The organism is Enterobacter cloacae complex sp. XAL002 (assembly GCF_049236805.1).
In the GTDB taxonomy this organism is placed as follows: domain Bacteria; phylum Pseudomonadota; class Gammaproteobacteria; order Enterobacterales; family Enterobacteriaceae; genus Enterobacter; species Enterobacter intestinihominis.
Window position 1 is genome coordinate 185,173 of sequence record NZ_JBMKJN010000004.1, and the last position, 57,671, is coordinate 242,843.

The 57,671-nt window shown below is 54.4% G+C and carries 49 protein-coding genes (1 of these 49 running past the window's edge); 22 read left to right on the plus strand and 27 right to left on the minus strand.

Translation table 11 applies throughout. The features are described from left to right. Window positions 1-78: 78 nt before the first annotated feature. The 3 genes from aceF to ACOT0L_RS05460 all read left to right on the plus strand — a co-directional run bounded on the left by aceF (window position 79) and on the right by ACOT0L_RS05460 (window position 5,252). The gene (gene aceF / locus ACOT0L_RS05450) at window positions 79-1,974 is read left to right on the plus strand and encodes a pyruvate dehydrogenase complex dihydrolipoyllysine-residue acetyltransferase (RefSeq protein ID WP_022647065.1); all 1,896 of its coding nucleotides are present in this window, start codon (window positions 79-81) and stop codon (window positions 1,972-1,974) included. A 175-nt stretch (window positions 1,975-2,149) separates the two neighbouring features. Continuing rightward, on the plus strand, window positions 2,150-3,574 hold the full coding sequence (gene lpdA / locus ACOT0L_RS05455; protein ID WP_003856313.1) for a dihydrolipoyl dehydrogenase: 1,425 nt from the start codon (window positions 2,150-2,152) through the stop codon (window positions 3,572-3,574). 277 nt (window positions 3,575-3,851) lie between these two features. Then, window positions 3,852-5,252 carry a hypothetical protein gene (locus ACOT0L_RS05460; protein ID WP_260473304.1) on the plus strand — a complete coding sequence of 467 codons (1,401 nt, stop codon included), beginning with the start codon at window positions 3,852-3,854 and terminating at the stop codon, window positions 5,250-5,252. A 116-nt stretch (window positions 5,253-5,368) separates the two neighbouring features. Here ACOT0L_RS05460 and ACOT0L_RS05465 read toward each other — a convergent pair whose 3' ends face one another. Both ACOT0L_RS05465 and ACOT0L_RS05470 read right to left on the minus strand, forming a co-directional pair. Then, window positions 5,369-6,160, minus strand: a complete 792-nt coding sequence (locus ACOT0L_RS05465; RefSeq protein WP_368995154.1) for a DUF2950 family protein — start codon at window positions 6,158-6,160, stop codon at window positions 5,369-5,371. Window positions 6,161-6,170: 10 nt separating this feature from the next. Further along, complete coding sequence (locus ACOT0L_RS05470; RefSeq protein ID WP_126502810.1) at window positions 6,171-7,688, minus strand: DUF3300 domain-containing protein; 1,518 nt, start codon at window positions 7,686-7,688, stop codon at window positions 6,171-6,173. A 387-nt stretch (window positions 7,689-8,075) separates the two neighbouring features. On the opposite strand from ACOT0L_RS05470, the gene acnB reads away from it, so the two are divergent. Continuing rightward, on the plus strand, window positions 8,076-10,673 hold the full coding sequence (acnB, locus tag ACOT0L_RS05475; RefSeq protein WP_022647068.1) for a bifunctional aconitate hydratase 2/2-methylisocitrate dehydratase: 2,598 nt from the start codon (window positions 8,076-8,078) through the stop codon (window positions 10,671-10,673). A 183-nt stretch (window positions 10,674-10,856) separates the two neighbouring features. Continuing rightward, on the plus strand, window positions 10,857-11,219 hold the full coding sequence (yacL, locus tag ACOT0L_RS05480) for a protein YacL (protein WP_022647069.1): 363 nt from the start codon (window positions 10,857-10,859) through the stop codon (window positions 11,217-11,219). Between the two features lie 31 nt (window positions 11,220-11,250). Here the strand turns inward: yacL and speD are convergent, their stop codons facing one another. From speD to ACOT0L_RS05495, 3 genes are all read right to left on the minus strand, one after another. Continuing rightward, a complete protein-coding gene (speD, locus tag ACOT0L_RS05485; RefSeq protein ID WP_022647070.1) occupies window positions 11,251-12,045 on the minus strand; it encodes an adenosylmethionine decarboxylase in 795 nt (264 codons plus the stop codon). Next, entirely contained in the window at window positions 12,046-12,915 is an 870-nt protein-coding gene (gene speE / locus ACOT0L_RS05490; protein ID WP_032625520.1) for a polyamine aminopropyltransferase, read from the minus strand. Between the two features lie 101 nt (window positions 12,916-13,016). Then, a complete protein-coding gene (locus ACOT0L_RS05495; protein ID WP_126502855.1) occupies window positions 13,017-13,364 on the minus strand; it encodes a YacC family pilotin-like protein in 348 nt (115 codons plus the stop codon). Window positions 13,365-13,509: 145 nt separating this feature from the next. On the opposite strand from ACOT0L_RS05495, the gene cueO reads away from it, so the two are divergent. Next, a complete protein-coding gene (gene cueO, locus ACOT0L_RS05500; protein ID WP_032625523.1) occupies window positions 13,510-15,069 on the plus strand; it encodes a multicopper oxidase CueO in 1,560 nt (519 codons plus the stop codon). 86 nt (window positions 15,070-15,155) lie between these two features. Here cueO and ACOT0L_RS05505 read toward each other — a convergent pair whose 3' ends face one another. Next, window positions 15,156-17,546: a glucose/quinate/shikimate family membrane-bound PQQ-dependent dehydrogenase gene (locus tag ACOT0L_RS05505; protein ID WP_023299340.1), complete on the minus strand. Its 2,391-nt coding sequence runs from the start codon at window positions 17,544-17,546 to the stop codon at window positions 15,156-15,158. A 206-nt stretch (window positions 17,547-17,752) separates the two neighbouring features. On the opposite strand from ACOT0L_RS05505, the gene hpt reads away from it, so the two are divergent. After that, window positions 17,753-18,289 carry a hypoxanthine phosphoribosyltransferase gene (gene hpt / locus ACOT0L_RS05510; RefSeq protein WP_003856303.1) on the plus strand — a complete coding sequence of 179 codons (537 nt, stop codon included), beginning with the start codon at window positions 17,753-17,755 and terminating at the stop codon, window positions 18,287-18,289. 64 nt (window positions 18,290-18,353) lie between these two features. On the opposite strand, the gene can is transcribed toward hpt, so the two are convergent. Next, window positions 18,354-19,016 carry a carbonate dehydratase gene (gene can / locus ACOT0L_RS05515; protein WP_003856301.1) on the minus strand — a complete coding sequence of 221 codons (663 nt, stop codon included), beginning with the start codon at window positions 19,014-19,016 and terminating at the stop codon, window positions 18,354-18,356. A 107-nt stretch (window positions 19,017-19,123) separates the two neighbouring features. Between can and ACOT0L_RS05520 the strand changes: the two genes are divergently transcribed. The 4 genes from ACOT0L_RS05520 to ACOT0L_RS05535 all read left to right on the plus strand — a co-directional run bounded on the left by ACOT0L_RS05520 (window position 19,124) and on the right by ACOT0L_RS05535 (window position 22,674). Next, window positions 19,124-20,050: an ABC transporter ATP-binding protein gene (locus ACOT0L_RS05520; protein WP_003856300.1), complete on the plus strand. Its 927-nt coding sequence runs from the start codon at window positions 19,124-19,126 to the stop codon at window positions 20,048-20,050. Next, window positions 20,047-20,817, plus strand: coding sequence for an ABC transporter permease (locus ACOT0L_RS05525; RefSeq protein ID WP_022647074.1), 771 nt, complete (start codon window positions 20,047-20,049; stop codon window positions 20,815-20,817). The genes ACOT0L_RS05520 and ACOT0L_RS05525 overlap by 4 nt, the downstream gene beginning before the upstream one ends. 105 nt (window positions 20,818-20,922) lie before the next feature. After that, a complete protein-coding gene (locus tag ACOT0L_RS05530) occupies window positions 20,923-21,363 on the plus strand; it encodes a PTS sugar transporter subunit IIA (RefSeq protein WP_022647075.1) in 441 nt (146 codons plus the stop codon). A gap of 63 nt (window positions 21,364-21,426) precedes the next feature. After that, window positions 21,427-22,674 carry a polysaccharide deacetylase family protein gene (locus ACOT0L_RS05535; protein ID WP_032621335.1) on the plus strand — a complete coding sequence of 416 codons (1,248 nt, stop codon included), beginning with the start codon at window positions 21,427-21,429 and terminating at the stop codon, window positions 22,672-22,674. Between the two features lie 3 nt (window positions 22,675-22,677). Here the strand turns inward: ACOT0L_RS05535 and ACOT0L_RS05540 are convergent, their stop codons facing one another. The 16 genes from ACOT0L_RS05540 to thpR form a co-directional block, all read right to left on the minus strand. Then, window positions 22,678-23,763 (minus strand): fimbrial protein, encoded by a 1,086-nt coding sequence (locus tag ACOT0L_RS05540; protein ID WP_050483641.1) that lies wholly within the window; start codon window positions 23,761-23,763, stop codon window positions 22,678-22,680. Window positions 23,764-23,783: 20 nt separating this feature from the next. Continuing rightward, window positions 23,784-24,386: a fimbrial-like protein gene (locus ACOT0L_RS05545; RefSeq protein ID WP_126502809.1), complete on the minus strand. Its 603-nt coding sequence runs from the start codon at window positions 24,384-24,386 to the stop codon at window positions 23,784-23,786. Window positions 24,387-24,400: 14 nt separating this feature from the next. Beyond that, window positions 24,401-24,964, minus strand: a complete 564-nt coding sequence (locus tag ACOT0L_RS05550) for a hypothetical protein (protein ID WP_023299346.1) — start codon at window positions 24,962-24,964, stop codon at window positions 24,401-24,403. A gap of 26 nt (window positions 24,965-24,990) precedes the next feature. Further along, window positions 24,991-25,560 (minus strand): fimbrial protein, encoded by a 570-nt coding sequence (locus tag ACOT0L_RS05555; protein WP_126502854.1) that lies wholly within the window; start codon window positions 25,558-25,560, stop codon window positions 24,991-24,993. Window positions 25,561-25,598: 38 nt separating this feature from the next. Further along, the gene (locus ACOT0L_RS05560; protein ID WP_126502808.1) at window positions 25,599-28,193 is read right to left on the minus strand and encodes an outer membrane usher protein; all 2,595 of its coding nucleotides are present in this window, start codon (window positions 28,191-28,193) and stop codon (window positions 25,599-25,601) included. Window positions 28,194-28,274: 81 nt separating this feature from the next. Next, the gene (locus tag ACOT0L_RS05565) at window positions 28,275-29,018 is read right to left on the minus strand and encodes a fimbrial chaperone (protein WP_022647082.1); all 744 of its coding nucleotides are present in this window, start codon (window positions 29,016-29,018) and stop codon (window positions 28,275-28,277) included. A gap of 85 nt (window positions 29,019-29,103) precedes the next feature. Further along, on the minus strand, window positions 29,104-29,715 hold the full coding sequence (locus ACOT0L_RS05570; RefSeq protein ID WP_023299349.1) for a fimbrial protein: 612 nt from the start codon (window positions 29,713-29,715) through the stop codon (window positions 29,104-29,106). Between the two features lie 324 nt (window positions 29,716-30,039). Then, entirely contained in the window at window positions 30,040-30,420 is a 381-nt protein-coding gene (gene panD, locus ACOT0L_RS05575) for an aspartate 1-decarboxylase (protein WP_022647084.1), read from the minus strand. A 31-nt stretch (window positions 30,421-30,451) separates the two neighbouring features. After that, a complete protein-coding gene (gene panC, locus ACOT0L_RS05580; protein ID WP_022647085.1) occupies window positions 30,452-31,303 on the minus strand; it encodes a pantoate--beta-alanine ligase in 852 nt (283 codons plus the stop codon). Between the two features lie 11 nt (window positions 31,304-31,314). Next, complete coding sequence (gene panB, locus ACOT0L_RS05585) at window positions 31,315-32,106, minus strand: 3-methyl-2-oxobutanoate hydroxymethyltransferase (RefSeq protein WP_022647086.1); 792 nt, start codon at window positions 32,104-32,106, stop codon at window positions 31,315-31,317. A 123-nt stretch (window positions 32,107-32,229) separates the two neighbouring features. Continuing rightward, the gene (gene folK / locus ACOT0L_RS05590) at window positions 32,230-32,709 is read right to left on the minus strand and encodes a 2-amino-4-hydroxy-6-hydroxymethyldihydropteridine diphosphokinase (RefSeq protein WP_023305457.1); all 480 of its coding nucleotides are present in this window, start codon (window positions 32,707-32,709) and stop codon (window positions 32,230-32,232) included. Next, window positions 32,706-34,103 carry a polynucleotide adenylyltransferase PcnB gene (pcnB, locus tag ACOT0L_RS05595; RefSeq protein WP_071785222.1) on the minus strand — a complete coding sequence of 466 codons (1,398 nt, stop codon included), beginning with the start codon at window positions 34,101-34,103 and terminating at the stop codon, window positions 32,706-32,708. Before pcnB ends, folK begins: the two co-directional genes overlap by 4 nt. A gap of 42 nt (window positions 34,104-34,145) precedes the next feature. Then, window positions 34,146-35,036 carry a tRNA glutamyl-Q(34) synthetase GluQRS gene (gluQRS, locus tag ACOT0L_RS05600; RefSeq protein ID WP_022647088.1) on the minus strand — a complete coding sequence of 297 codons (891 nt, stop codon included), beginning with the start codon at window positions 35,034-35,036 and terminating at the stop codon, window positions 34,146-34,148. A gap of 59 nt (window positions 35,037-35,095) precedes the next feature. Next, the gene (gene dksA / locus ACOT0L_RS05605; RefSeq protein ID WP_001155232.1) at window positions 35,096-35,551 is read right to left on the minus strand and encodes an RNA polymerase-binding protein DksA; all 456 of its coding nucleotides are present in this window, start codon (window positions 35,549-35,551) and stop codon (window positions 35,096-35,098) included. A 176-nt stretch (window positions 35,552-35,727) separates the two neighbouring features. After that, window positions 35,728-36,432, minus strand: coding sequence for a DNA/RNA nuclease SfsA (gene sfsA / locus ACOT0L_RS05610; protein ID WP_032625548.1), 705 nt, complete (start codon window positions 36,430-36,432; stop codon window positions 35,728-35,730). Next, the gene (gene thpR, locus ACOT0L_RS05615; protein WP_003856249.1) at window positions 36,422-36,976 is read right to left on the minus strand and encodes an RNA 2',3'-cyclic phosphodiesterase; all 555 of its coding nucleotides are present in this window, start codon (window positions 36,974-36,976) and stop codon (window positions 36,422-36,424) included. Before thpR ends, sfsA begins: the two co-directional genes overlap by 11 nt. A 73-nt stretch (window positions 36,977-37,049) precedes the next feature. Between thpR and hrpB the strand changes: the two genes are divergently transcribed. The 6 genes from hrpB to fhuB all read left to right on the plus strand — a co-directional run bounded on the left by hrpB (window position 37,050) and on the right by fhuB (window position 48,367). Next, the gene (gene hrpB / locus ACOT0L_RS05620) at window positions 37,050-39,479 is read left to right on the plus strand and encodes an ATP-dependent helicase HrpB (protein ID WP_126502807.1); all 2,430 of its coding nucleotides are present in this window, start codon (window positions 37,050-37,052) and stop codon (window positions 39,477-39,479) included. A gap of 197 nt (window positions 39,480-39,676) precedes the next feature. Then, the gene (mrcB, locus tag ACOT0L_RS05625) at window positions 39,677-42,202 is read left to right on the plus strand and encodes a bifunctional glycosyl transferase/transpeptidase (protein WP_022647091.1); all 2,526 of its coding nucleotides are present in this window, start codon (window positions 39,677-39,679) and stop codon (window positions 42,200-42,202) included. A gap of 237 nt (window positions 42,203-42,439) precedes the next feature. Further along, the gene (gene fhuA / locus ACOT0L_RS05630) at window positions 42,440-44,650 is read left to right on the plus strand and encodes a ferrichrome porin FhuA (protein WP_023299357.1); all 2,211 of its coding nucleotides are present in this window, start codon (window positions 42,440-42,442) and stop codon (window positions 44,648-44,650) included. Between the two features lie 50 nt (window positions 44,651-44,700). Beyond that, the gene (gene fhuC / locus ACOT0L_RS05635) at window positions 44,701-45,498 is read left to right on the plus strand and encodes a Fe3+-hydroxamate ABC transporter ATP-binding protein FhuC (protein WP_022647093.1); all 798 of its coding nucleotides are present in this window, start codon (window positions 44,701-44,703) and stop codon (window positions 45,496-45,498) included. Further along, the gene (gene fhuD / locus ACOT0L_RS05640; RefSeq protein ID WP_126502806.1) at window positions 45,498-46,388 is read left to right on the plus strand and encodes a Fe(3+)-hydroxamate ABC transporter substrate-binding protein FhuD; all 891 of its coding nucleotides are present in this window, start codon (window positions 45,498-45,500) and stop codon (window positions 46,386-46,388) included. The genes fhuC and fhuD overlap by 1 nt, the downstream gene beginning before the upstream one ends. Then, window positions 46,385-48,367 (plus strand): Fe(3+)-hydroxamate ABC transporter permease FhuB, encoded by a 1,983-nt coding sequence (fhuB, locus tag ACOT0L_RS05645; protein ID WP_126502805.1) that lies wholly within the window; start codon window positions 46,385-46,387, stop codon window positions 48,365-48,367. Before fhuD ends, fhuB begins: the two co-directional genes overlap by 4 nt. Window positions 48,368-48,461: 94 nt before the next feature. Here the strand turns inward: fhuB and hemL are convergent, their stop codons facing one another. After that, window positions 48,462-49,742, minus strand: coding sequence for a glutamate-1-semialdehyde 2,1-aminomutase (gene hemL, locus ACOT0L_RS05650; RefSeq protein ID WP_015572714.1), 1,281 nt, complete (start codon window positions 49,740-49,742; stop codon window positions 48,462-48,464). Window positions 49,743-49,919: 177 nt separating this feature from the next. On the opposite strand from hemL, the gene clcA reads away from it, so the two are divergent. Together clcA and erpA are read left to right on the plus strand one after the other, a co-directional pair. Next, entirely contained in the window at window positions 49,920-51,320 is a 1,401-nt protein-coding gene (gene clcA, locus ACOT0L_RS05655) for a H(+)/Cl(-) exchange transporter ClcA (protein ID WP_022647097.1), read from the plus strand. A gap of 85 nt (window positions 51,321-51,405) precedes the next feature. Beyond that, on the plus strand, window positions 51,406-51,750 hold the full coding sequence (erpA, locus tag ACOT0L_RS05660) for an iron-sulfur cluster insertion protein ErpA (protein WP_003856230.1): 345 nt from the start codon (window positions 51,406-51,408) through the stop codon (window positions 51,748-51,750). A 57-nt stretch (window positions 51,751-51,807) separates the two neighbouring features. Here erpA and ACOT0L_RS05665 read toward each other — a convergent pair whose 3' ends face one another. From ACOT0L_RS05665 to mtnN, 3 genes are read right to left on the minus strand one after another with little or no spacing between them, the layout of a single operon-like run. After that, window positions 51,808-52,431 carry a TRIC cation channel family protein gene (locus tag ACOT0L_RS05665; protein WP_003856227.1) on the minus strand — a complete coding sequence of 208 codons (624 nt, stop codon included), beginning with the start codon at window positions 52,429-52,431 and terminating at the stop codon, window positions 51,808-51,810. A 23-nt stretch (window positions 52,432-52,454) separates the two neighbouring features. After that, on the minus strand, window positions 52,455-53,264 hold the full coding sequence (btuF, locus tag ACOT0L_RS05670; protein ID WP_023305464.1) for a vitamin B12 ABC transporter substrate-binding protein BtuF: 810 nt from the start codon (window positions 53,262-53,264) through the stop codon (window positions 52,455-52,457). Then, a complete protein-coding gene (mtnN, locus tag ACOT0L_RS05675) occupies window positions 53,257-53,955 on the minus strand; it encodes a 5'-methylthioadenosine/S-adenosylhomocysteine nucleosidase (RefSeq protein ID WP_003856223.1) in 699 nt (232 codons plus the stop codon). Before mtnN ends, btuF begins: the two co-directional genes overlap by 8 nt. An 82-nt stretch (window positions 53,956-54,037) precedes the next feature. Between mtnN and dgt the strand changes: the two genes are divergently transcribed. From dgt to ACOT0L_RS05690, 3 genes are all read left to right on the plus strand, one after another. After that, a complete protein-coding gene (gene dgt / locus ACOT0L_RS05680; protein ID WP_023299363.1) occupies window positions 54,038-55,552 on the plus strand; it encodes a dGTPase in 1,515 nt (504 codons plus the stop codon). A 132-nt stretch (window positions 55,553-55,684) separates the two neighbouring features. Beyond that, window positions 55,685-57,118: a serine endoprotease DegP gene (degP, locus tag ACOT0L_RS05685; protein WP_022647101.1), complete on the plus strand. Its 1,434-nt coding sequence runs from the start codon at window positions 55,685-55,687 to the stop codon at window positions 57,116-57,118. Window positions 57,119-57,264: 146 nt separating this feature from the next. Next, on the plus strand, window positions 57,265-57,671 hold the 5' portion of the coding sequence (locus tag ACOT0L_RS05690) for a CdaR family transcriptional regulator (protein WP_003856217.1). Its footprint extends 751 nt past the window's final position; the window shows 407 of its 1,158 coding nt (coding positions 1-407); the start codon lies at window positions 57,265-57,267; its stop codon lies beyond the right edge, outside the window.

Consider the following 57,671-nt stretch of genomic DNA (forward strand, 5'->3'; position numbering starts at 1 on the left):
GGTTGCAGACGCAATCACCAAATTCAACATCGATGCAGATAAAGTTAACCCGCGTCTGGCGTAAGAGGTAAAAGAATAATGGCTATCGAAATCAATGTACCGGACATCGGGGCTGATGAAGTTGAAATCACCGAGATCCTGGTCAAAGTAGGCGACAAAGTTGAAGCTGAACAGTCGCTGATCACCGTAGAAGGCGACAAAGCCTCTATGGAAGTCCCGTCTCCTCAGGCTGGCATCGTTAAAGAGATCAAAGTCTCTGTTGGCGATAAAACCGAGACTGGCAAACTGATCATGATTTTCGATTCCGCCGACGGTGCAGCAGCTGCTGCACCTGCGCAGGAAGAGAAGAAAGAAGCCGCTCCTGCTGCTGCTCCAGCAGCGGCCGCGGCAGCGAAAGAAGTAAATGTGCCTGACATCGGCGGTGACGAAGTTGAAGTTACCGAAATCCTGGTGAAAGTGGGCGACACCGTTGCGGCTGAGCAGTCACTGATCACCGTAGAAGGCGACAAAGCCTCTATGGAAGTGCCAGCACCGTTCGCCGGTACCGTTAAAGAGATCAAGATCAACACCGGCGACAAAGTGTCTACCGGCTCGCTGATCATGGTCTTCGAAGTGGCGGGTGCAGCACCTGCCGCTGCGCCTGCTCAGGCTGCTGCTCCGGCTCCGGCCGCTGCACCAGCGGCTGCTGGCGGCGCGAAAGACGTTAACGTACCGGATATCGGCGGTGACGAAGTTGAAGTGACCGAAGTGATGGTGAAAGTGGGCGACAAAGTTGCCGCTGAACAGTCACTGATCACCGTTGAAGGCGACAAAGCTTCTATGGAAGTGCCTGCGCCGTTCGCCGGTACCGTTAAAGAGATCAAAATCAGCACCGGCGACAAAGTGTCTACCGGCTCGCTGATCATGGTCTTCGAAGTGGAAGGCGCAGCGCCTGCCGCCGCTCCGGCTGCCGCGGCTGCTCCGGCACCTGCTGCTGCACCGGCTCAGGCTGCTAAACCTGCTGCTGCCCCTGCTGCTAAAGCAGAAAAATCTGAGTTCGCTGAAAACGACGCTTACGTCCACGCGACTCCGCTGATTCGTCGCCTGGCGCGCGAATTCGGTGTGAACCTGGCGAAAGTGAAGGGCACCGGCCGTAAAGGTCGTATCCTGCGCGAAGACGTTCAGGCTTACGTGAAAGACGCGGTGAAACGCGCCGAAGCTGCACCTGCGGCAGCAGCTGGCGGCGGTATCCCGGGCATGCTGCCATGGCCGAAAGTGGACTTCAGTAAGTTCGGTGAAATCGAAGAAGTGGAGCTGGGCCGTATCCAGAAAATCTCTGGTGCTAACCTGAGCCGTAACTGGGTGATGATCCCGCACGTTACGCACTTCGATAAGACCGATATCACCGATCTGGAAGCGTTCCGTAAACAGCAGAACGCCGAAGCTGAGAAGCGTAAGCTGGACGTGAAGTTCACCCCAGTGGTCTTTATCATGAAGGCCGTTGCCGCTGCCCTTGAGCAGATGCCACGCTTCAACAGCTCCCTGTCCGAAGACGGCCAGAAGCTGACGCTGAAGAAATACATCAACATCGGTGTTGCGGTTGATACGCCAAATGGTCTGGTGGTTCCGGTCTTCAAAGACGTGAACAAGAAGAGCATTACCGAGCTGTCCCGTGAACTGACCACCATCTCCAAAAAAGCGCGTGATGGTAAGCTGACTGCCGGCGAAATGCAGGGCGGCTGCTTCACTATCTCCAGCATCGGCGGCCTGGGTACCACCCACTTCGCGCCGATTGTAAACGCGCCGGAAGTGGCTATCCTCGGTGTGTCCAAGTCCGCGATGGAGCCGGTGTGGAATGGCAAAGAGTTCGTGCCGCGTCTGATGATGCCAATCTCTCTGTCCTTCGACCACCGCGTAATCGACGGGGCTGATGGTGCGCGTTTCATCACCATCATCAACAACACCCTGAGCGACATTCGCCGCCTGGTGATGTAATCGAAAAGCCGGCCAGTCGGCCGGCTTTTTTCTGATAATCTCATGGGGTTTTTGAGGTTATTGGTGAAAGCGATAATTCGTGAGCCGTTTGTTGTTTCAAAATTGTTAACAATTTTGTAAAATACGGGCGGATAGAACGACCCGGTGGACGACGGGTATACATTAAGAGGTCATGATGAGCACAGAAATCAAAACTCAGGTCGTAGTACTTGGGGCAGGCCCGGCAGGTTACTCCGCAGCATTTCGCGCCGCGGATTTAGGTCTGGAAACCGTCATCGTAGAACGTTACAGCACCCTCGGCGGTGTTTGTCTGAACGTCGGCTGTATCCCTTCTAAAGCGCTGCTGCACGTAGCGAAAGTTATCGAAGAAGCCAAAGCGCTGGCTGAACACGGTATCGTCTTCGGCGAGCCGAAAACCGATATCGACAAAATTCGTACCTGGAAAGAGAAAGTTATCACTCAGCTGACCGGCGGTCTGGCGGGTATGGCCAAAGGCCGTAAAGTGAAAGTGGTAAACGGTCTGGGTAAATTCACCGGTGCGAACACCCTGGAAGTGGAAGGCGAAAACGGCAAAACCGTGATCAACTTCGACAACGCGATCATCGCGGCAGGCTCTCGCCCAATCGAACTGCCATTCATTCCACATGAAGATCCACGCGTGTGGGATTCCACCGATGCGCTGGAGCTGAAAACCGTTCCTAAGCGTCTGCTGGTTATGGGCGGCGGTATCATCGGTCTGGAAATGGGTACTGTGTACCATGCGCTGGGTTCAGAGATCGACGTGGTTGAAATGTTCGACCAGGTTATCCCGGCAGCCGACAAAGATATCGTTAAAGTCTTCACCAAACGCATCAGCAAGAAATTCAACCTGATGCTGGAAACCAAAGTGACTGCCGTTGAAGCGAAAGAAGACGGTATTTACGTTTCCATGGAAGGCAAAAAAGCCCCATCCGAACCACAGCGTTACGACGCCGTGCTGGTGGCTATCGGCCGTGTGCCGAACGGTAAAAATCTCGACGCGGGCAAAGCTGGCGTGGAAGTGGACGACCGTGGCTTCATCCGCGTTGACAAACAGCTGCGTACCAACGTGCCGCACATCTTTGCTATTGGCGATATCGTCGGTCAGCCAATGCTGGCGCACAAAGGTGTTCACGAAGGTCATGTTGCCGCTGAAGTTATCGCCGGCATGAAGCACTACTTCGATCCGAAAGTGATCCCATCTATCGCGTATACCGAGCCAGAAGTTGCATGGGTTGGTCTGACTGAGAAAGAAGCGAAAGAGAAAGGCATCAGCTACGAAACTGCCACCTTCCCGTGGGCTGCTTCTGGCCGTGCTATCGCGTCCGACTGCGCAGACGGTATGACCAAACTGATCTTCGACAAAGAGACTCACCGCGTCATCGGTGGTGCGATTGTCGGTACCAACGGCGGCGAGCTGCTGGGTGAAATCGGTCTGGCTATCGAAATGGGCTGCGACGCAGAAGACATCGCGCTGACCATCCACGCACACCCGACTCTGCATGAGTCCGTGGGCCTGGCGGCAGAAGTGTTTGAAGGTAGCATTACCGACCTGCCAAACGCGAAAGCGAAGAAGAAATAAGTTTCTTCTTGATTGCGAAACGCCTCCGAAGGAGGCGTTTTTTTTGGCAGTAATTCCAAATTGCTAACTATTAATGTTAATAAGACAATCAATCAATTATTTATATGCCATTCAGCAAGTGTATTTATAGTTTAAATTATTCCAATTCTTTTTTAAAAGCGATTATATATTTCCAGTATTTTTATTTTTTTCTGATGGTGGTTTAGTTAATTTGACTTAAATTATAAAGAGTGTATTACTGTTCGGGTAAATACTTTACTCCAGAAAGGGTATTATTATGAATAGTAATGAATTAACATCTGATATTCGTGATTTAAAAGTAATGGGGGCCAGAACGCAATCAGGAAGTAGCTGGGCAAGTGCGACGCATAAACTCGTTGCCCTGGATAAAGAAACGCTGCAACCGGTGTGCGTTGACTGGTGGTATGAAGATGAGACCTCATCTCGCTTTACCGGCCCCGTTTTTACTGACACTCGTCCGGATATACGCTTGCTGGCAAATTCCGATGTTTATCGACTGGGGGACGTCATTAATATCAGTAATTTTGGTGGTTCTGGGTCCGCATTAGCGGCCATTAAAAATGACGGTACTGTTGAAGCGTGGGGAATGCCCAAAAATGGTGGTACATCACCAACAAGCGATCGAAATCATAACGTCAGAGCCGTTTTCGGTGGCTGGGATACGTCTGCAGCGGTTAATGCCAATGGTCAGGTATTTACCTGGTCCGTCGATGATGATAACCCTTTACCGGGAAACGTGGCGGCGTTGAATGATATTGTAGATATTAAAGTGGCCCAATATTTTACCGATCAGGGTAATTATACCTATCTGGCATTGCGGGCTAATAACCAAGTGGTGCAGTGGACAGATGGTACTTCACATAATGATTTTCCAGCAGACATTGCCGAGCGTAAAGACTTCATTGCCATCCAGACTACAGAATATGCCTTTGCGGGAATTACCCAAAATGGCCATGTTATTACTTGGGGGGATGCAGCCTATGGTGGTGAGCTGCCGGTTCATCTGAAAGAAGTGAATGATGTGATCACCCTTTATAGCAACTTTGGTGCATTTGTCGCACTCAGAGCTTCAGGCAGTATTTTTTCATGGGGAAGTACCCAGTATGGTGCTGTCATTCCGGATAACATCGCCAGTCTGACGGATATTGTTTCCGTACATTGTACCAGTTCGACTTTTATTGCCTTGAGACAGAACGGCAGCGTCGTGTTTTGGGGACAGGATTATTCTCTGGTCGAGCTTCCGGAGGAGATTGCCAGTCTGACGAATATTATAGATGCCCAGGGGGCAGCTAATGGCAGTTATGCTTTTTTAACTTCTGAAGGCAAAGTGTACTGCTGGGGATCTGCTGCAGATTTTGCAAAAAAGATGCCTGAGGATTTGTCCGATGTGGTTTCTCTGTCCGCTGGGTGGGGGGCTTTTGCCGCGCTTCGCCGTGATGGTTCCGTAGTGGCTTGGGGACATCCTGGGGAGGGTGGTGACACCACGCCCGTTGCAAACGAGCTTTATGATATTCGTGCTATCTATGCCTGCGGCTATCGTTTTTGCGCCCTGCGCAACGATGATCGTCTCTTTGAATGGGGCGAAGAGGCCAGAACAGATATCACAAAGATGCCAGCAGATTTGCAGGGGAATGTTACCTATAGCTTTGTTAAATAATTCACCTGCACTTGCCTGAAAGCATAGACGAAATAAGCCTCTTCAGCTCTGTAAACGCCTCTTTGGAGGTGTTTTCCTCACTTTTTCGCCACTGCAGGCGAAGTGCAATCATGCTATCAAGGCGCAACGGGTTGCCAGGATATATCGGGTCTGTACATGGTCAATGCCTGGGCTTTCCTGGCTGACTCACCGCCGAGATTGCTCTGGTACACCTTGTCATCCTGATTGATCATAAAACTCATCACTCCTGACTGGCCGTAACTGACCGGCCAGGCGATCATTGCAAATCCTTTCTCATCCGGCAGGACGCGGAATCGGTAACCATGGTAACCCGCCCCCGACTGTGGAGGACTGAACGCCGGACCCTGTGGGCTGGGCGTTTCACCGGGAGCGACGGGCCAGTACAGTCCATCCTTTTTACCTTCAGAACTGACTATCTTCTGCGCGTACTTTTGGTTCATCGCAAAATAGCTCTGCTGGGCATCAACATAGGCGTGAAGCGCTTCGATGGCTGCGAGTTCGTTGCGCCCGATTTCGCGGGTCAGGATCTCTTCTGCGGCTTCCTGCATATCAAACTGCCAGCCAGATGCCGTTTTGACCACCGGGATCGGTAGCTGCCAGCCGTTATCGCCCACCACCAGGTGCGCCACGTTGCCACTGATGACGGTTTTATGATGAACGTTCCAGTCGCGCAGGAAGCGATCGACCGCTTCGGGATCAACGCCTTCGGGCGGCAGGAAATCGCGCCAGTTTTCACCGAGCAAATTGTTCATCGCACTTTCGTTTTGCTCGCTGATGGCGCTTGCCAGCGCACTGGTCGCCTGTTCTGGCGAACTGAACGATTGCTGTGCCATGACGGCCGCCGAGACCATGAACAACACCATTCCACTGAGTAATTGACGTTTCATGTCGGCTCCTTTAACGATGACGGAATTCATGGCGTTCAGCGCGTTCACCAGTGAGCTGGCGCGGCTGATGTTGACGAGTAGCGAGCTGCCGGCTTTGCGCCCCGCGCTGCTGCTGGGCTTGCCAGTTCGCGGAGCGGCTGTCGTTGCCGCTCAGGGCATTGGCCCGATGCAGCCTGGCTGGCTGCTGTACCGTCTGTGAAACCCGCTTCTCCTGTCTGTGCATGTCAGTCTGATGATGTACACGCTGCGGCGTGCTCGTCCGTTTTACGGCATGCGGCCTGGTGTCATATCCACGATAGTTATTTCGCTGCGAGATCTGCTTCAACTGTTGCGTTGAGGCCAGACGTTGTGCGTCCCGCGTGGCTGTATGTACTGAGTGTGGGAGGGTTTTACCCGTTGATTTTTCCATCTGGCTGAGAGCGGCCTGGCGCTGGCTGTCGCGATTGACTGGTTTTTGCTGCGTCGCGCTTAGCCCGGTGGCTGTCTGTGTAGAGTGGAAGCGGTTAGCCAGCTGGTTATTCGGGTAAGGCACGCCTTCACGATAGGCAGGATTGTGCTGCCAGGTGTGGTTATTACCGTTCAGGTGCTGCCCGCTGATTCTGTTGAAATTATCCACGTTGATATTGATGTTGTTATCACCGTTGCGGTTATAACCGCCGTGATTGTCCCAGTCATCATCGTGATGATGGTGATCCCAGTCGTCGTCATCCCAGTCAATATTGCTGAAAATGGCGTAGGTTGTAGCGACCCCGAGGCTAAAACCTAATCCTTTAACCAGACTGTCCGCGAATTGCTCGCCGGGTGAGGGCGGAAGATAGACCGGCGGGTAAGCGGTGTTAGGCCAGCTACCATAAACCGTATTTGGGTTATACGTGGGAACATACACCACCTGCGGATCGGCGGATTCAATCTTGATCACCGTTGGGCTGGTAGGCGTTGCGGTTGTCGTGGTTTTTGTCGATGCAGGTTTCGTGACGGTGGTGACCGTCTGCTGCGGTGTGGATTGTAGCGCACCCGTTTGTTGGGCCAGCAGGCGCAGCCGCTGTACGGAATCCATCACATCTTTCGGCTGTGCAAGGAAGGCGTCTCCCAGATTTTGTACCCATGGCGGATTTTCGCCCATCAACGACATCAGCTGAGGAAACGCAACCAGGGATTTTACGCTGGGATCCCACGGCTGGGTGGCTACCGCCTGCAGGGCGGCATCACCCTGCATTTTAGGATTGTCTTTCGACCACTGCGCGGCCTGAATAACATTTGACGGGTAGGTCGACGCCATCAAGATTTGCGACAGCAGGGCATCCGGGTAAAGCGCGACAGGGGCAACCCATTGGTCGATTTGCGCCGCAGTGTAGACCGAGGCAGCGACGGGCGCAGGCTGGGCTACCGGTGCGCCAGGTTGTTGTGTAACCGGAGCAGGCGTAGCAGGTTCCGTTGCGCGACTTTTAACGTACATGACACCCGAGGCGGCAAACAGCCCCGCACTGCAAAGCAGAACAAGAAGATGTGGCTTAAAAGGCAACTTCATAGATTGACTCCAACGAGACGAGTGCAGTGCCGTGAGGCGTTGCTGTTGCCGCGAGTATCATTCACTCGTGTTTTACAGTTTTGACTATTGTTGGGAAACCAACCGGAGCGTCCGGATAAAGAGTGTGAGTATTTATTACACAATTATATCGGATAGCTGAAAAGGCGACGGGAAAGAGGACAAGATTCGCCTCGTCTCCCCGCTACACCATGCTTAACGATTCAGCAAATAATTTAATGTTGCTTTTTTGTAAACAGATTAACACTGTGCAGAAATCCTGCTATGCTGCCCGACGCGGTATCGGGCATTTACCCTACAAACTGCTGTCTCACAGGAGCGTGAAGAGAACGCCCGCCGCATATGACAATGAGAGCGAGGAGAACCGTCGTGCTAGAAGAATACCGTAAGCACGTAGCAGAACGTGCCGCCGAGGGAATTGTACCCAAACCTTTAGATGCAACCCAAATGGCCGCGCTCGTCGAGCTGCTGAAGAACCCGCCTGAGGGCGAAGAAGAATTCCTGTTAGATCTGCTGATCAACCGCGTACCGCCTGGCGTAGATGAAGCTGCCTACGTAAAAGCCGGATTCCTTGCTGCTATCGCCAAAGGCGAAGCCACCTCCCCACTGGTTACTCCTGAAAAAGCCATTGAACTGCTCGGCACCATGCAGGGCGGCTATAACATTCATCCGCTGATTGACGCGCTGGACAACGAAAAGCTGGCACCGATTGCTGCCAAAGCGCTCTCTTCAACGCTGCTGATGTTCGATAACTTCTACGATGTAGAAGAAAAAGCCAAAGCAGGCAACGTTTACGCGAAGCAGGTGATGCAGTCCTGGGCCGATGCCGAATGGTTCCTGAACCGCCCTGCGCTTGCTGAAAAAATTACCGTGACCGTCTTTAAGGTTACCGGTGAAACCAACACCGATGACCTCTCTCCGGCTCCGGACGCGTGGTCTCGTCCTGATATCCCCCTGCACGCCCTGGCGATGCTGAAAAACGCCCGCGAAGGCATCGAGCCGGATCAGCCGGGTAGCGTTGGCCCGATTAAACAGATCGAAGCGCTTCAGGAGAAAGGTTTCCCGCTGGCCTACGTCGGTGATGTGGTTGGTACCGGTTCTTCCCGTAAATCCGCCACCAACTCCGTGCTGTGGTTCATGGGCGACGACATTCCGCACGTGCCGAACAAGCGTGGCGGCGGCCTGTGCCTCGGCGGCAAAATTGCGCCAATCTTCTTCAACACCATGGAAGATGCGGGCGCTCTGCCAATTGAAGTGGACGTGAGCAACCTGAACATGGGCGACGTGATTGACGTTTACCCGTATAAAGGCGAAGTGCGCAACCACGAAACCAACGAACTGTTGGCAAGCTTCGAGCTGAAAACCGACGTGCTGATCGACGAAGTGCGTGCCGGTGGCCGTATTCCGCTGATCATTGGCCGTGGCCTGACCACCAAAGCGCGTGAAGCGCTGGGTCTGCCGCACAGTGACGTGTTCCGTCAGGCGAAAGACGTGGCGGAAAGCAATCGCGGCTTCTCGCTGGCACAGAAAATGGTCGGTCGCGCCTGCGGCGTCGCTGGTATCCGTCCTGGCGCGTACTGCGAGCCGAAAATGACCTCCGTGGGCTCTCAGGACACCACCGGTCCAATGACCCGTGATGAACTGAAAGACCTTGCGTGCCTGGGCTTCTCATCTGACCTGGTGATGCAGTCCTTCTGCCACACTGCGGCATATCCGAAGCCGGTTGACGTCACTACGCACCACACGCTGCCTGACTTCATTATGAACCGTGGCGGTGTCTCCCTGCGTCCGGGCGACGGCGTTATCCACTCCTGGCTGAACCGCATGCTGCTGCCGGATACCGTGGGTACCGGCGGTGACTCTCATACCCGTTTCCCGATTGGTATCTCCTTCCCTGCGGGCTCCGGTCTGGTGGCGTTTGCCGCAGCGACCGGCGTGATGCCTCTCGACATGCCTGAATCCGTGCTGGTGCGCTTCAAAGGCAAAATGCAGCCGGGCATCACTCTGCGCGATCTGGTGCACGCAATCCCGCTGTATGCCATCAAACAGGGTCTGCTGACCGTTGAGAAGAAGGGCAAGAAAAACATCTTCTCTGGCCGCATTCTGGAAATTGAAGGTCTGCCGGATCTGAAAGTTGAGCAGGCGTTCGAGCTGACCGATGCCTCTGCCGAGCGTTCTGCGGCGGGCTGTACCATCAAGCTGAACAAAGAGCCGATTATTGAGTATCTGACCTCCAACATCGTGCTGCTCAAGTGGATGATTGCGGAAGGCTACGGCGACCGCCGTACGCTGGAGCGTCGTATTCAGGGCATGGAAAAATGGCTGGCGGATCCGCAGCTGCTGGAAGCTGACGCTGACGCAGAGTACGCGGCGGTGATCGACATCGATCTGGCGGATATCAAAGAGCCAATCCTGTGTGCGCCAAACGATCCGGACGATGCGCGTCTGCTCTCTGACGTACAGGGCGATAAGATCGACGAAGTGTTCATCGGCTCTTGTATGACCAACATCGGCCACTTCCGTGCTGCCGGTAAGCTGCTGGATACTCACAAAGGCCAGCTGCCGACCCGTCTGTGGGTGGCGCCGCCAACCCGTATGGATGCGGCGCAGCTGACCGAAGAGGGCTACTACAGCGTGTTCGGTAAGAGCGGGGCGCGTATTGAAATTCCGGGCTGCTCCCTGTGCATGGGCAACCAGGCGCGCGTGGCCGACGGTGCGACGGTGGTCTCCACCTCCACCCGTAACTTCCCGAACCGTTTGGGTACCGGGGCGAACGTCTACCTGGCTTCTGCGGAGCTGGCAGCGGTTGCGGCGCTGATTGGCAAACTGCCAACGCCGGAAGAGTACCAGACCTTTGTGGCTCAGGTAGATAAGACGGCGGTGGATACCTATCGCTATCTGAACTTCGACCAGCTCTCTCAGTACACCGAGAAGGCTGACGGGGTGATCTTCCAGACCGCGGTATAAAAAACCAACCCCTCACCCCTAACCCCTCTCCCCAAGGGGCGAGGGGGATTTTATTCCCTCTCCCTTTGGGAGAGGGCCAGGGTGAGGGGTATTTTTTTTATTTTCATTCCTCCCACCTCTCCCGCTTTTTTTCTTCCTCTCTGCTGCGATAATTACCCTAATGGCTTTGCAGAGGAAAACGCTATGGATTACGAATTTTTGCGCGACATCACCGGCGTGGTGAAAGTGCGAATGTCGATGGGGCACGAAGCCGTTGGACACTGGTTTAACGAAGAGGTGAAAGAGAACCTCGCGCTGCTGGATGAAGTCGAACAGGCAGCGGAAACGGTGAAAGGCAGTGAACGCTCCTGGCAACGCGCCGGACACGAATACACCCTGTGGATGGATGGCGAAGAGGTGATGGTGCGTGCCAACCAGCTTGAGTTCTCGGGTGATGAGATGGAAGAGGGGATGAGCTACTACGACGAAGAGAGCCTGTCGCTGTGCGGTGTGGAAGATTTCCTGAAAGTGGTGAACGCCTACCGCGACTTTATGAAACAGAAGTAACTCCCCGAAGCGTCCCTGCTTCGGGCCACGATTACACGGTCGGAATGTTACGGCCGTAGTAAATTTCGCGCATCTCTTTCCAGAGCAGGTCGGTAATGACCTTACGCTCTTCTTCGCTTAAATCTTCCGGCTTCGTGTGGAACATGTAGTGCTTAAGGTCGAATTCCTTAAGTAACATTTTGGTGTGGAAGATATTCTCCTGATAGACGTTCACATCCATCATGTCGTATAGCGACTTCATGTCGTCGGACATGAAGTTCTGAATGGAGTTGATCTCATGATCGATGAAGTGCTTCATGCCGTTGATATCACGGGTAAAACCGCGTACGCGATAATCAATAGTGACGATATCGGATTCCAGCTGGTGGATTAAATAATTCAACGCATTCAGCGGTGAAATCACGCCGCAGGTCGACACTTCAATATCCGCGCGGAAGGTACACAGTCCGCCTTCCGGGTGGCTTTCCGGGTAGGTGTGCACGCAGATATGGCTTTTATCCAGGTGGGCGACAACCACTTCTGGCAGCGGGCCGGGGTGCTCGGTTTTGTCGATAAGCTGCGGGTCAACCGGCTCTTCGCTGACCAGAATGGTGACGCTTGCTCCCTGCGGCTCGTAATCCTGGCGCGCGATATTCAGGATGTTGGCGCCGATAATCGAGCAGGTCTCTGTCAGGATCTCGGTCAGACGGTTGGCGTTGTAGAGTTCATCGATATAGGCGATATAACCATCGCGCTCTTCTGCTGTTTTGGCGTAGCAGATATCGTAAATACAAAAACTCAGGCTTTTGGTCAGATTGTTAAAGCCATGCAGTTTAAGCTTTTTCAATTAGTTCACCTCCTTTGAGGACAGCGCGTCTTGCAGATATTGAGGCAACGCAAAGGCTGCGGTGTGGATCGCCGGGTTGTAGTATCGGCATTTGAGTCCGGCCTGGTGGAAGCGGGCCTGGATAATTTCGGTGGAGAGATGGCGCAGGACGTCGTTATCCGTCGCCCAGGCAAAGGTCATGATCCCGCCGTAGTAAGTGGGGATCGCCGCCTGGTAGAAGCTGACGTCAGCAAAATAGGTGCTCAGCTTACGGTGGCTATCAAGCGCTTCATCCTGTTGCAGGAAGCAAACGCCGTTTTGCGCCACAAAAATCCCGCCAGGCTTCAGGCAGCGCTTGCAGCCTTCGTAAAACGACGAGGTAAACAGCGACGCGCCGGGGCCGATAGGGTCGGTACAGTCAGAGATAATGACATCAAACGTTTGCGTGGTCTGGTTAACAAAATTGACGCCATCGTCGATAACCAGATTAAACCGCGGATCGTCATAGCTGCCAGCATTGTGGTTGGGCAGATACTGGCGGCAGAACGACACCACACCGGCGTCGATTTCCACCATGGTGATGGTTTCGACATTCTGATGACGCGAGACTTCACGCAGCATCGCGCCGTCGCCGCCGCCGATAATCAGCACGTCCTTCGCGTGGCCGTGGGCCAGCAGCGGGACGTGGGTCATCATTTCGTGATAGATAAACTCGTCGCGCTCGGTGGTTTGCACCACGCCGTCCAGCGCCATTACGCGGCCAAAGGCGGCGTTTTCGAAGATTATCAGATCCTGATGAGCGGTTTTCTCATGATAGAGCACGTTATCCACGGCAAAATACTGACCAAACTGGTCATGCAGCGTTTCTTGCCATACCGTTTTTTCGGTCATGGGGAGCACCTCCTTCGTTAGCATCCATTACATCCGGCAGATGGGCGCAACACAACACCGCCGTGAAGCGGTTAGCGGGTCAACAAGGGGCGTCGGGAAGGTTACTTCACGTAGGCGAGCAGGCTGAGTGAATCGCGAGCCAGCGCTTTGCATTTTTTAGCAGTGGGAATGCCAATACCGCTTAAATCACGGTAGCTGTCTTCACCGAGCGCCTTCATGTCGAAGCTGTCGTAGTTGCTGAGGTCCCATTGGTTCTGCTGGGCAAAAAAGACCAGTGCGCGACGAATTTGCCCATTAGGTAAATTCTGGTAACCACAATCGTTTTTCAGAAAAACAAAAACTGCCGTCAGATCGGCCATATCTTCCGCTTCGTTTTCACTTAGCGCGTAACTGTTCGCACACATCGCCATCAGGCTGGCGAACAACATTGTTCTGAAAAACGTCTTCATTGCTTCTACCACTGCATCACGGAAAATTAACGTTAGCATACTTGATGCCAGGCCGACGATCTTTATTATTGCCGCCGTGCTTGACCTTCCGGTAAGGGGAGGGTTTATGCTCAAAAGATCGCCTGCTGGAAATAAGGAAATGCACATGCAACGTCGTGATTTTTTAAAATTTTCTGCCGCGCTGGGGGTTGCCAGCGCGTTACCTCTCTGGAGCCGCGCCGTTTTTGCCGCCGACAGACCTGCTTTACCCATACCTGAATTACTCGCCGCAGATGCCCGCAGCCGCATTCAGCTTGTGGTGCAGGCCGGTAAAACCACGTTCGGTCAGCACGCCGCCACGACGTGGGGTTATAACGGCAATTTGCTCGGCCCGGCGTTGCAGTTACGCAAAGGGAAGGCGGTGACGGTAGACATTCATAACACGTTAGCGCAAGAGACCACGCTGCACTGGCATGGGCTGGAAGTCCCGGGCGAAGTGGATGGGGGGCCTCAGGGCGTCATCAGGCCTGGTGGTAAACGCAGCGTCACCTTTACTCCTGACCAGCGTGCGGCGACCTGCTGGTTCCACCCGCATCAGCATGGCAAAACGGGCCATCAGGTGGCGATGGGGCTGGCCGGTCTGGTGCTGATTGAAGACGATGAAAGCCGCCTGCTGCGCCTGCCAAAACAGTGGGGGATCGACGATGTCCCGGTGATTGTGCAGGACAAAAAATTCAGCGCTGACGGGCAAATTGACTATCAGCTGGACGTAATGAGCGCGGCGGTAGGCTGGTTTGGCGATACGCTGCTGACCAACGGCGCAATCTACCCGCAGCATGCCGCGCCAAAAGGCTGGCTGCGTTTACGCCTGCTAAATGGCTGTAACGCCCGCTCGCTGAACTTCGCCACCAGCGATAAACGCCCGCTGTATGTGGTGGCAAGCGACGGCGGCCTGCTGCCGGAACCGGTGAAGGTGAGCGAGCTGCCGATGCTGATGGGCGAGCGCTTCGAGGTGCTGGTGGATATCAGCGATGGCAAAGCGTTTGACCTGGTGACCCTGCCGGTCAGCCAGATGGGGATGGCCGTTGCGCCGTTTGATAAACCCCATCCGGTCCTGCGCATTCAGCCGCTACAGATCGCCGCTTCCGGTACGCTGCCGGACGCCCTCACCACGCTACCCGCACTCCCGTCGCTGGACGGGCTTACGCAGCGTAAACTTCAGCTCTCCATGGACCCGATGCTCGACATGATGGGCATGCAGGCGCTGATGAAGAAGTACGGCAATCAGGCCATGGCGGGAATGCACCACGGCCAGATGATGGGCCATATGAATATGGACCACGGTAAAATGGGCGGCATGGATCACGGCGGCCATGGTTTCGATTTCCACAACGCCAACCGCATCAACGGCAAAGCGTTCGATATGAACACGCCCATGTTCGCCGCCACGAAAGGGCAGTTTGAACGCTGGGTGATTTCAGGCGAAGGCGACATGATGCTGCACCCGTTCCATATCCACGGCACGCAGTTCCGTATTCTCTCTGAGAACGGTAAAGCGCCGGACGCGCATCGCCGGGGCTGGAAAGATACGGTGAGGGTGGAAGGCGGTGTCAGCGAGGTGCTGGTGAAGTTCGATCACGAAGCGCCGAAAGAGTTTGCCTATATGGCCCACTGCCATCTGCTGGAGCATGAAGATACGGGGATGATGCTGGGCTTTACCGTATAAAAAAAGCCGGGTGGCGGCTTCGCCTTACCCGGCCTACATAGGACACCCGAAAGCCCGGTAAGCGTTAGCGCCACCGGGCTTTTTCATTACTTAGCGTCGTCAGGCAGTGCATACGCGACAATATAGTCGCCCATCTTCGTGCCAAACGAACCGTGACCACCTGCGGAGATGACAACGTACTGCTTGCCATTCACTTCATAGGTCATCGGCGTAGCCTGTCCACCGGCTGGCAGACGGCCTTGCCACAGTTTTTCACCGTTGGTCATGTTGTACGCGCGCAGGTAGTTATCTGCGGTTGCCGCGATGAACAGCACGTTACCGGCGGTGGAGATTGGGCCACCCAGCATTGGCATACCCATATTGAACGGCACTGGAACAGGCATCGGGAACGGCATGCTGTCCTGTGGCGTACCAATACGTTTCTTCCAGACGATCTTGTTGGTCTTCAGATCCAGACCGGAGATGTAACCCCAGGCAGGCTGTTTACACGGCAGACCGAACGGAGAAAGGAACGGATTCAGGGTCACACCATAAGGAACGCCATACTGCGGCTGGATACCGGCTTCGGTACCGCTGCCTTTCGCATCTTTAGGCTGCTCCATTGGGTTACCCGGACCGCGTGGGATCAGACGGGAAACGAACGGCAGCGCCATTGGGTTAGCGATGGCGACCTGACGGTTAGGGTCAACGGAGATCCCACCCCACTCGAACATCCCCAGGTTACCCGGGAAGACCAGCGTGCCCTGCTCTGACGGCGGCGTGAAGATGCCTTCATAGCGCAGCTGGTGGAACATCACGCGGCATACCAGCTGGTCAAACATCGTGGCACCCCACATGTCTGCACCGCTGAGGTCTTTCTCCGGACGGAAACTCAGATCAGAGAACGGCTGCGTTTTGGTGACGTAGTCGCCTTTGGCCGCACCCTGCGGAACCGGTTTTTCCGGCGCAGGAACAACCAGCTTACCGTTGCTGCGATCCAGCACGAAGATGTTGCCGGTTTTGGCCGGGGCGTAAATCACCGGAACGGTTTTACCGTTAACGGTAATGTCCGCCAGCGTCGGCTGGGACGGCATATCCATATCCCACAGATCGTGGTGAACGGTCTGGTAGCTCCATGCCAGTTTACCGGTCGTTGCGTTCAGCGCCACGATGGAGCTGGCGTAACGTTCCTGCTCCGGCGTACGGTTACCGCCCCAGATATCCGGCGTGGTCACGCCCATCGGCAGGTAAACCAGGTCCAGCTTCGCGTCATACGCTGCCGGTGCCCAGGAGTTCGGTGAGTTAAAGGTAAAGGTGTGTTCATCCGATGGGATCGCGTTGGGATCTTTCGCGCCCGGGTCGAAGGCCCACAGCAGTTTACCGGTGTTCACGTCGAAACCACGTATAACGCCGGAGGTTTCGCGGGTAGAGAAGTTATCCGTTACCGAACCGGCAATCACGATGGTTTTATCGGTAATGATTGGCGGGGAGGTCGGCTCATACAGACCCGGCGTAGTGTCCGGCATGTTGGTCTGAAGATTCAGAATGCCTTTGTTAGCGAAGGTTTCGCACAGCTTACCGGTCTCAGCGTTGATGGCAAACAGGCGGCCATCGTTCACCGGCAGCATAATGCGGCGAGGACAGTCGGCAATGACTTCCGGGCTGGCATTATCAGCGCGCGCTTCGTGGTAAGAGACGCCGCGGCAGGTGATGTGCTGGAACGACGGGTTGGAGTTCAGCTGTGGATCAAAGTGCCATTTCTCTTTACCGGTGGCCGCGTCGAGCGCGAACAGACGCTGGTGCGCCGTACACAGGTAGAGCATGTTGCCCACTTTAATCGGGGTCACTTCGTTGGTCAGCTCACCCGGATCGTTCGGCATTTTCAGGTCGCCGGTACGGAATACCCAGGCTTCCTTCAGGTTTTTCACGTTGTCCGCATTGATCTGCTTCAGCGGGGAGTAACGTTGACCTTCCTGATTTCGACCATAGGCTGGCCAGTCGCCGTCAGCCACCTGCGAAATAGCCGCAGCCGGTGTGGATTCAGTGTTCAGCGTACCGTGGATCTCCTGCGGGTCGTTGAATCCGGCCCAGGTCAGGATGCCGCCACTAATCAGCAGGGCAACGACCAGACCGGCTACAGCACCACTGGAAGGGACGATCAGACGACGCCAGACAAACGGCAGGATCAGCCAGATACCGAAGAAGACCAGAATGTCGCTGCGCGGCGTCAATGCCCAGAAGTCGAACCCGACTTCCCAGACGCCCCAGATCATGGTTGCGAGCAGTAACGCTGCGTACAGCCACAGAGCAGATTGTTTTCTGCGTAAAAGCAGGACGGTTACGCCAACCATAACCAGACCCGCAATCGGGTAGTACCAGGAGCCGCCAATCGCGACCAGCCATACGCCACCGATTAACAAATACAGCGCGCAGAATGCGGCAAACGCGGCTGTTAATGTCACCAGTAGACGCGGCTGTTTAGTTTTTGTTTCAGCCATAGAAAAGTACTCGTCAGTTTTGTTAATTATTTGCTAGCAATTAATTATAGGTATTAACAACTGTGATCGGAATCACAAATATTGCTTTTTATAACTCATACGCCAGGGCAATCCATTTACTGGTATAATGGCTGGCTTGCATATCGATGCCGGAGCGAGAGTCATCCGCATTGAGAGATTTTCACTAAAATCATTTGGTTAGTAATATGAAACATACTGTTGAAGTGATGATCCCGGAAGCCGAGATCAAAGCGCGTATCGCCGAACTGGGTCGTCAAATCACCGAACATTACAAGGACAGCGGCAGCGAAATGGTGCTGGTCGGTCTGTTGCGTGGTTCTTTCATGTTCATGGCAGACCTGTGCCGTGAAGTGCAGGTGCCGCACGAGGTCGATTTTATGACCGCCTCCAGTTACGGCAGCGGCATGTCCACAACCCGTGATGTGAAAATCCTGAAAGATCTGGATGAAGATATTCGTGGCAAAGATGTGTTGATTGTTGAGGACATCATCGACTCCGGCAACACGCTCTCTAAAGTGCGTGAGATCCTGAGCCTGCGTGAACCAAAATCACTGGCGATTTGTACCCTGCTGGATAAGCCTGAGCGCCGTGAAGTGCAGGTGCCGGTGGAGTTCGTTGGTTTCTCCATCCCGGACGAATTCGTGGTGGGTTACGGCATTGATTACGCGCAGCGTTATCGCCATCTGCCGTATGTTGGGAAAGTAGTGATTCTGGACGAATAATTGCGGGCTGATGCCCTCACCCCAGCCCTCTCCCACAGGGAGAGGGTGAAAACCCCCGGCTTTGTTATTTATGGTTCACATGCTTAAGCTTGAGGTTGGCAATTCCCGAGCGGTAACGCTGTTCCAGCGTTTCGCGGTTGGTGGCGGTCACTTCCAGATTGCGCAGCAGACCGTCGTGAATACCGTACGCCCAGCCGTGGATGGAGACCTTCTGCCCGCGTTTCCAGGCAGACTGCATAATCGTCGAGTGGCCCAGGTTATAGACCTGCTCCATTACGTTCAGCTCACACAAGGTGTCGAGACGGCGCTCCTGCGGCATTTCGCCCAGCAGTGAGCTATGTTTGAACCAGATATCACGAATGTGCAGCAGCCAGTTATCGATTAACCCCAGCTCTGTGTTTTCGACCGCCGCCTGCACGCCGCCGCAGCCGTAGTGGCCACAAATAATGATGTGCTCAACCTCAAGAACGTCAACGGCGTACTGCACAACCGAAAGGCAGTTGAGATCGGTATGAATAACCAGGTTAGCCACATTGCGGTGAACAAACAGTTCGCCAGGTTCAAGACCCGTCAGACGTTCGGCGGGGACACGGCTGTCAGAACATCCAATCCAGAGAAAGCGCGGGTTCTGCGCTTGCGCGAGTTTTCCAAAAAATCCGGGGTCTTCCTCCACCAGCATTTTTGACCATAGTGCATTGTTGCTGATGAGTGTATCTATGTCGTTCATGGAGGTTAGCGACCTGTAACCAAGTGATTGCGTTGCGCTACTATAGGGTAACCCGACTTTTAATGAAACCACACAACGTGTGTCAGAACTTAAGGTAAGTTGAATTCATGGCGATTGCACTGGAGCTTGAACAGCTCAAAAAAACCTACCCGGGGGGCGTTCAGGCGCTGCGCGGGATAGATCTTAAAGTCGAAGCGGGAGATTTCTACGCGCTTCTGGGGCCGAACGGGGCGGGGAAATCCACCACCATCGGGATCATCAGCTCGCTGGTCAACAAAACCTCCGGCCGCGTCAGCGTGTTTGGCTACGATCTGCAAAAAGATGTGGTCAACGCCAAGCGTCAGCTGGGGCTGGTGCCGCAGGAGTTCAACTTCAACCCGTTTGAGACGGTACAGCAGATTGTTGTTAACCAGGCGGGTTATTATGGCGTTGAGCGCAAAGAGGCGCTTGAGCGCAGCGAAAAGTATCTGAAACAGCTCGACCTGTGGGAGAAGCGTAACGAACGCGCGCGGATGTTGTCCGGGGGGATGAAGCGCCGCCTGATGATTGCCCGCGCGCTGATGCACGAGCCAAAGCTGCTTATCCTTGATGAGCCTACTGCTGGCGTGGATATTGAACTGCGTCGCTCCATGTGGGGTTTCCTGAAAGATCTGAACGATAAAGGCACCACCATCATTCTGACCACGCACTACCTGGAAGAGGCGGAAATGCTGTGCCGCAATATCGGCATCATTCAGCACGGTGAGCTGGTGGAAAACACCTCGATGAAGAATCTGCTCTCCAAGCTCAAATCAGAGACCTTTATCCTCGATCTGGCGGCGAAAAGCGCGCTGCCGAAACTGGAGGGCTACAACTATCGCCTGGTCGATACCTCGACGCTGGAGGTAGAAGTGCTGCGCGAGCAGGGTATCAACAGCGTGTTCTCACAGTTGAGTGCGCAGGGCATTCAGGTATTAAGCATGCGTAACAAAGCAAACCGACTGGAAGAGCTGTTTGTCTCTCTGGTGCACGACAAACAAGGAGACAAGGCATGACGCATCTTTACTGGGTCGCGCTGAAAAGCATCTGGGCAAAAGAGATTAACCGCTTTATGCGTATCTGGGTGCAAACCCTGGTGCCGCCGGTGATCACCATGACGCTCTACTTCATCATTTTCGGTAACCTGATTGGCTCCCGCATTGGTGAGATGCACGGTTTTACCTATATGCAGTTTATCGTGCCGGGCCTGATCATGATGGCGGTGATCACCAACGCTTACGCGAACGTGGCGTCGTCGTTCTTTAGCGCCAAGTTCCAGCGCAACATTGAAGAGCTACTGGTGGCCCCGGTGCCAACGCATGTGATCATCGCCGGTTACGTGGGCGGCGGCGTAGCGCGCGGGCTGTGCGTGGGGATTCTGGTGACGGCGATTTCGTTGTTCTTCGTCCCGTTCCAGGTGCATTCGTGGCTGTTCGTGGCGCTCACATTATTGCTGACGGCGATCCTGTTCTCCCTCGCCGGGCTGCTGAACGCGGTGTTTGCTAAAACGTTTGATGACATCAGCCTGATCCCGACCTTCGTGCTGACGCCGCTGACCTATCTGGGCGGGGTGTTTTACTCCCTGACGCTGTTGCCGCCGTTCTGGCAGGCGCTGTCGCACCTGAACCCGATTGTCTACATGATCAGCGGCTTCCGCTTTGGCTTCCTCGGCATTGCCGATGTCCCGCTGTTCACCACCGTTGTGGTGCTGGTGGTGTTTATCGTGGCATTCTATCTGCTGTGCTGGTATCTGATCCAGCGCGGACGCGGGCTGCGTAGCTAACCTTCTGCCCGGCGACGTTCTGTTTGCCGGGCACTTTCTTTGACAGTTATCACCGTAAACTAACCTTCACCTGGATAAACTACTCGCCTGCTAAGGAGAGACGTTATGCTGGGATGGGTGATCACCTGCCACGATGAAGAGGCACAGGAAATGCTGCTTAAGCTGGAGGCCCGATTTGGCCCCCTGGCGCAATGTCGTGCGGTAAATTACTGGCGAGGGCTGAGCACCAATATGCTCAGCCGGATGATGTGTGACGCGCTGCATGAAACCGACACCGGCGATGGCGTGATTTTTCTCACTGACAGATCCGGCGCGGCGCCATACCGTGCGGCTGCCCTAATGAGCCATAAGCACGATAACTGTGAAGTAATCTCCGGTATCAGCCTGCCTTTACTCGAAGCGATGTATCCGCTGCGCGCAACGTTGAGCAGCGCTGAGTTTCGTCACGCCATTGTGGCGCAGGGCTCGCCGGGCGTGAGCAGCTTGTGGCACCAGCAGCAGAAGAACCCGCCTTTTGTTCTGCTTCACGATCTGTATAAGCATTAAACATTGGTATTGATGCCGCTTTTGTTACAATGGCGGCTGATTTTCTGTGTCGATTTATATTCCATGCTCAAGCGCGTTATCTTTGTCCTTCTGCTCGTGGTTTCCGGTGGTGCGTCTGCCAGCCTGACCAGCCAGCAAGGCCTTCCTGCTCAGTATATGCAAACCACCGAAGATGCGGCCATCTGGGCGCAGGTGGGAAATGCCGTTGTGAATGTGGGGAATGTCCGCGCCGGGCAGATCCTCGCTGTCTTTCCGGCCGCGGCGGATTACTATGAATTTCGTTTCGGATTCGGTACGGGGTTTATTGATAAAGACCACCTTGAAAAAGTTCAGGGCAAACAACGGGTTGAGGATAGTTTGGGTGACTTGAACAAGCCGCTCAGTAATCAAAACCTCATTACCTGGAAAGACACGCCGGTGTATAACGCCCCCAGCAGCGGAAGCGCGCCCTTTGGCACCTTAAGCGCTAATCTTCGCTATCCGATTCTGAATAAGCTGAAAGACCGCCTGAACCAGACCTGGTTCCAGATCCGTATCGGTAATCGTCTGGCATGGGTAAGCAGCCTGGATGCGCAGGAAGATAACGGGCTACCGGTTCTGACCTACCATCATATTTTGCGTGATGAAGAGAACACCCGTTTTCGACATACCTCCACGACGACCAGCGTACGTGCGTTTAATAATCAGATGGCCTGGTTACGCGATCAGGGCTACACCACGCTGACGATGTACCAGCTTGAAGGGTACGTGCGTAACAAGATGAACCTGCCCGCGAAAGCGGTGGTGATCACCTTTGATGATGGCCTCAAATCGGTGAGCCGCTATGCGTATCCGGTGCTGAAAGAATATGGCTTCAACGCGACGGCGTTTATAATTTCATCCCGAATCAAAGGCCATCCGCAGAAGTGGGATCCAAAATCGCTGCAGTTTATGAGCGTTCAGGAAATTAAGGGCATCCAGGATGTGTTCGACATTCAGTCTCACACTCATTTCCTGCATCGCGTGGATGGCTATAAACACCCCATCCTGTTGAGCCGTAGCTATCACGTGATCCTGTTTGATTTTGAACGCTCACGTCGTGCACTGGCTCAGTTCAACCCGCGCGTATTGTATGTGTCGTATCCATTTGGCGGCTATGACAATAAAGCGATAAAGGCAGCGAATGAGGCTGGTTTTCATATGGCAGTGACGACGATGAAGGGGAAGGTGAAGCCGGGGGATAATCCGTTCCTGTTGAAGCGTTTGTATATCTTAAGAACGGACTCACTGGAGACGATGTCGCGGCTGATCAGTAATCAGCCGCAGGGATAGCGGTTAATCGTATGAAAGGGTGAATACGCCGGTGGCTTTAAACGACCCCGGTTTCACTGTGTTTCCGTTTGCTACCAGTTGAGCAACATAATTAATTTGCTTGGATTCAGGGGTTTGGTAATCCGTTATGACATAGGATGAGTCAGGATTATTCGGCAGAAGTTGAGAGGTTCCGTTATACATGATTTTCACGCCTGCGCCTTCAGCTCCGGACGAAAGCGTATTACCAAGAAGATCATTATTTTTTCCGGTTAGCTTTGAGGTGGTGAGTTTGGTTGTGATATTTGCCACACCGGTACAATTGCTTAAGCTAATGGAAAAAGGGATATCCTTAACCCGATTGTTTTTAATGTCTGAAACATAATATTCTCCCAGGTTAACATTATTAGTACCATCCGATAGCATGGCCATGTCGCAGGTTGGAAGAACGATCGGGATCTGGAATGAGTCCTCGTTGACCACAAATGTCCATGGTCGGTTGTTAGTATCATCTGGATTACCAATAGCCATTTTACCCAGAGTGCCGGGTTTGGGTCTGATTGCGGTTTCTTTGTTCGGGTTGCCTCTGTAACCTTCATCAATATAAATTTGAACTGAGGTGTTTATCCATTTTCTATCCCAGGGGTCAGACTTACCTGAGGATGCAACGGTAGTCCAGCCAGTAGTATTCATAGCGAAGTAACCACCCATGCCTCCATCGCTTTCTGCGGTGTGCACCCTTACGGAATAATAAATCCCCGGAATATTTGTTTCAAACATAGCCCTGCCATAACTGCTCCCCATCAGCAAGGTCGGGTTTGTTTGTGACACGAGGTTAAAACCATCGTCCCCCATACCACATTCGGCCTGAATGCCTGGTGTCAGGTTAACGTTAAAAAGAGTACTGGCATAATTACCCGGAGGGGGAAGACGTACGGTGCCACCTGAGTAGTCAGAATTGATCAGCGTGGTTGTGCCGCCTTTTCCATTATTCATGCGGCACTCATCTGCCCAGCAGGAGTGGCTGAGGGTTAATAACGCGCTCGCCATGGCAAACGCCATTGTGCCTTTCACGTTGAAACCCTGTCTTATAAAGTTGAACATTCTCATCCTTTTTCCTGTTCTGATTATTATTCGTAAGTGACGTCAACCAATACTTTACTGGTAACGACACCACCAGCCACTACGCCAATATTTTGATATCGGGCATAGAACTGATAATCCGTTAAAAATGCAGTATCCTGACCGCTTACGTCATAAGTGATTTTTGACGTGCCGTCGTTGTTTAAAACATTCTTTTTATATTTTTCTGAGAAAACGACGACGCCGACATTTTTTGCCGCGCCTGCGGCGGTATCATCACTTTTGAAAACCTGATTTTGTCCTGGCCAGAAACCCGACTGCGGCGAAAAGCTAAAACTCAGCTTTTTAGCCGTACCGCTGTCTCCATAGCAATCATCTACATGGATCTTAAAAGGCGTACCGCCTGCATCATCGGTTGCAGTAAAACGATCGCTACCATCCGGGTTATAAAACCAACTGCGCATCGCATTGGGGAGATAAATTTCGCCGTCATTTTCCACGGTCATCTTACAGGTGCTATTAACAATGTTAGCGGTAATATTTACGTCTAATCCTGAGCTTGCCTGGCTTACGCCAGGCAAGATGCCACCAGCCAAGCCCATAAGCAACACAAGACCGGGCTGGTATAAAGTGAACGGTGATTGTTGCATACTGGTTCCTGGTCTTATGGATAAGCGATAGTAAACGTGACTGGCGCAGTAACCGCCCCCGCGCCTACATCAGCAATGGTTTGGCCTTGCCCGATAACGATACGGGAATTCATCGGGAATTCACCGGTACCATCAGTAATGGTGACATCCTTAGCAGCCGGAGGCGTGTTACAGCTCATAAGCTCGCCAGTATCGACAACACCCGACCAGATCTCAAAGCCCGTTGCTAAGCCGCCAGAGTAAGAATCACCCGTCTTGTTGACGCCACTGCATTCACCACCAGCGCCTTTCGCAGCGGACACCGTTGCCTTGGTTACTCCAGAACAGTTGGTGAAACTAATCTTGAGCGGCTCGACTCGGGTTTTGTTCACCAGATCGGATTTGTATACGTCGCCGAACGCAATTTCAGTGGAGGCTGTGCCTGCATCGTTAAGTACTTTTGCGGTACATGTGCCTGATACAATTTTTGATTTAATCGTTAATTCGACACTAGGGGTGCCTGTAATAGCTGCGCTTGCCATTCCCGAGAACAGAAGAGCAGAAACGGACAGGGCGATAAAAGTAGAATTGAATTTCATAATGTTGCTCCGTTTTCCTGCACTAATCACTCGTAGATAAATTCAAAGGTCGCCACGGCCTGAAAATCACCTATGGTCATCCTGTTTTCCTGTGTTTCACGTAAGGTGGCCACCAGAGCAACTTCCTTATTCTGGATTTCTGTTGGACTCCAGACCAGGCGCTCGTTATCGTCCTCAGAGTTAATGATAAACGGGGCATCCGGTGCGCTGGCTCTGGCAATCTCAACAGCAGAGAAGTCTGCACCTCCGTCGATTTTTTGTATTTGGTTAACAAGGCCTGAGTATAAATATCCAGATCTTGTTCCCGATACTTTGGTTTTCAATGAGGTCAGTGATGCCGGGCATTCAACGAGCACGATTTTGAAATTGGCATTTGCCGTTCCGGCTTTGACATCATCTAAACGTACCTGACCGTTATTACCGATAGTCAGCGTTTGCTGCGTATCTGAACCCGTACCGCCGACCAGTTTCATATCGCAGGTGGTTTCGCGGATATTGGCAGTAAAGTCAACATTGAGATCGGCTGCCGCAGCAGAACCTGACATCGCTAACATTGCTAATGCGATTAATGAATAACCGCAATGATTTTTCTTCATATTATTTCCCATGGGTGTGATTCCCTGTTTTAACATCATTACATTTGGCACTGTTGATTACTCAGAATCGTGGTTAAGCCTGCTTTCTTCGCATTTTCAGGAATCTGATAATTCACCGTGCAAGAGCTGGAGCCATCGCTTCCCCATACCACCCGGAGAGCGCCTTTGTCTTCCACACCGCGTACATAAGCTTGTCCTGCCTGGCCTACCGTTCCGATAGATTCGTTTTTCTCATTCAGAACGTCAGCACCTAGCGGAATAAAGCCGTTATCAGAACGTTGTAATTCCAGAACAAGCGAACGACCTTCATCCGTTTCAAAATTCACTAATACAACGGAGCCATTGCGAGGTACGGCAACAGCGCTGGTATTTTTGATTTCAACGTCTGCTTCGAGAGTGCTGATATCGAGCGATACTCGGTTTTCTCTGTAGGCTGACATATACGGCATAATCCCGTACCCGGAGCTGTTAATGCGGCTTTGGCCGTAACCCAGCCGAGCACCCGTTGCGCCACTTGCTTTTACCAGCGCAAGTGAATCCGTTTCGCCGATACTGCCGGATGTAAATACAACGCCACCCGAGTGAACAACCATTCCGCCGTTATAACTCGCGGAATACTGTTTACTATTGTCATCGCCAAAGGACGCTGAGACACCGAGCGGCCCGTAAGGACTGTTCCATGAGCTATAGCCACTGACCTGGTTCAGGTTGCCGTAGTTGCCCCCGCTTGATGAGGCGCTAACGGAATAGCTCACTTCACTGTTTTTGGAGTTGCCGCTTGCCGTAGAGTTAAAACTGGTACCGCCTTTTAAATCAGTGCGCAGGCTCATGTTGACGTTATTGAATCCGCCTGACTGCGCACTATCTTTATTGAATATGCTGAATGGAATACTGACGTTTAAATAAACGCTGTCATCCTTTTCCCCTGTTTCGTTGTACGTGCGTTGCACAGAAACGCTATAGCTACCGTAAGCAAAACTATTGTTGTAACCCACGCTGTAGTCGGAAGTGGAGCTGGAGTCATTCCAGTAATCCTGCCAGGTACCGCTAATATAGAGTGAGCCGTATTCATCACCGTTAACATTCAATGGCTGGTTCAGGCTGACCTGTATCTGGTTTTTGGTACGCTGATAATCAGCATAAAGCTCGGCATTGCTGTCATAAGATCGATTGCCATATTCCTCGTGATGAATACTGTCCTGCAATGAGGCGGCATCGTTAAGGCTGAGATAATCTTCTGTAGAGAAGCGATAAGCTGCCACGTTAAGAGATGTGTTAGTGGCTTCAAGCATTTTGCTGTAGGTCAGCCGATAACTCTGCCCTTTAAGCGTGTCCAGCCCGTCGATATCGGCATAGGACCCGGTAACATCTAATGCGAATGCACCAATACGGGTATTCATAGCCAGACCAAGCAGGCCGGCGTAGAAATCCATATCCGTATATTGCGCACCCACGTAACCGGTAAAGGTATTATTCAGACCATACGCGTAAGTTGCGTAGCCAACGTTTGGCTTATCGTGCAATGAATCATCATTCAGCTCACCTAAACCCACATCCCAGCGGCTGGAGCCTGGGCGGAGCATTTGTGTAACTGAGGAGAACGGAACGGTAAACGTCCGTTTACTTCCATCGGCTTCCTCTACAGTGACAATCAAATCATTGCCATAGCCTGTTGTACTGAGGTCATTGATCTCGAAAGCACCGGGTGGAACGGTGGTTTCATAAATTTTATTGCCGCTTTGCGTTACGCTAACTTTGGCGTTACTGTTTGCCACACCACGAATTACTGGCGCGTAGCCAGAGGTGCCTTCCGGGAGCATGCGGTCATCGTTATACATACGCGCACCACGCAGGCTCACCGAGTCAAAGACATCACCGCGTGTGTAGGAATCACCCATTACCATCTGTGCGTTAAGTGGTGTGATGTCTCGCTGGAGGTAGATATCCTGGCTGGAATAATGTGTGCCATTATCGCTGTCCCAGTTCAGACTGCCGCGAGAACGTAAACGCCACGGCCCCACGTTCAGGCCATAATGCAAGCCTGCATAAGCGGTATCTGAATTGGTGCCGTTTGACTCGCTGTGCCAGGTATTAAGATCGTATGAGAGTAATCCGGCCGGAACACCATTATCCCATAATGAAGGATCGACATACCCTGCTGGAAGTTTAAGCACGTAGATTTGCGGGAAATTAAGATCCATTTCCTGCTTGCTACTATCAAAATTTTCAGAAGCACCGGGATAATATTTTTTGATATCTACGCAAGACGTTTCGTCGTCTTTGACATCATCGCCTAGTATGCTGGTATCAACGCCTGCCTGTGTCAGCGTGAGTTTAGTCAGACATGCTGAGGCACGTGGCGTTTTGTTATCAATGAATGTCATCTCGACCGTGGATTTTGAATTGCCATTCAAATTCACTTTTACACGGTAAGTACCTGGCAGAACTGGGTTGCCATAAGCATAACGATCGACATTGATACCTCCACCATTATCGATAAGGAACTGGTCATTAAATTCAATGGCCGATTCTGTTTCGGATGAGGTGTCTACAGCTTTTTTTTCAGTCTCGCTGGCATGCAGAGGAAATGCTGCACAGATTGCGAGACATAAAATTGATCGTTGAAATAGCATGCTTCATCCAGACAAGTCGTCGTATGAATGCTATGAATCATTCATACGTGTTATATTTATAATGTGGCGGTGGTGCGGTTATTAATTTACTTTGCTTTCAAAAGTATCAGAGCCGCCATTGTCATTAATGGTTTCGTAAGCAACAGTGCCGGTGGCAGTACTACCTAAACCTTTTACCTGCATAATTTGAGTACTAAACGGTAAAATAGATTTATGCTCAACCTGGTACTCTTTATTTGCTGATTTCAGCTTTACATTTGAAATAGAAACGTTGTAAGGGGAATCATTGTGTGCGATCAGGTTTAGCGTATTACCTTGTTTTTGTTGTGACCACGTTACTTTGGCTGCTGCATCTCCTGGCGTACCTTTCAGGCCGTCAGGTCGGAAAAAGAGTTTAATACGTGTGCGGAATGCCAGCTGGAGCTGGTTAGGATTTTCACCGTCTTTCACTTTTGACTTCGGTGGAATCTCGAGCACATTGAACCAGAATAGGGATTCGCGATCTTGCGGCAATGAACCACCCAGGTACGAGATCCGAACGGATTGACCTTTTTGCGGATCAATTCGGGATACTGGTGGAGTAATAATAAACGGTAGTTTTAATTCCTGTGGGTTGGTGTCATCGCGACCGTCATCGAGCCATGATTGAACTAATAGTGGCTTTTTGCCACGGTTGTCTAAAGAAACGATGACATCTTTTTGCGACTGCTGATAAACAATACGTGTTCCCGAAATAACGATATCTGCGCTTGCCTGGAATGACGCGACAGCAGCAGCTGTAAAGCAGGCAGCTTTAAATCCTTTATAAAATGATGTGCTTAACATTTTTCCACTTCCTGTTGGAATGATATCAATAGTCCCCTGACGTACGTCAGGGGATAATATGAGCATTTTATTTATGCGCTTAAAATTACTCGTAGATCATGGTGAATGCAGCTTGTGCCTGAACCACACCAGCTGACACTGGGTTGTTGGCCGCATCCCAGTTCTGACCCTGGGTATACGCTACACGGTAGTAAAGTGCGCCTGCGCCTGTGGTATCAATCGTTGCTTTCTGGGTATTGTTGGTCTGATCCAGTTTGATCTGATCGGTAGCGGAGTTGCCATCGTTTGACAGTACCAGATTGACGTTTTTAGCGGCGCCTTGAGTATTTGATGGTGGAACCAGCAGACCGCCGGAAGTTGAAGAAGAACCCGCCCAGGAATCAAACTGAGCAGATGCCTGGTTGACGGTAGCAGAATCACAACCTGTCAGGGTGAGGGAGAATTTCTTTTCTCCCAGGGTGCTGGTGGTACCCAGCGCATTAGCGAAGTCTTTTACAAACACGGTATCCAGGTTAACGTCAAAATCATTACCATCCTGGTCAATCTTCTGATCCAGGGATACTTTACAGGTGTTATTAGAAACCATACCGTGGAAAGTAATAGTGCCTGTATCTGAAGGAATATCAGCTGCCATTGCAGAACCCGCACTCAGAACCATTGCTACTACAGTTGCCAGACCTAATTTATTAAAAGACATTTTTTATATCCATATTTAAATGCTAGAAAAGTGAACATAAGCAAGGCTTATGTTCGTTCCGAACAGATGCTTCGGGAAAAGGATTCTAAGTGATGAGTAATGGTTGTGAGAAGCCGTTAGGCGTTAGAAATACTTAAACGATCTTTAAGTCAATATGATTATTTAATAGTGAATGATAATAATTGTTCATCATTTTGATGAGCAGGTGTTCGGCAGGGTGACTTGAATATATTAATAAAAATATATAAAAAGAACGCTATTCATTTTAATTATGTATAAATTACCCAACCTATTTGTCGGGTAATTTATAACAGTACTATTGGCTTAGGCAACCTGAACCGGAATTGCCTTCGCAATACGTTTCATTTCATTATCGCCTTCAAAGTATGCCACTTTTGGCTGCCAGCGACGTGCCTCTTCGTCAGACATCATCACAAAGCTGGCAATAATGACGATATCACCCACGTCCGCGCAGTGCGCCGCTGCCCCATTAACGGAGATGATTTTAGACCCGCGTTCAGCGGCAATCGCGTACGTTGAAAAGCGTTTGCCGTTATTAACGTTCCAGATATCAATAGCTTCGTTTTCGAGAATACCCGCCGCGTCGAGAAAATCCTGGTCGATCGCGCAGGAGCCTTCATAGTGCAGGTCGGCCTGGGTGACTTTCACACGGTGAAGCTTACCTTGTAGCATTTTGCGAATCATTACGTTTACCTTTCACTTCCGGGTAGTAAAACTACGCCAGTTCAACCACTTTGTTGTCGATAAGGCGGGCCTGGCCGAGCCAAGCCGCCACCAGAATTACCGCACGTTTGCTGGTATCTGAGAGTTCCAGAAGCGTATCGGCATCCCGAATTTGAACGTCGTCAGCACGAAGACCTTTCTCGTTCAGCGCCTGTTCAGCCAGAGCGATGATTTCTTCTGCGGTTAATTCTTTTGCCAGCAGTTGCTCTGCCATGGTATTCATGACTTTGCTTAAGCCTGGCGCAATTTTACGCTGTTCCGCAGTCAGATAGCCGTTACGGGAGCTAAGCGCCAGGCCATCTTTCGCACGTACAATCGGCACGCCGACAATCTCTATGTCGTAGCCCATATCGGCAACCATTTTGCGGATCAGCGCCAGCTGCTGGAAATCTTTCTCGCCAAAGCAGGCGATGTCCGGCTGCACCAGGTTAAACAGCTTGCTGACGATGGTGGAAACGCCGCGGAAATGGCCCGGACGGCTGGCACCCTCCAGCATGGTCGAAATACCCGGTACGTCGACGTAGGTCGCTTCAGTGGTACCCTGAGGATAAACATCTGCGGGGGCCGGTGCGAAGACGATATCCGCATGACGTTTTTTGAGCTTCTCGCAATCTTCCTGCAAGGTACGTGGATAGCGCGCCAGATCGTCTTCGCGATCGAACTGCATCGGGTTAACGAAGATACTGACTACCACGATATCTGCACGGGCTCTCGCTTCATCGACCAGCTTCATATGGCCGTCGTGCAGATTGCCCATGGTCGGGACCAGGGCGATACGTTTACCTTCCTGACGTGCACGGCGGATATGCTGGCGCAGCAGCGGCAGAGTTTCTATGATTAGCACACCTGGACTCCTTAATGGAAACTGTGTTCTTCGCCCGGATAAACGCCGGACTCAACCTCGGCAATATACTGCCGCACAGCAGCACGCATGTCGCCTGCTTCTGTCAGGAAATTTTTAGCAAATTTTGGAATGTGACCGCCGGTGATCCCGAAGGCGTCGTGCATGACCAGAATCTGGCCATCGGTGACGTTGCCCGCGCCGATGCCGATCACCGGAATCGACAGCGCCTCAGTGATACGCTTAGCCAGCTCAACCGGCACACACTCCAGCACCAGCAGCTGTGCACCAGCGGCTTCCAGCGCCAGGGCATCATCAAACAGCGTCTGCGCCGCATCGCCACGCCCCTGAACTTTATAACCGCCAAAGATATTAACGGACTGCGGCGTCAGCCCTAAGTGCCCGCAAACTGGCACGGCCCGTTCGGTGAGCATTTTCACCGTATCGACCAGCCAGTCGCCGCCTTCGATTTTGACCATATTGGCGCCGGCGCGCATCACAGTTGCCGCATTTTCAAAGGCCTGTTCCGGGGTGGCATACGCCATAAACGGCAGATCGGAAAGTAGCAGGCAGGCGGGCGCACCCCGGCGCACGGCGCGGGTATGGTAAGCAATATCCTCGACCGTGACCGGCAGAGTGGAATCATGTCCTTGTACCGTCATCCCTAACGAGTCTCCGACCAGCATGACGTTGATCCCTTCTTCGGCAAACAGTTTTGCGAAGCTGTAGTCATACGCGGTGATAGTGGCGAAGCGTTTCTTTTCCTGCTTGCATTTCTGCAATAAGGAGATGGTAGTTGGTTTCATACTGTTTCCTGATGGCCCAAAAGCGGATCTTTGCGCATTCTAACAGTAACATTCGAGGGAACAATGATTTTAGGCAATCGATTAACCATATTTAACACATGGCTAATCGGGGGTGACACGGGATTACCAGCGGACCGGTTTTTCCGCGTTGAGACTTTGCAGAACGGCGTTCAGCGAGGTGCCGTCAGGGAAGGTGAGATCGGGGGCGACTTCAAACAGCGGCCAGAGCATAAACGCACGGTTTTTCATGTCATAGTGCGGAACGGTGAGGCGCTCGGTGTTAATCACCTTGTGGCCGAAAAGCATAATATCGAGGTCGAGCGTGCGCGGTCCCCAGCGTTCGGCTTTACGTACGCGACCCTGCTGTAGCTCAATACGCTGGGTATTATCCAGCAGTGTTTCTGCGTCAAGGGCTGTTTCCAGCACCACGGCGGCGTTCAGATAATCAGGCTGATCCTGCGGGCCGAGCGGGGGCGTACGGTAAAAGGAGGAGACCGCCACGATATGGCTTTGCGGGATCTCCCCCAGCGCCTGAACGGCAGCGTTAACCTGCTCAAGCGGAGAGGCCAGATTGCTGCCGATGGCAATATACGCAAGGGTCATGCTGTGCCTTCACGACGCGGCGCGCGCTTGCGCGGGCGACGGTGACGACGGCGCGGTGCCGGCTCGTCATCGAGATCCGTGAGCATATCTTTTTGCTCCGGTGGTGCAGAGACCTGAAATTCTCCCCACCACTGCGCCAGGCGCTGTAGCTCCTGGTTTCTTTCGACTTCAGCACGCAGAGAGAGCAAATCGAACGCGGCGCGGAACTTAGGATGCTCCATCAGTTTCCAGGCACGTTTACCCTGACGGCGGGACATACGCAGCTGAAGCTGCCAGATATCACGCACCAGCGTGGTAATACGTTTCGGGATCGCCAGCGTGCGACAGCCTTCGTCCAGCACGTCGTTTGCCGCCAGCGCGAACGCATCATAATAGGCGAGGCCGCTCTCCTGGGTAATGCGCTGCGCCGTTTCCAGCAGCGGATACCAGAACATGGCCGCGAACAGGAACGCCGGATTCACGCGCATATCGTTATGAATACGGGTATCCGTGTTCTTCAGCACCTGTGCAATCATCCGCTCCATTGCGCTGTCACCGTTTTCGGTGAAGTAGCGGGTAATGGTCGGGAACAGCGGCTGGAACAGGTTGTATTCACGCAGCAAATTGTAGGTTTCAAACCCGTAGCCTGCCTGGAGCAGCTTTAACGACTCCTCAAACAGACGGGCAGGGGGGACGTCGTTAATCAGCGTCGCCAGGCGCGGGATCGGCTCTGCGGTTTCCGGGCTGATACGCATGTTTAGCTTGGCGGCGAAACGCACGGCGCGCAGCATTCGGACCGGATCTTCGCGATAGCGCGTTTCCGGCGTGCCGATCAGGCGAATCAGGCCGTCTTTCAGATCCTGCATACCGCCGACGTAATCGCGCACGGTAAAATCCGCCACGCTGTAGTAAAGGCTGTTGATGGTGAAATCGCGACGCTGAGCATCTTCTTCAATAGAGCCGAAGATGTTGTCGCGCAGCAGCATGCCGTTTTGGCCGCGCTGGGAAGTTGTGCGATCGTTGACGCCCGCTTCGTGGTGACCGCGGAAGGTCGCCACTTCAATAATTTCCGGTCCAAACATCACGTGCGCCAGACGGAAACGGCGACCAACCAGACGGCAGTTGCGGAATAATTTACGCACCTGTTCAGGCGTGGCGCTGGTCGTCACGTCGAAATCTTTTGGTTTTTTGCCCAGCAGTAAATCGCGCACCCCGCCGCCGACGAGATAGGCCTCGTAGCCTGCTTTATTCAGACGATAGAGCACCTTGAGGGCATTTTCACTGATATCTTTGCGGGAAATATTGTGCTGCTCACGCGGAATGACCGACATGTGTGGCTGTGCAATAGCATCATTCGCCATGCTCTCTTCGCGGCTCAGCACTTTACGGCAAAAATTAGCGACTCGGGTAAAAATAGTACACCTCGTAGTGTGTTTTGTTATCAAAAAAGCGGCTAATCATAGCTCAGCGCAACGCATTTGAGAATGCTGGATTTTTGGCACGGCCATAAGCGTCCAGTCAGCAATGGCCGTTTTCAGCAATTCATCCAGACTCAGATCCTGCCATTCCTGCGTTACATTCTGGTTGAGAAATCGCAGCGCGTCGATCAATACCGGGCGCGGATCGCCGTCAGGCAGCGCCGGGGCATGATTCTGTTTTGACAGCTTACTCCCCTGTTCATTGACCGCCAGCGGCAGATGGATGTAATCCGGCACCGTCCAGCCAAACTGCTGGTAAAGCGATATTTGCCGCACGGTAGGCTCAACCAAATCCGCCCCACGCACGATTTCCGTGACGCCCTGGAAATGGTCATCGACAACCACCGCCAGGTTATAGGCAAACAAGCCATCGCGACGGTGAATAATAAAATCTTCACGCGCCAGACGATCATCCGCCTGAATGGTTCCTGAGAGGACATCGGTAAACTGCGTCACCGGAGCGCGCTGTATCAGCCGTACGGCGGCATTCTCAGGGCCGTTGTGCCGCGTACGGCAGTGGCCGTCGTAAACGCCACCCACGCTCTGAATTCGCGCACGCGTGCAGGTGCAGTTATAGGAAAGGCCCTGTTCAGCAAGCCACGCCAGACGTTCACGGTAGGCATCATGGCGTTGAGACTGCCAGAGTACGTCGCCGTCCCAGTGAAGACCGTAATGTTCCAGCTGACGCAGAATAGTTTCTGCCGCACCGGGAACTTCACGCGGAGGATCGATATCTTCAATGCGAACCAGCCATTTACCCTGACGGGCGCGAGCCTGTAGGTAGCTGCCGAGCGCGGCAATTAATGAGCCGAAGTGTAATTCACCGGAGGGAGATGGCGCAAAGCGCCCGATATAGTGAGATTCAGACATATCAACGGTAACAAGGCGGGAGAAACTCCCGCCTTAGCAGAGTAGTGAGAGGGAAGGCGTTAGCCAGCCATCTGTTTTTCGCGGATTTCTGCCAGCGTTTTACAGTCGATGCACAGATCGGCTGTTGGACGCGCTTCCAGACGACGAATACCGATTTCAACACCGCAGGATTCGCAGTAGCCAAAATCTTCGTCCTCGACCTTTTTCAGCGTTTTCTCGATCTTTTTGATCAGTTTGCGCTCGCGGTCACGGTTACGCAGTTCGAGGCTGAACTCTTCCTCCTGAGCGGCACGGTCGACCGGATCCGGGAAGTTAGCAGCTTCATCCTGCATATGTGTAACGGTGCGATCGACTTCATCCCTGAGTTGATTACGCCATGCTTCAAGAATACGCTTGAAGTGCGACAGCTGGGCTTCGTTCATATACTCTTCGCCCGGCTTCTCTTGATACGGCTCCACCCCAGCGATGGCGAGAATACTCAGGGACGATGTTTTACGGTTTTGCCCTTCTTGCATGTTGCTTCTCCTTAACACGCACTATCGATCCCCGTGTTGGGGGAAAAATCAGGTCGCTATAAATAGCAGATGCTTTTCCGTATGGCAATTATCTAAACGTAACACTTGACAACCCTGTGAGGAAAAGCGTATTTGCGCACGCGGCCAGAACACTTATTAGTCAATCGTCTAATCCCTTATAAGACAATGGGAAGAGAGGATCTCAGAGTCATATTATCGGCAGAAAGTTCCGCTTTATAAGCGAAAATCTCTACCCCCTGCTTTTGTGCCTCATTCAACAATTGCGCGTATTTAGGATCAATATGACGGGCCGGGGAAAACCGTTCAATGGCTGAATGCAGAACCGCAAACAGCAACACGGCGCGCTTACCCGCCGCCGCTACACTCATTAGCTCCCGCAGATGCTTCTGGCCACGTAGGGTTACCGCATCCGGAAAGAAGCCGTTTTCCTCTTCCGCTAACGTCACTGATTTCACTTCAATATAGCACTCAGGGCGGTCTTCCGCCTGTAACATAAAATCAATTCTGCTGCCTTCATCGCCATATTTCACTTCGCTTTTTTGCGTGCCGTAACCCACCAGTTCAGGAAGGATTCCATTTGTCAGGGCTTCCTTAACCAGCTGATTTGCGCGCAGGGTATTAACGCAAATAAATGCCCCGCTTTGCGTCTCGGTCATTTCCCAGGTATGAGGATATTTGCGTTTAGTATTTTCTGATGTGGAATACCAGACCGTGTCACCCGGCGTGGCGCAACCGGTCATGGCGCCGGTGTTAGGACAATGCAGCGTGAGCGTTTCGCCCTCAGGCGTGATCACGTCAGCGAGAAAGCGTTTGTAACGCTGGATCAGCGTGGCGGGCTGGAGTGCAGGGCTAAACTTCATCAGGATTCCTTAACGTGTCGCCCAGCGTCCAGCGCTGGAGCGGAGTATAGCGGGTGCGTCCTTGTACAAAGGCAGATTCGTACAGCGCAAATTCATTCACCTGAAAGGACCAGTGGAAGCCCGGTGGCGGGATGGCAACAGCCTGACCCGCATCGCGCAGCAGGGTAATGTGGGGATGAAACGGCTGCGGGCTCTGATAACAGCCGCTGCGCGCGGCCTGTGCCCGCAGCATATTTGCGAGCTGGAGCAGTCCGCGAGGGGGCTGCCGCGTCCCCAGCCAGACCACCCGAGAGCGTAGCCATTGCCCGGCATCGTCAAGATGCAGCGTAAAACCCGGCTGAGAAATGCGTCCGGCCATTGCGCTTAACGCGCGCTGCTTTTCTGCGCTCACCTCGCCAAGAAAAGCTAACGTCAGGTGCATATTGGCGGCGACGACAGGGCGGCCCGCTTCCGCGGGGAAGTGGCTGGCGCGCCAGCGAACAATTTGCCGTTGAAGCGTGGTGGGTAATTCAATGGCGAAGAATAGCCGTTTTGACTCAGACATGCGCAAGACTCGGTAATGATATGCGCCGATGCTACAATGTACGCCGATTAATGTTAACCCTCTGGAGCCGTAAGTGTCCTCTTTGCCCGTCGCCGTCGTCCTTCCTGAGCTTCTCGCAGCCTTAGAACATGCGCCACAGGTTTTGCTCAGCGCGCCCACCGGAGCGGGTAAATCCACCTGGCTGCCCCTGCAAATTCTGCGCGAGGGGAGCATCAGCGGGAAAATTATCCTGCTGGAACCGCGCAGGCTGGCGGCGCGCAATGTGGCGCAGCGCCTGGCGGAACTGCTGAATGAAAAACCGGGCGAGACGGTAGGGTACCGGATGCGCGCCGAAACCTGCATTGGCCCGTCTACGCGGCTGGAGGTGGTCACTGAAGGCATTCTCACCCGTATGCTGCAAAACGATCCGGAGCTGAGCGGCGTCGGGCTGGTGATCCTTGATGAATTTCACGAGCGCAGCCTCCAGGCCGATCTGGCCCTTGCGCTGCTGCTCGACGTTCAGCAGGGGCTGCGCGACGACCTTCGGCTGCTGATTATGTCGGCGACGCTGGATAACGAGCGGCTCCGGCAGACGCTCCCTGACGCGCCGATGATCTCCTCTGAAGGGCGTGCGTTCCCGGTCGAGCGCCGCTATCAGCCGCTGCCTGCCCATCAGCGTTTTGACGAAGCCGTTGCCATCGCCACCGCCGAATTGCTCCGTCAGGAACCCGGCTCGCTGCTGCTTTTTTTACCCGGCGTAGGCGAAATCCAGCGCGTACAGGAGCAACTGGCATCCAGGGTGAGCAGTGACGTTATGCTGTGCCCGCTCTACGGCGCGCTGCATTTGGCTGACCAGCGCAAGGCGATCCTTCCCGCACCGGCGGGGCAGCGCAAAGTGGTACTGGCGACCAATATCGCCGAAACCAGTTTGACCATCGAAGGCATTCGCCTGGTGGTGGACAGTACGCAGGAGAGGGTGGCCAGTTTTGATCCGCGTACCGGGCTGACCAGGCTACTGACGCAGCGCATCAGCCAGGCCTCAATGGTGCAGCGTGCAGGCCGAGCAGGGCGTCTTGAGCCGGGTATTTGCCTGCATTTAACCAGCGCCGAGCAGGCGGAGCGTGCGGCATTGCAGAGTACGCCTGAGATTTTACAAAGCGATCTCTCCGGGCTGGTAATGGATCTGATGCAGTGGGGCTGCCCGGACCCTGACCAGCTCACCTGGCTTAATCCTCCGCCTGTTGTGAACCTTTCCGCCGCGCGCAGCCTGCTGACCCAGCTTGGCGCGCTGGAAGGCGAGCGACTGACGGCGCGCGGCCAGAAAATGGCGGCGCTGGGCAACGATCCGCGTCTGGCAGCGATGCTGGTGGCAGCACAAGGCGACGATGAAATTGCCACGGCGGCAAAACTGGCGGCTATTCTTGAGGAGCCGCCGCGCGGTGGCAGCAGCGATCTGGGACAGGCCTTTTCACGCCATCAGGGAAACTGGCAACAGCGCGCGCAGCAGTTGTGTCACCGCCTGAAGAGCCGGGGAGGATCGCCTGACAGCGATAAAGTTATCCCTCTTCTGGCCCAGGCCTTCCCGGACAGAATCGCGCGCCGTCGCGGGCTGGATGGTCGTTATCAACTGGCAAATGGGATGGGCGCGATGCTGGACAGCGATGATGCTCTGACGCGTCATGAATGGCTGATCGCGCCGCTCTTACTCCAGGGCAGTCACTCCCCGGATGCGCGCATCTTGCAGGCGGTTGCCGTAGATATTGACGCCCTGACGCGTGCCTGCCCGCAGCTGCTTCAGCAATCTGACATTGTCGAATGGGATGATGCCCAGGGCACGCTGAAGGCGTTCCGTCGTAGCCAGGTTGGCAAACTGACGCTCGGGACAAAACCGCTGGCTAAGCCGTCGGAGGAAGAGTTACACCAGGCGATGCTGAACGGCATTCGGGAAAAAGGGCTGAGCGTGTTGAACTGGACGCCTGAGGCTGAACAATATCGTATACGTCTGCACTGCGCCGCGAAGTGGCTGCCGGAACAGGGGTGGCCAGCGGTGGATGATGAGACGCTGCTCGCGACGCTTGAACAGTGGTTGTTGCCGCAGATGAGCGGCGTACACTCCCTGCGCGCCCTTAAGGCGCTTGATGTTAAGGCAGCGTTACAGAATTTACTGGACTGGTCGTTACGTCAACGTCTGGATAGTGAACTGCCTGGGCATTACACTGTGCCAACCGGGAGCCGGATTGCCATTCGTTATCATGAGGATAATCTGCCAGCGCTGGCGGTTCGGATGCAGGAGATGTTTGGTGAGGCCACCACGCCGTCCATCGCTGAAGGGCGCGTGCCGTTAGTGCTTGAGCTGCTTTCGCCTGCGCATCGTCCCTTGCAGATCACCCGCGATCTGGGTGCGTTCTGGGCGGGGAGCTATCGTGAAGTGCAGAAAGAGATGAAGGGGCGATATCCCAAACACGTCTGGCCGGACGATCCGGCGAATACCGCGCCGACACGGCGCACGAAGAAATATTCGTAATGGGGGAGTGCGGCCTGAAAGGTAAAGTGCGGCCTGATGCCCTCATCCCGGCCCTCTCCCACAGGGAGAGGGAGAAAACACTAAAGACTTTCCTGTCAGGAAAGTCTTGCTGTTTATTTTGAGAGATTTCTTCTTTCACTGACCTGTGCAAGATAAGAAAATCTGGCCTTTGCGCCTGAATGTTGCGGAGAAAAAGCATGGCGGGGAATGACCGCGAGCCAATAGGACGTAAGGGAAAGCCGACGCGTCCGGCGAAAGAAAAGGTAAGCCGTCGTCGCCTCAGAGATGAGGAGTATGACGATGACTATGAAGACGATTATGAGGATGAAGAACCGATGCCGCGTAAAGGGAAAGGCAAAGGGCGTAAGCCTCGTGGTAAGCGCGGCTGGTTCTGGCTGCTGCTGAAGCTGTTTATTGTTTTTGTTGTCCTGATCGCGATTTACGGCGTTTATCTGGATCAGAAGATCCGCAGCCGTATCGACGGGAAAGTCTGGCAATTGCCTGCGGCAGTGTACGGCCGCATGGTGAACCTTGAGCCGGACATGTCCATCAGCAAGAATGAGATGGTGAAGCTGCTGCAAGCCACGCAGTATCGTCAGGTCACGAAAATGACCCGTCCGGGTGAATTTACCGTCCAGGCGAAAAGCATTGAGATGATCCGCCGTCCGTTCGACTTCCCGGACAGTAAAGAAGGGCAGGTGCGCGCGCGTCTGACCTTTGACGGCGATCGCCTGGAAACCATTGAGAACATGGATAACGATCGCCAGTTCGGTTTCTTCCGTCTCGATCCACGTCTCATCACCATGCTGTCGTCCGCAAACGGCGAACAGCGCCTGTTCGTGGCGCGTAACGGCTTCCCGGATCTGCTGGTGGATACCCTGCTGGCAACCGAAGACCGCCACTTCTACGAGCACGACGGGATTAGCCTCTACTCCATTGGTCGTGCGGTACTGGCTAACCTGACCGCGGGGCGTACGGTGCAGGGGGCGAGTACCCTGACCCAGCAGCTGGTGAAAAACCTGTTCCTCTCCAGCGAGCGCTCTTACTGGCGTAAAGCCAACGAAGCGTACATGGCCGTGCTGATGGATGCGCGCTACAGCAAGGATCGTATTCTTGAGCTGTACATGAACGAGGTGTACCTCGGTCAGAGCGGCGATAACGAGATCCGCGGCTTCCCGCTGGCGAGCCTGTACTACTTTGGCCGTCCGGTAGAAGAGCTGAGCCTTGACCAGCAGGCGCTGCTGGTGGGCATGGTAAAAGGCGCGTCGATCTACAACCCGTGGCGTAACCCGAAACTGGCGCTGGAGCGTCGTAACCTGGTGCTGCGTCTGCTGCAACAACAGCAGGTGATTGACCAGGAGCTGTACGACATGCTGAGCGCGCGTCCGCTGGGCGTTCAGCCGCGCGGTGGGGTGATCTCTCCGCAGCCTGCCTTTATGCAGATGGTACGTCAGGAGTTGCAGTCTAAGCTCGGAGATAAAGTGAAAGATCTCTCCGGGGTGAAGATCTTCACCACCTTTGACTCCGTGGCGCAGGATGCGGCAGAAAAAGCGGCGGTTGAAGGTATTCCGGTTCTGAAGAAGCAGCGTAAGCTGAGCGATCTGGAAACCGCGATGGTGGTAGTTGATCGCAACACCGGCGAAGTTCGCGCCATGGTGGGCGGCGCCGAGCCGCAGTATGCGGGCTATAACCGCGCGATGCAGGCGCGTCGTTCGATTGGTTCTCTGGCAAAACCGGCAACCTACCTGACCGCGCTGAGCCAGCCGAATCTCTATCGACTGAACACCTGGATTGCCGATGCGCCAATCTCCCTGCGCCAGCCTAACGGCCAGGTGTGGTCTCCGCAGAACGATGATAAGCAGTTCAGCGGCCAGGTGATGCTGGTGGATGCGTTAACCCGCTCGATGAACGTGCCGACTGTTAACCTCGGCATGGCGCTGGGCCTCCCCGCCATCACCGACACCTGGCAGAAGCTGGGCGTACCGAAAGATCAGCTGCACCCTGTGCCAGCGATGATCCTGGGGGCGCTTAACCTGACGCCAATCGAAGTGGCCCAGGCGTTCCAGACCATCGCCAGCGGCGGTAACCGAGCGCCGCTTTCCGCCCTGCGTTCGGTGATTGCCGAAGATGGCTCCGTGCTGTATCAGAGCTTCCCGCAGGCTGAGCGCGCTGTTCCGGCGCAGGCGGCCTATATGACGCTGTGGACCATGCAGCAGGTGGTCCAGCGCGGTACCGGGCGTCAGCTGGGGGCGAAGTATCCTGGTCTGCATCTGGCGGGTAAAACCGGGACTACCAACAACAACGTCGATACCTGGTTCGCCGGTATTGATGGCCGTGAAGTGGTGATCACCTGGGTGGGCCGCGATAACAACCAGCCGACCAAACTGTATGGTGCGAGCGGCGCGATGTCGATTTACCAGCGTTATCTGGCCAATCAGTCTCCGGTGCCGCTGAACCTCGTTGCCCCGGAAGATATCGTCGATATGGGCGTGGACAGCTCAGGTAACTTCATCTGCGGCGGCGGCGTGCGTTCGCTGCCGGTCTGGACGACCAACCCGGATGCGCTGTGCCAGCAAAGCCAGCCAGAAGAACCGACAGGTAACCCGTTCGATCAGTCTTCTCAACCTCAGCAGCCGCAGCAGCAGCAGCCGCAGCAGCAGAACGAGAAGAAAGACAGCGACGGCGTCGCCGGCTGGATCAAGGATATGTTCGGCGGCAACTAGCCCTTATGACACCCCCTTCCCTGGAAGGGGGTGTTTTTTCACCTCAGCAACTCATTTCCTTAACCCTGTTTTCAATCCTTATTAACGACCCGTTTTCCGTTGATTATTTCTTAAACCCTCAATTCTTGTAGGGCCGCATATCGCTTGCTATGCCGTCAGCGTTTCGCATATTATTCTGCGGTCATAATAATAATTCTCGTTTACGTTATCATTCACCTTTTTCATCAGAGATCCATCATGGCGCTTTCCAATACTGCTCAGCCAATTAACACGTCGCTGCGTAAAATCGCAGCCGTCGTAGCCACAGCGGTTGCCGGCATGTCTGCTTATGCACAAGCCGCTGAAACCCCCAAGAAAGAAGAAACCATCACCGTGACTGCCGCACCGGCTGCACAGGAAAGTGCCTGGGGTCCTGCACCGACGATTGCGGCAAAACGCACTGCAACGGCGACGAAAACCGATACACCCATTGAGAAAACCCCGCAGTCTATTTCTGTTGTGACTCGTGAAGAGATGGACATGAAACAGCCGGGGACGGTTAAACAGGCCCTGGCCTACACCCCAAGCGTTTTCGCAACGCGCGGCGCCTCAACAACTTACGATGTGGTTTCGATTCGTGGTTTCACGACCTCCAGCACCGTGAATACCAACCAGTATCTGGATGGTATGAAGTTGCAGGGAGACAACTACTCTGAAGCGTCCATGGACCCGTACTTCCTTGAGCGCGTAGAGCTGCTGCGTGGCCCGACGTCTGTACTGTATGGCAAAAGCCATCCGGGCGGCGTAGTGAGTATGGTCAGCAAGCGTCCAACTACGGAACCGTTGAAAGAAATTCAGTTCAAAATGGGGACGGATAACCTCTGGCAGACGGGGTTTGATTTCAGCGACGCGATTGACGATGACGGCGTGTGGTCCTACCGTCTGACCGGTCTGGGACGTAGTGAGAACGCGCAGCAGGAAATGGTGAAATCTACTCGTTACGCGATTGCGCCGTCTTTCAGCTGGCGTCCTGATGATAAAACCGATTTCACCTTCCTGAGCAACTTCCAGAGCGATCCGGATGCGGGTTACTACGGCTGGCTGCCACGTGAAGGTACCGTTGTGCCTTACTATGATGCTAACGGAAAAGCGCACAAACTGCCGACCGACTTCAACGAAGGTGATGAAGACAATAAGATCTCCCGTCGTCAGAAAATGGTGGGTTACAGCTTCGCGCATGAATTCAACGACACCTTCACCGTGCGTCAGAACCTGCGTTATACCAAAATCAACACCCTTTACCGTTCAGTTTACGGTAACGGCTATATCGCCCCGGCCCAGATCAGCCGTGCCTACGTGCGCTCAGATGAAGACCTCAACTCGTTCACGGTTGATACACAGCTCCAGTCGAAATTCGCGACCGGCGCCGTTGACCATACCCTGCTGACGGGTGTGGATTACCTTCGTATGCGAAATGACATTGATGCTGACTACGGCACCGCCGATCCGATCAGCATGAACAATCCTCAGCACGGCAATGCGAACGTCAATGTGAACTTCCCGTATGCCATGCTCAATCGTCAGGAGCAGACCGGGCTCTATGCGCAGGATCAGGCTGAATGGGATAAGTGGGTACTCACCCTGGGTGGCCGCTATGACTTTGCGAAAACGTCTGCCTTTAACCGTAATAACGGAACCACCGCGGAAATTAACGATCAGGCATTTACCTGGCGCGGGGGGATTAACTACCTGTTCGACAACGGGATTACACCATACTTCAGCTACAGTGAATCCTTTGAACCGCTCTCTGGCACCACCCAGGGCGGCAAACCGTTCGATCCGGCACGCGGCAAGCAGTATGAAGCGGGCGTGAAGTATGTTCCAAAAGATCTGCCTGTTGTGGTGACGGCAGCGGTATACCAGCTGACCAAGAACAATAACCTGACCGCCGATCCGGCGAACCCGACCAGCGGCTTTAGCGTGCAGGGCGGTGAAATTCGCTCCCGTGGCTTTGAGCTGGAAGCGAAAGCGGCGGTGTCGGCTAACGTGAACGTAACGGCGGCCTACAGCTACACCGATGCGGAATATACCCACGATACCTGGTATGAAGGTCGTCGTCCGGCAGAAGTACCGCGCAACATGGCATCACTGTGGGCGGATTACACCTTCCACGAGACGGCGCTAAGCGGCCTGACCGTTGGTGCGGGTGCTCGCTACATCGGTAACACGGTGACGTACTACTCCTCAGCGTCGCCTAAAGCCTATGAGTCCTTTAACGTCGCGGGTTATGCCCTGGCGGATGCGACCGTGAAATACGATCTGGCGCGCTTCGGTCTGCCGGGCTCTTCCGTCGGCGTCAACGTGAACAACATCTTTGATCGTGAATACGTCTCCAGCTGCTACAGCGAGTATGCATGCTACTGGGGAGCAGGACGCCAGGTTGTTGCCACGGCGACCTTCCGCTTCTAACCTCTTTATGGGCACGGTTCGCCGTGCCCTTTTTATTTAAGTTGGCTGACATGCAGGATACTAAAACGCAATCCGACTCCACCTTCACGCTCAACAATCTCTCCTTTCGCGTACCCGGGCGCACCTTGCTGCATCCGCTCTCTTTGACGTTTCCCGCAGGTAAAGTGACCGGTTTAATCGGGCACAATGGTTCCGGTAAATCGACGCTGCTGAAGATGCTGGGCCGTCATCAGCCGCCGTCCGAGGGCGACATTCTGCTGGATGACCAGCCGCTGGCGAGCTGGAGCAGTAAGGCCTTTGCCCGCAAGGTGGCCTATCTGCCGCAGCAGTTGCCGCAGGCGGAGGGGATGACGGTGCGCGAGCTGGTGGCGATTGGACGTTATCCGTGGCACGGTGCGCTCGGGCGTTTTGGCGTTGCTGACAGAGAGAAAGTGGAAGAGGCGATCGCGCTGGTTGGGTTAAAACCGCTGGCGCACCGTCTGGTGGATAGCCTGTCCGGTGGCGAGCGTCAGCGCGCATGGATCGCGATGCTGGTAGCGCAGGACAGCCGCTGCCTGCTGCTCGACGAACCCACTTCAGCGCTGGATATTGCTCATCAGGTTGACGTCCTGGCGTTGGTGCATCGCTTAAGCCAGCAGCGCGGCCTGACTGTGATTGCCGTTCTGCATGATATCAACATGGCGGCACGCTACTGCGACTATCTGGTAGCGCTGCGCGGCGGTGAAATGATCGCTCAGGGTACGCCTGCCGAACTGATGCGCAGCGAAACGCTGGAACATATCTACGGTATTCCTATGGGCATTCTGCCTCACCCGGCCGGGGCTGCACCCGTGAGCTTTGTCTACTGATGCTGGATCCAACATTAATTAGCCGCCGTCGCCTGCTAACGGCCATGGCACTCTCACCGCTGCTGTTAAAGATGGGCCCGGCCCGCGCTGCCGCAGTCGATCCGCACCGCATCGTGGCGCTGGAGTGGTTGCCCGTCGAACTGATGATGGCGCTGGGCGTGACGCCTTACGGCGTGGCCGATATTCCTAACTACACCCTGTGGGTGAATGAGCCAAAACTGCCGGACTCCGTCATCGACATCGGTCTGCGTACGGAGCCGAACCTCGAGCTTCTCACCCAGATGAAACCGTCTTATTTATTCTGGTCTGCGGGGTATGGCCCGTCGGAAGAGACCATGGCGAAGATTGCGCCCGGACGGGGCTTTTCCTTTAGCGACGGTAAAAAGCCGCTGACCATGGCAAAAAATTCCATCCACGAGATGGCGCAGTTCCTCAACCGTGAGGCTGAGGCGAAAAAACATCTCAATGAATTTGATGCGCTGATTGATTCCCTTAAGCCGCGCTTTGCCCACCGTGGCGATCGGCCTTTGCTGATGGTGACCCTGCTGGATTCCCGCCATATGCTGGTCTTTGGAAATAACTGTCTGTTCCAGGAAGTACTCGACAGTTTTGGCATTCGCAATGCCTGGGAGGGCGAGATGACGTTCTGGGGCAGTACTGCCGTGGGGATTGACCGTCTGGCGGCGTTTCGTGATGTGGACGTGCTGTGCTTTGACCACGGCAATGAGCGCGAGATGCAAACCCTGATGGCGACTCCGCTCTGGCAGGCAATGCCGTTTGTCCGCGAGCAGCGCTTCCTGCGCGCGCCAGCGGTATGGTTCTACGGCGCGACGCTGTCGGCCATGCATTTTGCCCGCGTGCTGGACAATGCACTGGGAGGCAAGGCATGAGCACGCGTATGGCCCGTTTCCCGATGTTACTGTTAGCGCTCATTTTTCTGGCTGCCCTGGCATTAACCGGCTTTAACCTGACCACGGCGTTACCGCGCGATCAGTGGACAGCCGCGTTTGCCGCACCGGATATCGACAATATTCAGCAAATGCTGTTCCACTACAGCCTGCTGCCGCGTCTGGCTATCTCCCTGCTGGTCGGGGCGGGACTGGGACTGGTGGGCGTACTGTTTCAGCAGGTGCTACGTAACCCGCTGGCGGAGCCAACCACGCTGGGCGTGGCGACGGGGGCTCAGCTGGGGATCACCATCACCACGCTCTGGACCCTGCCGGGAGCGTTAACCTCGCAGTTTGCCGCGCTGGCAGGCGCATGCGTGGTCGGTGCGCTGGTCTTTGGCGTAGCCTGGGGAAAACGTCTCTCACCGGTCACGCTGATCCTCGCGGGGCTGGTCGTCAGCCTCTACTGTGGGGCGATCAACCAGCTGCTGGTGCTGTTTCACCACGACCAGCTGCAAAGCATGTTTATGTGGAGTACCGGCACGCTCACCCAGACCGACTGGAGTATCGTCCAGCGCCTGTGGCCGCAGCTGTTTGGCGGCGTGGTGCTGACGCTGCTGCTGCTGCGTCCGCTCACGCTGATGGGCCTCGATGACGGCGTGGCGCGCAATCTCGGGCTGGCGCTGTCGCTGGCCCGTCTGGCGGCCCTGACCCTGGCGATTGTGCTGAGCGCGTTACTGGTTAACGCCGTCGGCATCATCGGTTTTATCGGCCTGTTTGCGCCATTGCTGGCAAAAATGCTCGGCGCGCGCCGTCTGCTGGCGCGTCTGATGCTGGCGCCGCTGATTGGTGCGCTGATACTCTGGCTTTCCGATCAGCTCATTCTCTGGCTGGCGCGCGTCTGGATGGAAGTTTCCACGGGCTCGGTGACGGCCCTGATCGGCGCGCCGCTGCTGCTGTGGCTGCTGCCGCGCCTGCGCAGCATTAGCGCTCCGGCGATGGATGCCGGCGATAAAGTGCATGCCGAGCGTCAGTCGGTGGTGTGGTTCAGCCTTGCCGGGCTGGCAGTGCTGGTTATCGCCTCGTTTGCCGCACTCTCGCTGGGACGCGACGCCACGGGCTGGCACTGGGCAACGGGGGATTTGCTGCATGAACTCATGCAGTGGCGCTGGCCGCGGATTTTCTCCGCGCTGATTGCGGGCGTCATGCTGGCGGTGGCGGGCTGTATTATCCAGCGTCTCACCGGCAACCCGATGGCAAGCCCGGAAGTATTAGGGATCAGCTCCGGGGCCGCGTTTGGCGTAGTGTTGATGTTGTTCCTCGTACCGGGAAATGCGTTCGGCTGGCTGATGCCTGCCGGGAGTATCGGTGCGGCAGTCACGCTGATGATTATCCTGATCGCCTCCGGGCGAGGTGGTTTCTCACCTCACCGCATGCTGCTGGCCGGGATGGCGCTCAGCACCGCGTTTACTATGCTGCTGATGATGTTGCAGGCGAGCGGCGATCCGCGCATGGCGCGGATCCTGACATGGATTTCCGGTTCAACATACAACGCCACCGGCAGTCAGGTGGTGCATACCGGGATTGTGATGATCGTGCTGCTGGCGATTGTGCCGCTGTGCCGCCGCTGGATGACCATTCTGCCGCTGGGTGGGGATACCGCCCGCGCGGTCGGGGTGGCGCTGACGCCAACGCGCATTGCGCTGTTGCTGCTGGCCGCGTGCCTGACGGCGACGGCCACCATGACTATCGGCCCGCTCAGTTTTGTCGGATTAATGGCGCCGCATATCGCCCGTATGATGGGTTTCCGCAGGACTTTGCCGCATATCGTGATCTCTGCGCTGACGGGCGGGGCGATCCTGGTCTTTGCTGACTGGTGCGGAAGGATGGTGCTGTTCCCGTATCAGATCCCGGCGGGCCTCCTGTCGACCTTTATCGGCGCGCCTTACTTTATTTATCTGTTGAGAAAGCAGAGTCGGTAATAAAAGTAAACGGCAATCCTTAGATTGCCGTTTTAGTGTTTGCTCCCTCTCCCTGTGGGCTGAGGGTTGGGGTGAGGGCATCAAGCCGCACATTTTACAGCTTCGCAAATACCTTACGCGCTGCGTCGATGGTATTATTGATATCTTCTTCGCTGTGCGCCACGGACATAAAGCCCGCTTCAAACGCTGACGGGGCAAGATACACGCCTTCTTCCAGCATCAGGTGGAAGAAGCGTTTGAAGCGTTCCACGTCGCATTTCACCACGTCCTGATAGCAGGTCACGGTTTTCGCATCGGTGAAGAAAATCCCGAACATCCCGCCCACGTGGTTCACCACCAGTGGAATACCCGCATCTTCTGCGGCTTCCAGCAAACCGTTTGCCAGTTGCGTCGTCCGGTCCGTCAAGGTTTCGTGGATACCCGGCTGCGCCACTTCGGTCAGACAGGCAAAGCCCGCCGCCATCGCAATCGGGTTACCGGAGAGCGTACCCGCCTGGTAAACCGGACCGGTTGGCGCCAGCGCGTCCATGACGTCCTTACGGCCGCCAAACGCGCCGACAGGCATGCCGCCGCCAATGATTTTGCCGAGGCAGGTCAGATCCGGCTCCACGCCGTAGTATGACTGCGCCCCCGCCAGCGCCACGCGGAAGCCGGTCATCACTTCGTCGATGATCAGCAGCGCGCCGAACTCATCGCACAGGGCGCGCAGGCCCGGCAAGAAGTCAGGCTGCGGTGGGATACAGTTCATGTTGCCCGCAACTGGCTCAACGATGATGCAGGCGATCTCCTGCGGATACTGCTCGAACGCGGCGCGAACGGTGTTCAGATCGTTATAGGTGCAGGTCAACGTGTGTTTCGCGAAATCAGCCGGCACCCCCGGGGAGTTCGGCTGGCCGAGGGTCAGCGCGCCGGAACCAGCTTTCACCAGCAGACAGTCGGCATGGCCGTGATAACAACCTTCGAACTTGATGATCTTGTCACGGCCGGTAAAACCGCGCGCCAGACGGATAGCGCTCATGGTCGCTTCGGTACCGGAGTTCACCATACGCACCATGTCCATCGTTGGCACCAGTTCGGTGACCAGCTCCGCCATTTTGACTTCCATCTCGGTTGGCGCGCCGAAGCTCAGGCCGCGCTGAGCGGCTTCAATCACCGCATTGCGGATCGCCGGGTGGTTGTGGCCCAGTACCATCGGGCCCCAGGAGCCGACGTAATCGACATAGGCTTTACCATCCACATCATACAGATATGCGCCATCCGCACGTTCGATAAACAGCGGGGTGCCACCCACGCCGGTAAAGGCGCGCACGGGTGAGTTCACGCCGCCTGGGATTAGCTCGCGGGCTGCGCTGTAGAGGTTTTCAGACTTGCTCATGGCGTCGTTCCTGGTTCGTAGAAATGAGTTAAGGCAACTATTCTAAGTGATTCGGAAGAGGTTATAAAATTTTTGCCCCATAGAAGGCTTAACAATTGTTAAGTATTTTTCAGGGGACGAGGGGATTGTCTCTGGTAGAATCCCTACGGCCTTTTGTATGACGAAACAGAACAGGTAATGAACGAGAACACGCCTTCTTTTGAACAACAACAGTTTACGCGCGCGAAGCACCGGGTCAGTATCCGGCGGCTGCTCAACCGTGACAAAACCCCGTTAGCCATTCTGGTGGCAGCCGCCGTTGTGGGCACGCTGGCCGGGCTGGTAGGCGTCGCGTTTGAGAAAGCCGTCAATGCGGTGCTCAACTGGCGCATAGGTACCGTCGCCAGCTTTGCGGATCGTGAATGGCTGGTCTGGGTGTGGGCCTTTGGCCTTTCGGCCCTGTTTGCCATGGTGGGCTATTTTCTGGTGCGTAAATTCGCACCTGAAGCAGGTGGCTCGGGGATCCCTGAAATTGAGGGGGCGCTAGAAGAGCTACGCCCGGTTCGCTGGTGGCGCGTGCTTCCTGTGAAATTTATCGGCGGGATGGGAACGCTCGGAGCGGGCATGGTGCTCGGTCGGGAAGGGCCAACGGTACAGCTGGGCGGTAACGTCGGGCGCATGGTCGGCGATCTGTTCCGTATGCGCAGCGCTGAAGCGCGCCATACGCTGCTGGCGACGGGGGCGGCGGCCGGGCTGTCTGCCGCGTTTAACGCGCCGCTGGCGGGTATCCTGTTTATCATTGAAGAGATGCGCGCCCAGTTCCGCTACAACCTGATCTCCATTAAAGCGGTGTTTACCGGCGTGATTATGTCGAGCATTGTCTTTCGCGTCTTTAACGGCGAAGGGGCGGTGATTGAAGTTGGCAAGCTAACCAATGCGCCGGTCAATACTTTGTGGCTGTATCTGATTCTTGGGATGATTTTTGGCGTCGTTGGCCCGCTTTTTAACACCCTGATTTTACGGGCTCAGGATATGTTTCAGCGCATCCATGGCGGAAATACCACGAAATGGGTGCTGGTGGGGGGCCTGCTTGGTGGCGTGTGCGGGATCCTCGGTTTTATCGAACCGAATGCGGCGGGCGGCGGTTTCGGTCTGATTCCCATTGCCGCGGCGGGGAATTTCAGCGTAGGCCTGCTGCTGTTTATGTTTATTTCACGCGTCATCACCACGGTATTGTGCTTCTCCTCTGGTGCCCCGGGCGGCATTTTCGCCCCGATGCTGGCGCTGGGGACGCTGCTGGGTACGGCGTTCGGGATGGCGGCGGCGGCAGGCTTCCCGGCCTACCATCTGGATGCGGGAACGTTTGCGGTTGCGGGAATGGGGGCGCTGCTGGCGGCCTCCCTGCGTGCGCCGCTGACCGGGATCGTGCTGGTGCTGGAAATGACCGACAATTACCAGCTCATTTTGCCAATGATCATTACCTGCCTCGGCGCGACACTATTAGCCCAATTCCTGGGTGGAAAACCGCTATACTCCACCATTCTTGCCCGTACCCTGGCGAAACAGGAAGCTGAACAGGCCCTGAAGCAGAATACTTGAATGAATTACCAGGGTATTAGATAATGACAAAAAGAATTGGGTGATTTTTACCCAATAGCAGTCGCAGTATTCATGGGAGCATAAGATGAGTGATGACGTAGCGTTGCCGCTGGAATTTACCGAAGCAGCAGCGAAAAAAGTGAAAACCCTGATTGCCGACGAGGACAATCCGGATCTGAAACTGCGTGTTTATATTACCGGCGGCGGCTGTAGTGGCTTCCAGTATGGTTTTACCTTTGACGACCAGGTTAACGATGGTGATATGACTATCGAGAAACAGGGCGTCGCGCTGGTGGTTGATCCGATGAGCCTGCAATATCTGGTGGGCGGTTCAGTGGACTACACTGAAGGTCTGGAAGGTTCGCGCTTTGTGGTGACTAACCCGAATGCGACCAGCACCTGCGGGTGTGGTTCTTCATTCAGTATTTAACCTGAATGCAAATTGTAGGCCCGGTAAGCGAAGCGCCACCGGGCTTATAAACGACACTTATCTTGAATTTTCATCCAGTGCAAACGTCGGCAGCTTCAGGTGCCAGCGTATCGCCGCTAAACGGATCACCAGCGTTACCACCATCCCCAGCATCGCCGCGTTTTCCAGCGGGACAGCAAAGGTGTAATACGCCGTGGCGTGAACAATCCCCCCGATGATACAGGCCGTCGCGTAGATTTCCGTTCGCAGGATCATCGGGACTTCTCGCGCCAGAATGTCGCGAATAATCCCTCCGCCCACGCCGGTCAACACGCCCATACAGATCGCCACCAGCGGGCCAGTCCCGGCAATAAAGGCTTTATTCACGCCTATTCCCACAAAGACCGCCAGACCGACGGCATCCAGCACCGGCAATATCCATTTTGGTAGTCTGCGAGGCTGACGAACCAGCACGATGGTTAACAGGCAGGTGACCATCGCCACCACCAGATCCGTTGGATCTTTTACCCAGAATACCGGGCCGTTTGCCAGCGCCATATCGCGAATCGTTCCGCCGCCTACCGCCGTAACGACGCCGAGCACCAGTACGCCAAAAGGATCCATGCGTAGTTTTCCGGCAAGCAAAACGCCGGAGATAGCAAAAACGGCTGTGCCAAGAATATCCAGCCAATACACGAGCATCGTTAAATCCTCGAATAGGGTATTTATCTGTTTGAGTGACTCTCTGCCAGTTCGGCGCAGAGTTGTTTTGCGGCGAGGATAATACGCGGGCTGGCGCGTTCAAACCAGTCGCTGTTGAGTGCGATGACCGGAATTTTAAGCTGCCGATGCCAGAATTGTTCTATTTTAGGAATCTCGCTCGCATTTCCGACCACCACAATGGCCTGCGGTTGTCGCGCCAGAACCTGCTCACGACTGACCTGCGGCCAGGGGACCCGGCTTTCAGCAAAGATATTTTCACCTCCACAGATCTCAAGCACCTGGTTCTGGATCGAGCCTTTCCCGGTAGTGAACAGCGGCTGGCTGCCAAATTGCAGAAAAACGCGTTGTTTCGGTTGCGTGCCGTATCGGGTTTTTAGCGCAGCATAGTCGTTGAGCATCTGCTGTGCAGCGTGCTCGGCGCGTTGGGGGGTAGGGCTGAAGGGCGCGAGGTCACGGAGGGTTTGCGCCACCTGTTCGATGCTCACCGCATCTACCCATTTTACCGTTATTCCCAGCGAAGAGAGCTGGTCCACCTGTCGTTCGGCATTACCGCCGCGCCAGGCAAGAACCAGATCGGGCTTCAGCGCCACGATGCGTTCCAGGTTCATTCCCTGCCAGGTGGCAACCTGTTCGAGATGGGCGGCCTGCGGTGGATAATCGGAAAAGCTGCTCACCGCAACGGGCGTAATCCCGGCGGCAAACGCCAGTTCCGTATTGGCAGGGGAGAGTGTGATCACCCGCGGCGCGGCGATGAGCCAGGCCGGGGCGAGCAGAAGCAGGGCGACCAGCGCCCTGAATGACACCTTACCCACGCGCCAGTTTCTGCACCAGGGTTTCCACCATCACGGTGGACTGTTTGGCCGCAACGGCCAGGAACTCGTCGAAGCTGATGTGGGACTGCTGGTCCGCCACGTCAGAGATCGCGCGAACGACCACGAACGGCACGCTGAAGTTATGGCAAACGTGCGCAATGGCCGTGGCTTCCATCTCAACGGCCACAGCCTGCGGGAAGTTATGACGGATTTTCGCCAGACCAACAGAGCCGTTGATAAAGGCATCGCCGCTGACGATCAGGCCACGCACCGCATTGAGGTTCAGCTCGTTAATGCAGCTTTCAGCGGCGGCAATCAGCTTATCATCCGCTTTAAACCCGGCCGGGCAGCCCGGAAGCTGACCATATTCGTAGCCGAATGCGGTGACATCTGCATCGTGGTAACGCGCTTCGTCGGAAACCACGATATCGCCCACTTTCAGCGTCGGCGCCAGACCGCCCGCCGAACCTGTATTAATGATAACGTCAGGCTTGCAGCGCTCAAGCAGCAGGGTCGCGCCCAGTGCCGCTGCAACTTTACCGATGCCTGATTTCAGCAGAGCCACGTCAACGCCGTTCAGCTGGCCGGTGTAGATCTCACAGCCACCAAGGGAGAGGGTCTGACGGTTCTCAATTTTGTCACGCAGCAGCGTAACTTCTTCTTCCATTGCACCAATAATGCCGATTTTCATAGATTTACTCGCGATGTGCCTTGTTAAGATGCATAGTCTATCATGCGGTTAAGGGGAAACGCATTCTCACGCGGGGGAGCACATGGCACCAATCGATTTTCGCACCAAAATTAACTGGCACCGACGTTTCCGTTCGCCGCAGGGCGATAAGAGCGAACATGAGATCCTGCGCATTTTTGAAAGCGATCGCGGACGCATCATCAATTCGCCCGCCATCCGCCGGTTACAGCAAAAAACCCAGGTGTTCCCGCTGGAGCGTAACGCCGCGGTGCGTACGCGGTTAACGCACTCCATGGAAGTGCAGCAGGTGGGGCGCTACATTGCAAAAGAGATCCTCAGCCGTCTTAAAGAGCAACGTCTGCTGGAAACCTACGGGCTGGATGAACTGACCGGGCCGTTCGAAAGCATCGTTGAGATGGCCTGCCTGATGCACGATATCGGCAATCCTCCCTTTGGTCATTTCGGCGAGGCCGCCATCAATGACTGGTTTAAACAGCGGCTTTTTCCCTCTGACGCCATAAGCCAGCCGCTCAGCGATGACCGCTGTGTGGTACGCGATTTACGCCTGCGTGAGGGCGAAGATAGCCTGAACGATCTGCGCCGCAAGGTGCGTCAGGATCTGTGTCATTTCGAAGGTAACGCGCAGGGGATCCGTCTGGTGCACTCCCTGATGCGCATGAATCTGACCTGGGCGCAGGTGGGCTGTATTCTCAAATACACGCGTCCCGCGTGGTGGATGGGGGAAACGCCTGCCACCCATAGCTACCTGATGAAAAAACCGGGCTATTACCTGTCGGAAGAAGCGTACATTGAACGGTTGCGTAAAGAACTTTCGCTAACGCCGAATGGCCGTTTTCCATTGACGTGGATTATGGAAGCGGCTGATGACATTTCTTATTGCGTGGCCGATCTGGAAGACGCAGTGGAAAAAAGAATATTCAGCGTCGAGGAGCTGTATCAGCATCTTCACGATGCCTGGGGAGAGCATGAAAAAGGTTCTCTGTTTGCACAGGTCGTCGAGAATGCCTGGGATAAATCGCGTTCAAATTCGCTGAGCCGCAGTACCGAAGATCAGTTCTTTATGTATTTGCGGGTCAATACGCTGAATAAACTGGTGCCGTATGCGGCCGCCCGTTTCATTGATAATTTGCCGATGATATTTAGCGGGGAATTTAATCACGCCCTGCTGGAAGATGAGAGCAGTTTTAGTCAGCTGCTTGAATTATATAAAAACGTGGCTGTTCGCCATGTTTTCAGCCACCCGGATGTCGAACAGCTGGAGCTGCAAGGATACCGGGTTATCAGCGGGTTGCTGGAAATTTATGGCCCGCTGCTCCAGCTGACGGTCGATGAGTTTTGCGAGCTGGTCGAAAATGAACGTGTTCGCCGCCTGCCGATTGAATCTCGTCTCTATCAGAAGCTTTCAACCCGTCACCGGCTGGCATACATTGAGGCCGTCAGTAAAATAGATCGTCATTCTTCCCAATGGCCAGTCATGGAATATTATTATCGCTGTCGTCTTATCCAGGACTATATCAGCGGGATGACAGATTTGTATGCCTGGGATGAATACCGCAAGCTTATGGCCGTTGAATAAGCCATGAGTTTTGTAAAGACGACCAATAAATTTTTACTTTTTCCATAAACTTAATCCCGGAACTAAGCGGTATAAAACGAATCTGAGTTACACAGCAATTTTGCGTTATCTGGTAAATCGAGATTGAGAAACATGAAAAAAACCACATTAGCAATGAGTGCACTGGCTCTGAGTTTAGGTTTAGCGTTGTCCCCTCTGGCGACGGCGGCCGAGACAGCTTCCTCGGCAGCGACTGCGCAGCAGATGCCAAGCCTGGCCCCGATGCTCGAAAAAGTGATGCCATCGGTGGTGAGTATTAACGTTGAGGGCAGCACAACCGTCAATACGCCGCGTATGCCGCGTAATTTCCAGCAGTTCTTCGGCGACAATTCGCCATTCTGCCAGGACGGTTCGCCATTCCAGAGCTCCCCGTTCTGTCAGGGCGGCGGCGCAGGGGATGACGGTCAGGGCGGCGGCCAGCAGCAGAAATTCATGGCACTCGGCTCGGGCGTTATTATTGATGCAGCGAAAGGCTACGTGGTGACCAATAACCACGTGGTAGATAATGCTAACACCATTAAGGTTCAGATGAGCGATGGCCGTAAATTCGATGCCAAAGTGGTCGGTAAAGACCCGCGCTCCGATATCGCACTGATTCAAATTCAGGATCCGAAGAACCTGACGGCGATTAAGCTTGCCGACTCTGACGCGCTGCGCGTGGGTGACTACACTGTCGCCATCGGTAACCCGTTTGGTCTGGGCGAAACCGTGACCTCGGGTATCGTCTCCGCGCTGGGACGTAGCGGCCTGAATGCGGAAAACTATGAAAACTTCATCCAGACGGATGCGGCCATTAACCGCGGTAACTCCGGCGGTGCGCTGGTTAACCTGAACGGTGAACTGATCGGTATCAACACCGCTATCCTGGCACCGGACGGTGGCAACATCGGTATCGGCTTTGCTATCCCGAGCAACATGGTGAAAAACCTGACTGCGCAGATGGTGCAATATGGACAGGTGAAACGCGGTGAGCTGGGTATCATGGGGACCGAGCTGAACTCCGAGCTGGCGAAAGCGATGAAAGTGGACGCTCAGCGCGGCGCATTCGTGAGCCAGGTCATGCCGAACTCTTCAGCGGCGAAAGCCGGCATTAAAGCGGGTGACGTGATCACCTCTCTGAACGGTAAACCGATCAGCAGCTTTGCCGCCCTGCGTGCGGAAGTGGGTTCTATGCCAATCGGCAGTAAAGTGACCCTCGGCCTGCTGCGTGAAGGTAAGCCAGTTAACGTGAGCCTGGAACTGCAACAGAGCAGTCAGAATCAGGTGGATTCCAGCACCATCTTCAGCGGTATTGAAGGTGCTGAGATGAGCAACAAAGGGGCAGATAAAGGCGTGGTGGTGAACAACGTGAAAGCGAACTCACCTGCTGCCCGTATCGGCCTGAAAAAAGGTGATGTGATCATGGGCGCTAACCAGCAGCCGGTGAAAAACATCGCTGAACTGCGCAAAATTCTCGACAGCAAGCCGTCCGTGCTGGCACTGAATATTCAGCGTGGTGATACCTCTATTTATCTCCTGATGCAGTAATCTTCTTAAGCCCCTGTTCGCAGGGGCTTTCTCTTTTCTGTGACCTTTCCCACAACTCCATACATCTCTCTCTGCCTTTGGGCATCTGCACAATGCAGCCTTAGCTGAACTTCCCTATGCTTGAGCTCTGCTCACGGGAGGGTTATATGGCTGGCTGGCATCTTGATACCAAAATGGCGCAGGATATCGTGGCGCGCACCATGCGAATCATCGATACCAATATCAACGTAATGGACGCCCGAGGGCGCATTATCGGCAGCGGCGATCGTGAGCGTATTGGTGAATTGCACGAAGGGGCGTTGCTGGTGCTCTCTCAGGGGCGCGTGGTCGACATTGATGACGCCGTGGCGAAACATCTGCACGGGGTCCGTCAGGGGATCAACCTGCCGCTGCGTCTGGAAGGAGAGATTGTTGGCGTTATCGGTCTGACCGGCGATCCTGAATCGCTGCGTAAATACGGCGAGCTGGTCTGCATGACGGCGGAGATGATGCTGGAGCAGTCGCGTCTGATGCACCTGCTCGCCCAGGACAGCCGCCTGCGTGAAGAGCTGGT

Coding starts and splice junctions, on each gene's coding strand:
- aceF (WP_022647065.1), top strand. CDS start 79: ATGGCTATCGAAATCAATGTACCGGACATCGGGGCTGATGAAGTTGAA.
- lpdA (WP_003856313.1), top strand. CDS start 2,150: ATGAGCACAGAAATCAAAACTCAGGTCGTAGTACTTGGGGCAGGCCCG.
- ACOT0L_RS05460 (WP_260473304.1), top strand. CDS start 3,852: ATGAATAGTAATGAATTAACATCTGATATTCGTGATTTAAAAGTAATG.
- ACOT0L_RS05465 (WP_368995154.1), bottom strand. CDS start 6,160: ATGAAACGTCAATTACTCAGTGGAATGGTGTTGTTCATGGTCTCGGCG.
- ACOT0L_RS05470 (WP_126502810.1), bottom strand. CDS start 7,688: ATGAAGTTGCCTTTTAAGCCACATCTTCTTGTTCTGCTTTGCAGTGCG.
- yacL (WP_022647069.1), top strand. CDS start 10,857: ATGGATTACGAATTTTTGCGCGACATCACCGGCGTGGTGAAAGTGCGA.
- speE (WP_032625520.1), bottom strand. CDS start 12,915: ATGACCGAAAAAACGGTATGGCAAGAAACGCTGCATGACCAGTTTGGT.
- ACOT0L_RS05495 (WP_126502855.1), bottom strand. CDS start 13,364: ATGAAGACGTTTTTCAGAACAATGTTGTTCGCCAGCCTGATGGCGATG.
- cueO (WP_032625523.1), top strand. CDS start 13,510: ATGCAACGTCGTGATTTTTTAAAATTTTCTGCCGCGCTGGGGGTTGCC.
- ACOT0L_RS05505 (WP_023299340.1), bottom strand. CDS start 17,546: ATGGCTGAAACAAAAACTAAACAGCCGCGTCTACTGGTGACATTAACA.
- hpt (WP_003856303.1), top strand. CDS start 17,753: ATGAAACATACTGTTGAAGTGATGATCCCGGAAGCCGAGATCAAAGCG.
- can (WP_003856301.1), bottom strand. CDS start 19,016: ATGAACGACATAGATACACTCATCAGCAACAATGCACTATGGTCAAAA.
- ACOT0L_RS05520 (WP_003856300.1), top strand. CDS start 19,124: ATGGCGATTGCACTGGAGCTTGAACAGCTCAAAAAAACCTACCCGGGG.
- ACOT0L_RS05525 (WP_022647074.1), top strand. CDS start 20,047: ATGACGCATCTTTACTGGGTCGCGCTGAAAAGCATCTGGGCAAAAGAG.
- ACOT0L_RS05530 (WP_022647075.1), top strand. CDS start 20,923: ATGCTGGGATGGGTGATCACCTGCCACGATGAAGAGGCACAGGAAATG.
- ACOT0L_RS05535 (WP_032621335.1), top strand. CDS start 21,427: ATGCTCAAGCGCGTTATCTTTGTCCTTCTGCTCGTGGTTTCCGGTGGT.
- ACOT0L_RS05540 (WP_050483641.1), bottom strand. CDS start 23,763: ATGAGAATGTTCAACTTTATAAGACAGGGTTTCAACGTGAAAGGCACA.
- ACOT0L_RS05545 (WP_126502809.1), bottom strand. CDS start 24,386: ATGCAACAATCACCGTTCACTTTATACCAGCCCGGTCTTGTGTTGCTT.
- ACOT0L_RS05550 (WP_023299346.1), bottom strand. CDS start 24,964: ATGAAATTCAATTCTACTTTTATCGCCCTGTCCGTTTCTGCTCTTCTG.
- ACOT0L_RS05555 (WP_126502854.1), bottom strand. CDS start 25,560: ATGAAGAAAAATCATTGCGGTTATTCATTAATCGCATTAGCAATGTTA.
- ACOT0L_RS05560 (WP_126502808.1), bottom strand. CDS start 28,193: ATGCTATTTCAACGATCAATTTTATGTCTCGCAATCTGTGCAGCATTT.
- ACOT0L_RS05565 (WP_022647082.1), bottom strand. CDS start 29,018: ATGTTAAGCACATCATTTTATAAAGGATTTAAAGCTGCCTGCTTTACA.
- ACOT0L_RS05570 (WP_023299349.1), bottom strand. CDS start 29,715: ATGTCTTTTAATAAATTAGGTCTGGCAACTGTAGTAGCAATGGTTCTG.
- panD (WP_022647084.1), bottom strand. CDS start 30,420: ATGATTCGCAAAATGCTACAAGGTAAGCTTCACCGTGTGAAAGTCACC.
- panB (WP_022647086.1), bottom strand. CDS start 32,106: ATGAAACCAACTACCATCTCCTTATTGCAGAAATGCAAGCAGGAAAAG.
- folK (WP_023305457.1), bottom strand. CDS start 32,709: ATGACCCTTGCGTATATTGCCATCGGCAGCAATCTGGCCTCTCCGCTT.
- gluQRS (WP_022647088.1), bottom strand. CDS start 35,036: ATGTCTGAATCTCACTATATCGGGCGCTTTGCGCCATCTCCCTCCGGT.
- dksA (WP_001155232.1), bottom strand. CDS start 35,551: ATGCAAGAAGGGCAAAACCGTAAAACATCGTCCCTGAGTATTCTCGCC.
- sfsA (WP_032625548.1), bottom strand. CDS start 36,432: ATGAAGTTTAGCCCTGCACTCCAGCCCGCCACGCTGATCCAGCGTTAC.
- thpR (WP_003856249.1), bottom strand. CDS start 36,976: ATGTCTGAGTCAAAACGGCTATTCTTCGCCATTGAATTACCCACCACG.
- mrcB (WP_022647091.1), top strand. CDS start 39,677: ATGGCGGGGAATGACCGCGAGCCAATAGGACGTAAGGGAAAGCCGACG.
- fhuA (WP_023299357.1), top strand. CDS start 42,440: ATGGCGCTTTCCAATACTGCTCAGCCAATTAACACGTCGCTGCGTAAA.
- fhuC (WP_022647093.1), top strand. CDS start 44,701: ATGCAGGATACTAAAACGCAATCCGACTCCACCTTCACGCTCAACAAT.
- fhuD (WP_126502806.1), top strand. CDS start 45,498: ATGCTGGATCCAACATTAATTAGCCGCCGTCGCCTGCTAACGGCCATG.
- fhuB (WP_126502805.1), top strand. CDS start 46,385: ATGAGCACGCGTATGGCCCGTTTCCCGATGTTACTGTTAGCGCTCATT.
- hemL (WP_015572714.1), bottom strand. CDS start 49,742: ATGAGCAAGTCTGAAAACCTCTACAGCGCAGCCCGCGAGCTAATCCCA.
- clcA (WP_022647097.1), top strand. CDS start 49,920: ATGAACGAGAACACGCCTTCTTTTGAACAACAACAGTTTACGCGCGCG.
- erpA (WP_003856230.1), top strand. CDS start 51,406: ATGAGTGATGACGTAGCGTTGCCGCTGGAATTTACCGAAGCAGCAGCG.
- ACOT0L_RS05665 (WP_003856227.1), bottom strand. CDS start 52,431: ATGCTCGTGTATTGGCTGGATATTCTTGGCACAGCCGTTTTTGCTATC.
- mtnN (WP_003856223.1), bottom strand. CDS start 53,955: ATGAAAATCGGCATTATTGGTGCAATGGAAGAAGAAGTTACGCTGCTG.
- dgt (WP_023299363.1), top strand. CDS start 54,038: ATGGCACCAATCGATTTTCGCACCAAAATTAACTGGCACCGACGTTTC.
- degP (WP_022647101.1), top strand. CDS start 55,685: ATGAAAAAAACCACATTAGCAATGAGTGCACTGGCTCTGAGTTTAGGT.